Raw genomic sequence first — 56,449 nt, 5'->3', positions numbered from 1 at the left:
TTCAAGGAATGAACTTACATTCCCCCCCTGAAAGTATTCATGCTCTAGATATTGAAAGTTTAAAACAACGTCATATTACGTTTTGGAGCGTGTGGGAAGGAAGTCAGCTAGCAGGGTGCGGAGCTGTAAAAGAGTTAGATGAGCACCACGGAGAAATTAAATCGATGCGAACAGCTACCGCTCATTTGCGGAAAGGAATTGCTAGAGAGCTGCTGCAGTACATAATAAATGAAGCGCAAAAACGAGGGTACCGACGCTTAAGCTTAGAAACAGGATCCGCACCTGCTTTTGAACCGGCTAGAAAGCTATACGCCAGTTTTGGATTTTACGAGTGCGAACCGTTTTCTACCTACAAAGAAGATCCATACAGTGTGTTTATGACAAAGAAATTGAATGAGTAAAAGACAGGAAAGAAGGCGCAGATGATTTGTTTATTTGTATGCAAACTGTGCGCGCAAGCAGCTGTCATTTATCCTGTTAGCAAGTAAGCTTTTTAGGCAAAGCCTTTTTAGGAGGCTTTGTTTTGGTCATGATTCATATAAAAAGGTATAAACTAGGTTTTCTCACTAGACAAAAAGGTTTTTCCTATGTAGTATAGGTGTCAGATAATACAAAACGAATGTTCAGTATAAATAATAAATGTACGGGGCGGTGGAAATAGCTTGAATAAAAAAAAGCTTCAAAGTGAACAAACCAAAAGAAAAGTGGCAGATGCCGCTAAAGCATTGTTTTCTCAAAAAGGCTATAAAGCTACATCTATTGAGGAAATTGTAGAAGCTACGGGAAGCAGTAAAGGGAATATTTATTATCACTTTAAAAGTAAAGAAGGGCTTTTTCTTTATTTAATAGACGAATGGGATCTTGAGTGGGAACGAAACTGGAAAGAAAGAGAGTCTCTTTACAAAACAACAAGAGATAAGCTTTTTGGAATAGCGGAGCAAATCATTTTAGATGATTTGAATCATCCTCTTACGAAAGCTGCGGATGAGTTTTTTAACAACGAGGAGAAGGGCAGCGACATCGAAGAGCGAATTGATGAGATGGTGAAACGACACGTGGAGTTTAACCGGGAACTTTTGCAACAGGGCATCGATGAAGGCGAGTTTTCTCATAAAAATGCAGAGCAGCTTGCAGTAATTTTAGAAGGGTTGTTTGTTGGAATGAGCCGCATGTCTCGAAAAACGAGTACGGAAAATGCCCTGCAGCTTTACCATTCAGCAATCGATGTATTTTTAAACGGAATTATAGCAAGGTCTTCTTAAATAAGCGGGGATGCTTATTGCGGCAATGAGTAATCCCTCATTATTTTGTATTTTTATAGACCGAACGTTCAGTATTTTTGTAATCAGGAGGTTTATATGTCATTATTGTTAAGAAATCGAGCGGCGATTTTGCTGCTCATGCTAAATATTTTTATTATCTTTACGGGAATCGGTCTCGTTATTCCAATTATGCCAACCTATATGACGGAGCTTCATATCAACGGCAGCGTGATGGGGCTTTTAGTAGCGGTGTTTTCACTAACTCAATTCCTGTTTTCGCCTTTAGCGGGGCGATTATCAGATTCGTTAGGGAGAAAGAAAATTATTGTAGCGGGAATGATTGTTTTTGCCCTGTCTGAATGGTTCTTTGGTTCAGTGAGTACACCTCTTTTATTATTTGTATCCAGAATGCTAGGTGGGGTCGGGGCCGCGCTTATTATGCCTGCTGTTATGGCCTATACAGCGGACGTGACGTCTGCTAAAGAACGCGCTAAAGGAATGGGCTATGTGACGGCAGCGATTACAACAGGATTTATTATCGGGCCCGGTATTGGAGGCTTTTTAGCTGAATACGGCATGCGCGTGCCATTTTACATGGCCGCAGTAGCAGGAGGCTTGGCTGCAGTGATTACGCTTTTTGTTTTGCCGGAGTCTCGTCCTGTACAAGGTCATGCTGTTTCAAACAATGAGAATCCAAAAGAAGATCGGCTGCTACTGCAGCTTATGAATTCCTACAAAGAACCTTATTTTTTAAGTTTAATTATCGTTTTTGTGACATCGTTTGGATTATCCAATTATGAAACGATCTTTTCACTATTTGTTGATCATAAATTTAGCTTTACGCCAAAAGATATTGCGTTTGTTATTACGTTTGGCTCTATTGCAGGGGCTGTTGTGCAGGTTACGATTTTTGGCTGGATTTTAAATAAATTCGGTGAAAAAAGAGTGATTTCGTTTTGCTTGATGATGACGGGACTTTTTATTTTACTTACACTATTTGTGCACACGTACTGGCTTATTATTGTTGTGACATTTATCGTCTTTTTAGCAACAGATATTTTACGTCCGGCAATCAGCACGCAAATGTCGATGATGGCACAAGACGACCAAGGGTATGTAGCCGGACTAAATTCTGCTTATACAAGTCTTGGTAATATTATTGGACCTGTTGTAGCAGGCTTTCTTTTTGATATAAACATTAATTACCCGTACGTATCAGCTGCACTTGTACTGCTGCTTTGTTTTCTTTTATCTTTAAGAGCAGGAAAGGACCGAAAAACAGCTGTGAGAAATCAAGCGATTCAAGAAAAATGATAGAATTTTTAGGGGATAGAAGACCTCCAGTAGTTTACTGGAGGTCTTTTAATGATGCTTTTAGTAAAGCTGTAAGATTTACAACACCACTCAGCCTATAGCGAAGCTTTATTTTATGGGCAAAACAGTGAAATGGTTGCAAATAAAAAAGGTTAATAGTAAACTTTAAACGTAACAAGAATAGTATGGGAGCTTGCGCGGGGCAGGCTGAGAGTACAGGGGCGCCTGTTGACCATTTGAACCTGTTGGATAATGCCAGCGCAGGGAATGTGAGTACATACCAAAGCACTTTGCGCATGCAAGGTGCTTTTTTGTCTTTTTTTTGCAGTGTTAAAACTAAATGAAAAGAGTGAGAGAACATGGATATTAGTAAAATTTCAGCTCAATTAGAAAAAGTAAGAGATACAAGTCCGCTTGTTCATAATATTACGAATGTTGTGGTAACCAATTTTACAGCAAATGGACTGCTTGCCCTAGGAGCGTCACCTGTTATGGCTTATGCGAAGGAAGAAGTGGCTGATATGGCTCGAATCGCCGGAGCGCTTGTCTTAAATATGGGTACACTGACGGCTCAAGAAGTAGAAGCGATGAGAATAGCAGGAAAATCAGCAAATGAAAACGGCGTGCCGGTTATTTTCGATCCTGTAGGAGCCGGAGCAACACCGTTTCGTACAGAAGTGGCATGTCAGCTTGTAGAAGAATTAAATATTGCCGTTATTCGCGGTAACGCTGCTGAAGTTGCGAATGTAGTAGGCGAGTCATGGCTCATTAAAGGCGTTGATTCATTAGAAGGGCAAGGAGACGTCATTGAACTTGCTGAGAAAGCAGCGAACAAATTAGATACAGTGATTGTTATTACGGGGAAACAAGATGTGATCACCGATGGAAACACAACGTATACAGTAGACAACGGTCACCCGTTATTTACGAAGGTGACGGGTACTGGATGTCTGCTGACATCAATTATAGGAGCTTTCGCGGCTGTAGAAAAAGAATATGTCGAGGCAAGCGTTGCTGCTTTAAGTTTTTACGGAGTGGCAGGTGAAATCGCCGCAGCGAAAAAAGGTGAAGAAGGGCCGGGGAGCTTTCAAATTGAGCTGTTAAATCAGCTTCATCTTTTATCTGGACAGGATATTGAATCATATGCAAGAGTACATCAACGTTAAAAGGAGCGGGAAAATGACAAACGAAGAAATTAAAAAGCTGCTGAAAGTTTATTTTATAATGGGCAGCAATAACTGTACAAAAAATCCGAAAGAAGTATTAAAAGAAGCAATTGAAGGCGGCGTTACCGTGTTTCAATTTCGTGAAAAAGGCGAAGGTGCACTAAAAGGAGAAGCGAAATATCAGCTGGCGAAAGAACTTCAGCAAATTTGTCAGCAGCACAGCGTTCCTTTTGTTGTGAATGATGATCTTGACTTAGCGATCCGTTTACAAGCAGATGGCGTTCATATTGGACAAGAAGATGAAAAAGCTCATATTGTTCGAGAAAAAATAGGAAAAGGAATTGTGGGCGTCTCTGTTCATAATGTACAAGAGCTGCAGCAAGCCATAAAAGACGGGGCGGATTATGTAGGAATGGGACCTGTTTTTCCTACTTCTACAAAAAAAGACGCAAAAGCAGTGCAAGGTACAAAATTAATTGAAGAAGTGCGAAACCAGAATATTGACTTTCCAATTGTAGGAATCGGTGGCATCACGCCTGAAAATGCCAAACAAGTAGTAGAAGCAGGTGCAGATGGTGTTTCTATTATTACCGCGATTAGCTTAGCAGCGTCTCCAAAAGAAAAAGCAGCTCAATTGAAAGAAGCGGTAGGAAAATAAAAAAAGCGCACAGTGTGCGCTTTTTTATTATAGCTGAACGGTTTGAGGAGTTTCTTCGCCTTCATTCATAAAGCGAATTTCGTTTGGTGTAATTTCCAGAACAACATACTCAGGGTCATTTGGACCGTCAAACCATTCTTTCATGTGATCGTTCCATATACGTCCTTTTAATTGATCACCGGTACGAAGAACAGCTGTTCCGGATAATTCTAAGTATTGATCGCCATATCCTTCGCCGCTGTAGCCTAATAGTACGTGCACGTTCGGATTGGCTTCGATTTCTTCTGCCTTATGTGTATTGATATTTGTTGGTGTGTAAAGAGCGATACCATCTTCATCGCTGAAAAATGTCATATAGCGAGAGTGGGGTTTGTTGTTTACCACTGTGGCTAATGTTCCTACACGATTTCCTTCTAATACTTCATTTACTTTTTTAGCAATTTTTTGTTCATTCATTTTATCCATCTCCTTTATTACTTTTTATGTTCCTCAATCGAAGATAAATAAAACATACATGTCTAAAAAAAATATAAGTTAACAATAAAATAATTATGTAAACTAATAAATAAAAAAATAAAAAAAGCTAGCTACAGCTAACTAAAAAATAAGCCCGCACTGCCGTAACCCTAAGTGTCTTAAATACCCAGATCTACTAGGTGGGTGCCCTCATAGCCGGGTTTAGCGTCCCAAGAAGGGCGTGCTATCTGCAGCTAAATTTTGAGCTCCCTTTTAACACTCAAAGGTTTAAGACAACATGAGTATACGCACAGCGCAGGTATGTATAACAAATGTAAATAAAATGCCGATATATAAATGTTTTCTAATTAATCAACTTTCATCGTACAAGAAATGATTATAACGGAATAATGAATGGAACGCAAGACTTTTATTTAAAGTTTTTCTTCTCTAACATCTTGGCGGTTATGCCGTAACAAAATAAAAAAAGGGCCCGCAACTGGAATGAAACATAAGAGAAGGTAAGGCCGGGATGCTATCTTTTCTTTTGTCATAACGGAATAAGAAAGCCACGTTAAAACAAAAAAATCAGCGGTCATCACGCTAACAAGCTGTGACTGCATAAAAGCATCTTCATAAGCTCTTATTGAACCTATGGATAGTCCGTATACGTAACCAGCAATCGTGAGTGCTAAGCATAGTCCAATCCATAGACGAGAAGAAATGATGGCAATGAAACGTGAAGGAATACGCGAACGTGTTCGAACTTTTTGTCCTTTCCAATGATAATAGAACAAAAGAGAAAAAGCTCCAAGCGCAAATGATAGGAGAGAAAATGGCCATCCAGGCAGTTTGTACGTATCTTTTTTACAAATCATTACCATGAACAATATTGGGAAAAGTCCTAAAAAAGAGAATACCATAACTACGAGCGGATCTACCTGTTGAAAATTTCCTGTGACAAGGTTTTTAAACAGCATATCATCAGCGGCGCTTGCTCCCGGAGCTAGCAGAAAGGCGTATAGTACAAGCATAGTCCATACAATGATGTACATATTCTCAACTCCTTTTAATTGTTTTAGTATACAAAAACCATTTCAGTATATTTCCCCGTTTTGTGATGAAGGGAAACGCTTGAAACTCTTCTTTAATTAGGTGTAATATTACACTAAAGACATGTGCGTGTATAGAAAGAAAGGGCTGTAAAAATGGATAAACAAGAAGTGATTAAATCCGTATCGGATAAAATACGATTAATTCGTTTAGAAAGAAACTATTCACAAGACAGAATGGCTGAAGTTATTGGTATTTCAAAAAAAACATTGGTTCAAATTGAAAAAGGGCGCACGGAAGCAGGGTGGACGACCACTGTTGCAGTATGCGGTTTGTTTCGTGACAGTGAAATCCTTCAATCGGTTTTAGGAGACGTCCCCTTAGAAGTAGTAGAAATCATTGCTCATAACGGCGTATCTTCTCCAAAAGATAAAACGCTCGGAGGAAGAGTATGGTGGAAAGAGATTCAAAAAGAAGGTTCTTTTCGTCTGCAGCAAAATATGATTAGTCAGCACTATCGTATTTTAGATGACCAAGACTATCGATGGTTTAGTTCATTTGATAAAAGCGAAGCTGTAGAAAGGTTTGAAGAATTAACGAAGAAATAAAAACAAGCACTTGTTTTCAAGTGCTTGTTACTGATTCATTAACGTGCCGGATGAAGGGCGGTTGAACCAATTCCATAGCTCTACATCTCCAAGTGACGCGTAGGTGATAGACGGATCATTTTTTAATTTCAGCAGCTTTTTGGTAGGTCCTGTAATCACAACGCCGTACACACCGACTCCATGTTTCTTTACATAAGAATATCGCTGCTTTAGCAACAAATCGGAATGGTCTAGCTGACGAACTTTTTGGACTGTTTCTTCATTATCGGCTAATAGTTTCATCATATTTAAAACGTTCGACTTGCTAGTAGAGTGCGTTTGATTTCCTTTGTGCTCGTAAGGCAAGTCTAAAAACTCTGGAAAACCAAATGTTGATGTTAAGTCAATTAAGGGCTCATCTTTTGTGCTTGTTTTTTGTTCGTTCCCTGTATTAAGCGCATACCAAGAGGTAGAAAAATCACGGCTGTCGATGGCGTTCATTTTTTGCTGAACTTCTTTTAGCGAATACGTATCATCAAAAGAAATAGCCACTTCGCTTACCGTTCCTTTTGGTAGGTTTTCTAATGCATTCCATGTTTCATTCGTCCATTCCTTATACTCTTTTGCATGTAGCTTTAGTTTTTTTTGATCAGGATAGACAAAGGAAAGGTTAAGGTCGTATTTACCGCCGGAAAATTCTTTTTCTACACCGCTCGTTTTATCAAACAGCTGATGAAATGTAAACGTCCCAATGGCCTGCTCTTCACGTCCAATTTGCTTATAAGCTTCCATTTGCGACTGCATTCGGAAAAAGGACTGTGTATCAGAAGTGGTTTCACGTATATGAACGTTCGGAAAAGCAGATTCGATAGCCGCTTGATTGACGCTATTTATGTATTCGGTTTTTGATTGATGATAATATACAATGGATAAAAAGCTGCCGATCATCCATAGCAGAACGACAGAGCTAATGACAGTTGTCACATTTGAAAGGCGCTGCTTCCATTTGGCCATATAAATGGACTTTTTCACTTTTTTATTATCCAACATCGTATCGTCATTTAGTGAAGTAGTTGATGGAGTTGGCGATAACGGTTCATCTTCGGTTAGCAAGTGCTCTAAATGAGCTGAGCATGCTTCACAATTTTCCGTATGTTGTTCAAGTGTTTCTGCTTCTTTGTCTGTCAAAGTGCCGTTTTTATATTTTTCCCATTGATGCTTCATATCTTGACAGCTCATCCGTCCTCTTCCTTTCTTTTTTTCAATTGTTGACGACCACGATACAAGTCCATTTTCACTTTTGACAGAGTAAAGCCAGTCATTTCTGCAATCTCTTCATATGTGAAGCCATGATAATCTCGTAACAGTACAATATTCTGCTTAGCCGGAGGCAAAGCAGATACATCAGAAAGCCAGCCGTCGATTTCACTTTGAATCATCACTTGTTCTTCAGCACTTGGCTGAGGAGTAAAGTGCCATTCTTCTATTTCGACAGTAGGGCGTTTTTTTTCTTTTCGATACCAGTCAATAAAGGCGTGATAAGCAATTTTGAACAGCCAAGGCTTTACTTCCTCGCCTTTATACGTTTCTAAGTGTAAAAGTGCCCGGTAAAAGGTCTCCTGCATTAAATCTTCCGCTGATTCTTTTCTGCGAGTAAGAGAGAGAAGATAGCGCAGCAAATCATGCATGTGCTGTTTATAAATGTGTTCAAAGTTATGCTGTTGTGCCATTTTCTCCCCCTTTCATTTAATCAACGCAATTTGTGGATAAAAGTTTCGGTTTTTTTATCAAAAATCGTATGTAATAGATAAAACATGCTTAAAATACGATATATAGCTTATCATACTAAAAAGAAAATCATATGAAATTCGACATAATTCCGTGTAATTTGTCATTTTTTTAAAAAACTAAAGGGTAATTGGTGTTCGAAGGAAACAGAAAATGTTATGATAGAACAAGGATGTGCTCTTACAAAAAACAGCTACATACATAATAAAAAATACAGCGTTTGTTTGCAGAATGAAAATGGACAAACATATGGTGTTTAACCATGGATGTTTGTGGGAAAATAAACTAAGTATTTTCAACAAAAAGTAAATTAAATTGTGTTTTCACTTATAAAAAACACGGTAAATTGGAAAAGGTGGGGTCATGATGGACGTAGAAAATACACAAGGTACAGAAGAACAAGCACCTAAAGTCAAGGCAGCTAAAGTTGGCGATACGATTCAGCCTAAAAAAGGCGACTATAAAGGATTTAAAGGAATTGTTATGGTAGTGCGAGACAATTCGGTTATCGTAGATTTTGGAAAAGATGCTGAAACAGGCGAATCCATGAAAACAGTCGTTAATCATAAAAACTATAAAATCGTAAAAAAGTAGGTGAATAACCTACTTTTTTTTACTGAATATATGTTTAAAGACGGCGATTTTTCTACCGGAAACTTTAGAGAAACGCATAGGTAAAGCAATTCTTTGAGAAGAAGAATGTTTTTTAGTAAACTATAGAAAGTATGTAGAAAGAAAGGATTTTTAGTAAACTATAGAAAGTATGTAGAAAGAAAGGATTTTTTGTTATGTCAATTCAATTATCACAATTATCATTACCAAAAGAGGTTCTTTCGCTTTTAGCGAATCGTAAATATGAAAATCTGTCTCATGCTGATCAGCTATTAATCGGAAAAGGCGGCTATACAGCAGAAGAAGCAGATATTTTAGAAGATGCCATTATTGCCTTATCACTAGGGAAAAACGTACTTTTAAAAGGGCCAACAGGTTCAGGTAAAACAAAGCTTGCTGAAACGCTGTCGCATTTATTTTCTCAGCCGATGCATAGCGTTAACTGCTCGGTGGATTTAGATGCAGAAGCGCTGCTTGGCTTTAAAACAATTTCTGAACAAGAAGGGAAAACAGGTATCGAGTTTGTAGAAGGACCTGTTATTCAGGCAATGAAAAAAGGCCATTTATTATATATTGATGAAATTAACATGTCGAAACCTGAAACGCTTCCTATTTTAAACGGGGTACTTGACTACCGGAAAATGATTACAAACCCATTCACTGGAGATGTAGTGCGCGGTCAGCAAACATTCGGCGTAGTAGCGGCTATTAACGAAGGGTATGTTGGGACTGTTCCATTAAACGAAGCGTTAAAAAATCGTTTTGTTGTCATTGAAGTGCCATATATTCAAGGGAGCAGCTTAAAGCAAGTTCTAATGTCTCAGTCTCAGTTAAAAGACGAAAAATTAATTGATAAATTTGTCACGTTCTCTGCAGATTTAATTACTCAAGTTCAAAGCGGCCATGTATCAGAAGAAGCTGCGTCTATTCGTGCGCTTATTGATACGTGTGATTTAGCTCTTTATATGCCGCCTCTTCGCGCGATTAAACGCGGTATTATTGAAAAGCTAGAAGATGAAAGGGAAAAAGCCGCCATTCAAAATATTGCTGAAACATTATTTGAGTAAGGAGTGGCGCTATGCGATTTATTAAATTTAACGACAAAAATGTAGATTCCTTTCTCTATATGGAGCTGGCAGATTTAACGAAAACATTAACAAAAAATGATGAAATTGAAGTAGAGTATCGCGTTTCATCTTATTATGATCCTGTACACGGCATTATTTATCTCAGTCACTTTTGGGATAACCGTCCAGAAGAAGACAAAGTGTACGGCTTAAAAAGTGATGTATTTTTAAGAAGTATTGGAAGCTATAAGCATTCAAACTTCAAAGAAATTAATGCATATTTAAAGAAAATAAATAAAACGTCGGTACCTAGCTTAGCTAAGCAGCTGTTTATGCTGTTTGAAGATATTCGTTTAGAAGAAGTATGCAAACGCGAACGTCCTGGAACGAAAAAAGCCTTCGCCGTCAGAAGGCAGCTCTATAGAAAATATTTTGCTACACAAATGAGCGCAAATTTAACAAAAAGCGTGTACACGGATGCACTTTTTAACGGCATTTACTTGCTATTAACGGCTGAAAATCCGTTTGAAGAAATTCCTTCAATGAGTGAATCGATTAACTTAGCGATGCCTTTTATTCGCAGACAGCTAACAAATGTATATGAAGCGAAAACAACAAAAGACGTATCGCGCATCTGCCTTGAACTCATAGATGTTTTTGATGATATTATCGAAAAAGATATGCTTAATACTTATTTCTTCTTGGCTGAACTTCAGTATGATCAGTTAGAAGAAGGGTTAACATTTGAAGATTTAAAACGCAAAGATTCATTAGTGAACGATGATATTTTAGAACATGAAAAAGACGGAGATGAAGACATTCACGAAGAGAAAATGGAAATGTGGCATCGAGAGACAAGCGAAGCGACGCAAAGTTTTCTGCAGTTTGATATGGATCAAGGTTCAAAAACAGATATGTTAGGCGATGGGGTTCGTGAAGGCGACGATGGAGATCAAGCAATGGGCATGGTGCAAGGATCTTCTCAAAAAACATCCCGGAACGATTACTCTCAAATCGAAGCCATGGAGCAAACGCATCCGGAAAAAGACGGGGAAGCGGATTATGAGTATGGGAAAGAAAATAAGCATGCCTATGCTGTGTTTGTAGATTCTAAACTTCCAAGCGACGATCACGTTGTTCAGTATGATGAGAATAAAAAAATCATTGCATCGTATCAAAAAAAATTAAAGCAAATGATTGAAAAAACGCTTGAACATAAAAAAACGCTACCTAGAAGCGAGCTGCACTTTGGCCGATTAAATAAAAAACTTCTAAAACTATGGACGGATGATAATCCTCGTTTGTTTTATAAAAAAGATGAAGATTCTGCCCAAATTGATGCTGTGTTTTCTCTTCTAGTTGACTGTTCGGCATCGATGTACGACAAAATGGATGAAACGAAGCTCGGGATTACGCTATTTCATGAAGCGTTAAAGTCTGTTATGGTGCCTCATCAAATTGTTGGATTTTGGGAAGATACAAATGATGCTACTGAAACAAGCCAGCCTAACTACCTGCAGACGGTGATGGACTTTCAAGCATCATTAAAGCGTAAAAGCGGTCCTGAAATTATGCAGCTTGAGCCTGAAGAAGACAACCGTGATGGATTTGCCATTCGCCATATGACACGCCGCTTGCTTCAGCGTTCTGAACAGCAAAAGTTTTTACTTGTGTTTTCAGACGGTGAACCAGCCGCTATGGGATATGAACAAAATGGTATTGTAGATACGCACGAAGCGGTATTAGAAGCACGCAAGCACGGAATTGAAGTCATCAACGTCTTTTTATCCAACGGGGAAATTGATGAAGGACAAAAGAAAACCATTCAAAATATGTACGGCAAATATAGTATTCTAGTACCAAACATCGAAGAACTTCCCGATGTGCTATTTCCTTTACTCAAGAAATTACTTCATAAAAGCATTTAAAAAAAGTCGAAGCATATTGCTTCGACTTTTTTTGCTATTGACCGTTAATGCGGAGGGAGGTAAGTTAAATATATATGAAAAAGAGAGAAGAAATGGTAAGTGGAAGGAGTTCAAACTTCATCTAAAAGAGCGTGGGGGCTGCTGCTTGTAATCATTGGTGCCACGATGTGGGGAGTGTCTGGCACGGTAGCTCAATATTTATTTCAGCATAAGAGTTTTAACGCAGAGTGGCTGGTCGTCGTTCGTATGTTAGTATCTGGATTGCTGCTTTTGGCAATAGCCTCTAAGCAGCGCAATATTTTTGCAATTTGGAAAACAAAAGAAGAGAGGACTTCGCTGCTTTTGTTTGGTGTAATCGGTATGCTCGGCGTGCAGTATACATATTTTGCAGCTATTGAAGCAGGAAACGCTGCTACAGCTACAGTGCTTCAATATACGTCGCCAATATTTATTATTGGCTATTTAGCCGTGCAAGCAAGAAAGTGGCCGGTGAAAGTAGAAATGATTTCTGTTGCGCTCGTCATAACGGGGACATTTTTTCTTGCAACAAGCGGAAATTTTAACGAGCTGTCTATTACAGGATGGGGGTTGTTTTGGGGGATTGGAGCAGCTGTGACGTCTGCTTTTTATACGCTTCAGCCTAAACGTCTTCTTGCAAAATGGAGCTCAGTTGAAGTAGTAGGCTGGGGAATGGTAATAGGCGGCGTAAGTTTTTCATTTATTCATCCGCCGTGGCATATAGCCGGTGAGTGGTCGCTATTGTCGCTGTGTGCGGTGCTATTTGTGATTATCTTTGGAACGCTCATTGCCTTTTATTGCTACTTGGAAAGTTTGAAGCACATTGGCGCTTCTGAAGCCATTGTTCTTGCGTCAGCAGAGCCTTTGTCAGCAGCGGCGCTCTCTGTTCTATGGCTTCATGTGACTTTTGGGTGGACGGAGTGGCTAGGTACAATTCTTATTATCGCTACGGTATTTTTGCTTTCTCAGCGAAAGCCAGAGGTGACATCATAAGTAAAAAGGACTTTCATTTGAAAGTCCTTTTTATTTTTATAGAGGTTTTAGCGTAAACGTGTTTGTATACGAGCGGTTGGCGTATAGTGTGTAATCAGGATGTGTTTTAGCTCCCCAGCTGTCGTCTCCGCCAACGCCCATTTGCTTGTAGTTAACCCGCACGGTTACGGAATCGCTTAACGGCAATTTGTAAAAATGATCGTAAGCCTCCAGTTCAAAAGGTGAGTAAGGTAAAGCATTCAGCTCGACTGTTGGCAAACCTTTTAGTAAAAAGCCGCGTCCTTGATCGTTTGTAATAGTTGCCCATCTAACGTCCGTTTTGTTTCCGCATTCTTGAGGGCGTAAATACGGTGTAACTTGCTCTTTTACACTGCCTTTATGAAGGCCAAGCTTAGCGCCAGTTTTACGATCCCAATAATTTTCATGAGGGCCTCTGCCGTACCATGTTAAAGAATCAAAAGCCGCATCCATCGTAAACAGCATCCCAATTTCAGGAATTTCAGGCATTGACTCAGAAGGTGCTAAAGATTGTTCAATCTTCATTTCACCATCGTTATATAGCGTATACGTTACATAGCAAGAAGCAAGAGAGATGTCTAAAGCTAGCTCAACCGAAATGATAACAAAGTCAATTTGCGGTTGAACACTTACTTTTTTTACGTGCTGCTCTAAACTTGCTTGACGCCACGTTTGACATCTTTCATGCAATTTATTGCCGAGGTCATTATCGGTGATTGCGCGCCAAAAGTTCGGACGGAAACCCGATGCAAGCAGCTCGGTATGCTCATAGTTGTAAGAGATAAACTGCCCTTTTTGCTTGTCAAAAATAGCCGTGAAGTTAGTTCCTGTAACCGTCAGCGTTTGTTCGTTTTGGTCAACTGATAAAGCAGGATAAATAGCTTTTACTGAAGGTACAGCGGTTTTGGCAGGCAGTACAAACTGTTCGTACGCCACTTCATATCCAGCTGAAGCCCAGGCTGTATCTTTGGATAATCTGATAGAAAGAGTTAAAACAAATTCATCAGTTTCGTTTTCTTGCTCGTAAAAAGGATAAGAAAGCGTCAGTTCGTCTGTACCATCAGGATCTACATTTAAAAGGGACGCATGCTTTTCAAGTAGTTCACCGTTTTTTTCAACAGTCCAAACAAAATCATAGGCGTTCAAGTTTGTAAACAGGTGTTTGTTTTGAACGGCAAACTTTCCTTTTGCAGCGTCGACTGCTGTCCACTTTACAGGCTGATAGCATTTTTTTACTTCTGCAATTTTCGGGCTAGCTGTCCCATCAGCAAAGATTAAGCCGTTTCCGCAGAAGTTGCCGTCGTTAGGCGTATCACCAAAATCTCCGCCGTAAGCTAAGTAAGAAGTACCGTCTTCTGCTGTTGTTTGAAGAGCTTGATCTTTCCAGTCCCATATAAAACCGCCTTGCAAGATTGGATATTGATCGAACAGCTCCCAGTATTTGTATAGATTTCCGCAAGAATTACCCATCGCATGACTGTATTCACACAGAATATAAGGTTTTTTCGGATTCATTAAAGCATAGCGCTCTACATCTGCTGGCTTAATGTACATCGTGCTTTCTATATCAGAAGCATCATAGTCGCGGTGATGGAAGATTCCTTCATAATGAACAAGTCTCGTGGAATCTTTCTCTTTTAAAAAAGTATACATATGCTGAAAGTTTTCTCCGCCAAATGATTCATTACCAAGCGACCAAATAATAATAGAAGGGTGGTTTTTGTCACGTTCGTACATCGAACGACAGCGATCTAGTACGTTTTCTTTCCATTCTGGCTTGCTTCCTGGAACGGCTTTTTGCTCGCCTTCTTGTAAATAAGTCCACGTTCCGTGCGTTTCTAAATTGGTTTCATCAATTACGTACAGTCCGTATTCATCACACAGCTCATACCATACTGAATCGTTAGGGTAATGGGATGTACGCACTGCGTTAATATTATGCTGTTTCATCAGCAAAATATCGTGAATCATGTCTTTGCGTGTGATGCCTGCACGGCCTTTTACTGAATCAAATTCGTGGCGATTTACTCCTCGAAGTACAATACGCTTGCCGTTGATTGTCATAAGGCCATTCTTTAGTTCAAACGTACGGAAGCCGACTTTACAGCTTTCCGTTTCGATAATAGAACCAGCAGCATTCTTTAAGCTGAGTACAAGGGTATACAAATTAGGACTTTCTGCGCTCCATTTTGCAGGGCTTTTAATGTGTGTACGTAAGGACGCTGTATATTGATCGCTTACACTTACATTTGTTTGCAGCGGAGCTTGTAGTACTTCTTGGCCATTCGCGTCATACAGCATGACTTCAAATGTTAGATCTTGAGTATCGTGCTGAAAGTAATTTAAAATATCAGCTGAAACGCTAAGTTCACCATCTTCGTAGTTGTTATCAAGCGACGAACGAACGCTAAAGTCATAGATGTGAACCGGTGGAGTAGAGTACAGATACACATCTCGGAAGATGCCGCTCATTCGCCAAAAATCTTGGTCTTCAAGCCAGCTTGCGTCACTCCAGCGATATACTTCTACTGCTATCGTATTTTCACCATCTTGAAGATAAGAAGTTATATCAAATTCAGCTGGAGTAAAGCTGTCTTCGCTGTATCCAACAAACTCACCGTTAACCCAGACGTAAAAAGCAGATTCGACGCCTTGGAAGCTGACGTACACCGGCTGATTTTCCCATTCTGATTTAGGTGTAAAAGTACGGACGTACTGACCGACAGGGTTATATTTAGTCGGTGCAAAAGGAGGTTCGAGGTTTTCGTTTTCAACCCAAGGGTATGTCACGTTTGTATATTGAGGATAGTCATATCCTTGCAGCTGCCAGTGTGAAGGAACTGAAATAGAGTCCCATTTCTTATATGAAAATTCAGGAGCGAAAAAGTTTTTGACGCGGCCATCCGCATTTTCAGCAAAATGAAAGTACCAGCTTCCATTTAAGCTTTGGTAGTAAACAGAAGATTTTCTATCATTTTTTAAGGCCTCTTCGACCGTTTGATAAGGCATTAGTAAAGCGTGTGCTTTCGAACGGTTCAATTGAAAAATTTCAGGGTTGTTATTCCATTCAGGGTATCCGTTTGCAGGTGCTGTATAATTAAATTTCTTGCCGGTTTTTAACATGTCGATCCCTCATTTCTAGATTACTAGGTTATTAGTTTATATGAAAATGATAACGTTTTCTGAAAACCTTATCAATCTAATTATTTTCATGATAATATAACTATATTCACATAAAAAGGAGGAAGTAATGTGGACCGTATGTACTTTCCGGCTCTTTCAGATGAAGATATGAAACTGCCATTCTATGTTACAAGCGCTGGAAGTTGGAGACATCAAACGCATATTAAACGTCAGGGAGAGTTTCCTGATTATCAATGGATTCAATGTATAAAAGGAAGAGGCGAGCTTCGTGTAAATGACGAGGTTTATATTATAAAAGAAAATGAAGGGATGTTTCTGACGCCGCATGTTCCGCACGAATACTACCCCATTACGAGCGAATGGCAAGTATGCTGGGTTTCTTTTAATGGAAGTGTAATTGATGATATCATGCTTTCTCTTCAATTTATTAATTCCGGAAAAATCGTCCTTACACATGCTGAAAGCCTTTATAGGATGCTGCAAGAGCTAATGGATCGATTAGAAGAAAATCATACCTCTAGCACCATGAAGTGCTCTGAACTACTATATAGCGTCATTTTGAAACTTCGCCAAGACAGCGTATATATAGAAAGCAAAAGTCGCCTGCAGCAAATTACTCAGCTAAACCCAGTCCTTCGCTATATTGAGAAATATTATCATCAGCCGTTAACGCTAGAAGTACTGGCGAAGCAGCTCAACGTAACAGAGCAGTATACGTGTTTGCTTTTTCAACAATCTCTTGGTATCCGGCCGTTTGAATACGTAACGCGCGTCCGAATTCAAAAAGCAAAGAAACTGCTGCTTAAAAACAACCAAATCTCTGTACAAGATATAGCAAGACAAGTAGGGTATGAACATCCAAGCTATTTTATCAAGCGCTTCAAAGAACAAGAAAACGTGACTCCAACTGTTTTTCGGAAAATGTATTTTTCATAAGTTACATACATTGGGTTTTATCTAGGTTATAAGAAATGATGTGGATGCTAGTTATTTCGTATGAGTTTTAAAAAAGAATTTAAATGTAGTTTTAAGTAAAAACGGGGAGGAAAAGTAGAGAGAAGAAACAAAAAGGAGGGATAAACGTGTTTGGGTTAAATGATCTTCCAAAGTTTGTGTGGTCATTCTGTCTTGTATTGCCACTTGTATCATTTGTTCATCAGCTGGGGCATTCCGTCATGGCAATTATTTTCGGAGGGAAGGTCGATTTTACTATTGGGCGGGGGAAAACGATTCTTAAAATGGGGAAGTTTAAAATTAAGTCAGTCTATTTTCTAGACTCGTTTTGTAAATATGAAAATCTTAAGAACGACAGTCGCTTTTCCCATGCAGTGGTGTATGCGGGCGGTGTACTGTTTAATTTACTTACTATTTTTATAATAAATGGATTAATTATGGCTAATATTCTGCCTGAAGATATATTTTGCTATCAATTTGTTTATTTTTCAGTCTATTATGTTATTTTTTCACTGCTGCCAATTCAATATACAGAAACATCTGCAAGTGATGGACGTGCTATATATAACGTATTACGGTACGGGAAAACGTGTGATCCAGATTAAAGGGCTGTGTGTAGCAGCCTTTTTTGGTGCCTTTTTTCTGTTTCATTTAAATAAAAAAAGGAAAACTTTACGAAAAGAAAATAGTAGCGGATAATAAAGATAGTAGATGTTGGAATGGAAGAAAGGAGAGGATTTATACGATTATTGAGACAGAGCGAATGACGCTGCGAGCTATGGCTGAAAGCGATGCAGGCAATTTAATGAAAATATTTGAAGATGCTGAAGCAATGAAGTATTATTCTTCTACTAAAAATGAACAAGACACATATCGCTGGATTCAATGGATGAAGCAGCATTATCAAACATATGGCATTAGCATGTGGATCGCTGAGGATAAACAGAATCGAGAGTTTCTAGGGCAGTGCGGCATGGTTCTTCAAAAAGTAGACGACAAGGTAGACCCGGAGCTTGGCTATTTATTTTTACGCAGCCGCTGGGGAAAAGGCTATGCGAGTGAAGCAGCAAAAGCTTGTTTAGATTATGGCCTTCATACGCTGAAATTTCAGAAGATTATATCATTAATTGATCCGGCCAATTATCCATCGATTAAAGTGGCTGAAAGAATTGGCATGAAAAAAGAAAAGCAAGTTAACAAATGGGATAAATCATTATTCTTTTATAGTATATATAATGAAAAATGAGAGTAAAGGAGTGTTAGCATGATCAACATTAACAACGTTTCGGTAAAACGAGCAGAAAAAGAAATTTTAAAAAGCGTGTCGTGGTCAGTGGAAAAAGGGGAACATTGGTGTTTGCTTGGGTTAAATGGTTCCGGAAAAACGACGCTTTTAAATATCATCAACGGATATATCTGGCCTACAAAAGGGGAAGTAGAAGTTCTTTCAAGGAAATTTGGAGAAACAAATCTGTCTGAGCTCAGAAAAGAAATTGGATGGGTAAGCTCTTCGCTTCAACAGCGGTTTCGAGATGACGATACGGTTGTAGAAATGATTTTAAGCGGAAAATTTGCATCTATTGGGTTATATGAACAAGTGGAGCAAAAAGATATGAACCAAGCCATAGAATTAATGAAGCTGCTAAATTGCGAAGATTTACAAAATCAGGCCTACGGAACACTTTCTCAAGGAGAGCGCCAGCGAGTGCTAATTGCTCGAGCTCTTATGGCTTCACCAAAGCTTTTAATACTTGATGAGCCATGTACAGGTCTAGATATAATGGCCCGAGAACAGCTTCTTCAGCTGATTGCAAAAATGGCAGAGCAGCCAAATGCTCCTACGCTTATTTATGTTACTCACCATGTAGAAGAAATTTTGCCTTGCTTTACCCATACGCTTTGTATGCGCCAAGGAGAAGTGTTTTCTTCTGGAAAAACGAAAGACCAGCTCACTGAGCCGCATCTTTCTAAATTTTTTAATCACTCCGTAGAGATTCAGCAGCAGAAGGAACGCACTTGGCTGTCATTAAAAGAACCGGTAAAAAGCTGAGCTAGCGTCGAGAAACCTTCTTACATACCATGGGAAAAAGAGCGCTGCTTGCAATGGAAACAAGCTCATTGTGGAGATAATGTTTACATGCTACATAAATAGTGGTGCTGCAAATAATATCAATGAGTAAAAAAGCAGCAATGTCATGTTTATCAATGGTTACAAATACAAAAGAAGAGGAATCATAAGCTGTCATCGTTGGCTCCTTTGGTTATATCGTTATGTTACTTTATTCACAAAAGGCTTGGGCTATACGAACTTTTAAAGAAGTACGATGATGACAGCTGATTCTCTCCTCTAAAGCTGATAATACTCTTGTTCGAGTATACTCATGATAATATCTGTCTGAAATGCTTCTTCAATAAAAGCACCTTCACGCTCTATTCCTTCTTTTACAAAACCGCATTTTTCATAACAAGCAATGGCTCTATGGTTGTATTCGAGCACTCGTAAATCGACTCTGTGCAAGTGAAGGTGTTCAAATGCGTATGCCAGCACCAATTTTGTAACTTCAGTGCCAAGCCCTTGATTCCAAACGGAAGAATCAAATAAACCAATAGCATACCGTGCGCGCCGGTCGTACTCGTTAACGGTCAGCCGGGCTTCTCCAACAAACTGCTGCTGATATTCAACACACCAATTCAGCTTTTGAGACTTTATGTACTCGACGTGCCGCTTGGCATCTTGTAATGTAAGAGGTTTTAAGTTTCGGGTATCGCCTCCGTACATACGAATAAGCTCTTTTGTTTGCTTGCACGCTAGATAGTCATGTACATCGCTGTCTTTTGGTTTTCTTAGTATCACGTTTTTTCCTTTTAAAAGTGGTGAAACATTATTCATTTGATGCATCCTTTCTTTCCTAACATTAAAAAGGTATTCCACTTGTCTCCTAAAAAAACCTGCTTTTATGTATAAAAAGAAACAGCTATAGGCGCTGTTTCTTTACGAAGAATGTTTTTTTGCGTAGTGGGCAAGTGCAAGAAGAGGGAAAATATCATTGTAGCTGTGGTACTGAATATAAAATTGTCCAGGAAGACCAATTCCCGTGGGATAATGAATTTGCTGCTCTGTAAGATTTGGATTCAGTAAAAATTTAATTCCTTTTTCAACGGCTCGATCTTTTAATGGACATATTGTCATTAAAGCATCGAGAGCCCAAGCCGTTTGAGAAGGAGTGCTAAACGATAGTGGCACATATTTTTTTAAAGAAGCGCTATAGCATGATTCTCCGAAGCCGCCGTCTTCTTGTTGAATGCTTTTGAGCCAATTGATGGCTTTGATGATACGCGGATCAGAAGCAGAAATGCCTACAGCACGGAGTCCTGTAATAGCGGCCCACGTTCCGTAAATGTAGCAAACACCCCACCGGCCGTACCAGCTCCCGTTATCCAATTGATGATCAAACAGCCATTTTACTGCAGCTTTAATCGAAGGATGGGATTTATTCATACCGGCAAAATTTCCGAGGCACTCAAGCACTCGACCGGTTAAATCGGCAGTAGCCGGATCCGTCGCTGCATCTTTTGCGTTTTCAAGCGGCAGATAAGTAAATAAGATAGAGTCGGTATTTTTTTCAAATGCAGCAAAACCCCCGTCTTTGTTTTGCATGGACAACAGCCAGTTAATGCCTCTTTGCCAAGACTCCAAATAATCTGTATCGGTTTGTGCTCTTCTAGAAAGAGCTCTGATAGCAGCAGACGTATCGTCTAAGTCAGGGTTATTCGTATTAATATCGGAAAACCCCCAGCCTCCAGGTGCTGTATTCGGGTTATGAAACTGCCAGTCTCCAAGCTTTGTATGCTGTCTTTTCTTTAAGTAACGGGTTGTGCCTTTAATCATGGGATCCTGTTGCGGTACCCCGGCTTCTTGTAGAGCGTAAGATAGCAGGGCGGTATCCCAAACGGTTGACGTGGAGTTTTCCACGTGCAAGTGGCCGCTGCATGTACTAAGTAGTGAACAAATACCGTCAATTGCTTTCTGAACCACAAAGGAATCTTTTTTATAGCCAAGAGCCAAAAGACCGTAAATCATAAAAAAAGTAGAGGTGGCGTAGCTGTAGAGTGTTCCATCTTTTTCAATTCTTTCTAGCATGTAACGCTCGGCTGCTTGATAACCAAGCTTGTGGATGTAAGACGGTAAAGAAGCCAGTTGTTTTAAATGGTCGACTAAAAAAATAGAAGCGCGTGATTCTTGAGCAGTTTCATTCGATTTCTGTTTCTGTTCTCTTACATCTAAATGAGAAAGAGAAGGTGTATGCCTAGAAGTAAGTGAAAATTTTTTGTTTCCCGCTACCATCATCGGAACGAAGTGAATTCTGGCATAGGTGCTTAATTCATAAAAATTAAGCGGTACATAGGTAGGCACGAGCAAAAGAGAAAGCGGGAGGTAAAATAGCTTTGGCCACTCGTATAAGCCGTTCACACAAAGCATCCATCTTGTGAGAAAATGAGCGCGAGAAATGCCTCCTGAATCTATAATATATCTTTCTGCTTTTCGCAAAATCCGGTCATTTTTTTGGTAATAGCCTGAATATAAAAGAGCTGTATAAGCTTGAATAGTGGCGGATAAGTTATGTTCTTCATCATCAAACAACGTCCAAAGACCCTCTTCATTTTGAAGGGAAACGATCCGTTCGGTTAATTGTTTAATCAACACTTCTTTATCTAAATCAAAGGTGCGAAGAAGCATAATTAAAAACGCATCAGGCATAACGCCTGTTTCAAAACAGTAGCGAAATGACCCGTCATTTTTTTGTGTTGGGCGCAGATAGGCGATTCTTCGCTGAATCTCTAGCTGAACTTCCTTTAGCAATATGATCACCTCTTATAATAATGCTTTTCAATCTTTCGACCTGTTTCTTTATAACTGTATTCAAAGGAAGAGAGTTCTATGAGAGGAGAAAGTTGCAAAGAATAGAGCGCTTGCTGCACAATAAAGGTACTGGAAAATTGGAGTGATAGAAGTGAAAGAAATACAGGTAGAAGTCATTCAAGGACGAGGCTCTTACCGAGAGCTTGGTAAAATGCAAGGGAAGTTACATAAAGGAACAAAGCTGTTTGAAAATCATCAAAAAAGAAGAAAACGTTCATTACGAAGCTATCAAACGATAGCAAAAGAAGCTCGTCATTATTACGACTTATTTGCTCCTGGACTGTGGGATGAGCTGGTGGGCTTAGCAGAAGGTTTAGATTGGCCTCTTGAAGACGTTATACATGAGTACAGCGGGTATCAGCAAGAGTGGAAAAAAACGGGATGTTCGGCTCTTATGCAGCACGGCGTGTACGTGCGAAACTACGATTATCATCCTAAAACCTACGAAGGTCGATTTTTGCTTTTTCAGCCAAATGAAGGATATGCAAGCGTCGGGTTTGGAACGAGAATGATTGGGCGAATGGATGGAATGAACGAAAAAGGATTAGCAATTGGCTATCATTTTGTTAATCGCCGCCGTCAAACAAACGGATTTATTTGCTGTACGCTTGCTCGGTTTATTTTAGAAACATGTGAAACGACAGAAGAGGCTGTTGCTATTTTAGAAAGGGCACCACACCGTCATGCGTTTAATTATTCCATTTATGACCGCAGCGGACAGGGAGCAGTAGTCGAAGCATCTGGACGAGGCGTTCATGTACAAAGAGGAACGATGATGGGGTGCACGAACCATTTTAATCAGCTAGTCGAAGAAAATCGTCATCATTTGGTAGAGTCAAAGGAAAGGCTCGATCATATTCGAGATCATATTGAAAAAAAGCTATCGCCTCTTGAAGCTTTCTCTTTATTTAATGAAGATGAACACGGTATTTTTAAAGAAGATTACCGGAATTCTGCTGGAACGCTTCATACAGTGGCGTATGTACCGGAGACGCTGCAAGTCATTGTGGGGATTGGACGCAAAGCAAAACCTCTCATTTTTTCGTTTGAGGATTGGGTGAAAGGAGAACAATTAACTATAACGAAAATAAAAGGAACGGTAAATACGGACGAACCATTTCCGTTTCAGTAAGGAGCAGCATAATGAGAATTGTAACGAATCAAGAGATGTATCAAGTAGATGATTATATGATGAATACAATTGGGATGAGTGAAGAGTCCCTTATGGAAAATGCCGGGCAGGCTGCTGCAAACGTGCTGAGTGAGCGAATAGAAAAATATGAAAACATAGGGCTGCTTATAGGAACGGGAAACAACGGAGGAGACGGCTTTGTTATTGCCCGTGCGCTGAAGTCAAAAGGCTATGAAGTTGACGTCTGGGTAGTTCCTGCACGGGAAAAAATAAAAGGGGCAGCTAAAAAAGCCATGATCATCTATGAAAATGCCGGGTTCACGTGGCAATCGGCGGGAGATAACTTCTCTGTAAAAAAGTATACGGTGATTATTGACTGTCTACTAGGAATAGGAGTAAAAGGCAGCATCAAATCTCCTTATGATAACATTATAAAAAAAGTAAACGATTCTAATGCTTACATATACAGCATCGATGTCCCAAGTGGAGTAATGGAACAGAAGCAAGAGCTTACGGTACGTGCAGATGCTACGATTACGCTTCAGCAGCCGAAAGTCACGGCATTTACATACCCGAGCAAAGAAAGCTATGGTGAATTGATTGTAGTAGATATCGGTATCCCACCGCTAGCAATTGAAAAAAGTTCATCTTTTAAAGAAATATGGTCAACGCAGCATATTAAGAAATCTTTTCCTATTCGGAACGCTTCGTCCAATAAAGGTACACACGGAAAAGGAATCGTAATAGGAGGTTCACTCCAAACACCTGGAGCGCCGATGCTAACGTCAAAAGCAGCACTCACCAGCGGAGCAGGGCTTTTAACTCTTGGGCTTCCAAGTGATATTCATGCGATTGCAGCTGCTCACATGTTGGAAGTGATGTATAAACCATGTCCAAGCAAAGATGGCTTTTTTGCAGGCGAGATTCCTTTAGAAGAAGCGAAGTATGATGCGATTGCAGTCGGACCGGGGCTTGGGAGAACGAAAGAAACGAAGAAAGTAGTCGAACAAGTGCTTCAACAGCCGGTTTCCGTTGTGGTGGACGCCGATGGTCTTTTTCATCTTCCCCATTTAGAAAAAGAAGTAAAAGAAAGAGAACACGCAACGATTTTAACGCCTCATCCGGGGGAAATGGCAAGGCTCGTGGACACAACAATCGCCGAAGTAGAAGCAAATCGATTTTCAATATCTAGGCAATACGCAGTAGAAAATGGTGTGTACCTTGTATTAAAAGGTCCAAATACGATTGTTACAACACCTGACGGAAAACAATACGTAAATGTAACTGGAAACGCGGGACTTGCGAAAGGTGGAACGGGTGACACGTTAACAGGGATCATCCTCGCTTTTATCATGCAGCATGATTCTCTTCAAGAAGCAATCAGTAATGCGGTATATGTTCACGGAAAAGCGGCGGATGTGCTGCTGGACCAGGGGCATACAATGATAGATATGTTAGCAAGCGACGTTATTTCTGCACTTCCGGCAGTCTTCGAACAGCTGAGTGAGAAGTAATTTCTTCTAGATTATTAAAATTTGTTGACAAAATCCTTCAAAAAGTTGTCAAAACTCTGTGTAAATGATAACGTTATTTTACGTAAGATTTTACATAGAAAGAAAGTGATGTTGTGTACTACTCAATGAGACCAAGAGGCATTCATTTAGCCGTGCCTACACTTTTCTTCCTTATTACAGTCGTGTTATTTGCGATGATGCAGTTTGGTTTTTATTTGGATTCCAGCATTCTTCGTAAAATTTGGGTCATCATTATGGCTTTATTGCCCATTGCTGGACTAATCACGGCTATTAAAGGGAGAAGAGGAAGCGCAAAGCCGTGGTTAATTATAGGGAACGTGATTCTTATTTTAACCGTTACAATAATGAGCGTACAAGCTATTATTTATTAAACAAAAAAACGTGTTCGCCAAACAGGCGGACACGTTTTTATTAGGAAAGAGAAACGATTTGCTTTGTTACATAGGCAGCTTCTCCTGCGATTACCACACCATACGTATTCTCTTTTTTTGTAATTTCTACATGAACGAAGCCATCTCTATCTATTTCCTGTCCTTGCTCAATCACAAATTGCCAGCGGTCGTTATCTTGCTGATCCACATATCTCGCATAATAGGCGCCCATCACGCCTGATGCTGTTCCAGTTACAGCATCTTCTACCGTACCCGAAAATGGTGAAGAGAAATGTCTTCCGTGCATATGAGCTTCTGAGTGAATTGTTTCAAAACAAAAGGGATGAATAGATGCTTTTGGCATATCAGTTAAAATATGAGGGAAATCTTCTTGATTAGCCTTCATCTTTTTACAGGCATCTAAATTTTTTAAAGGTACAATAAGCGTCCAGTTTCCTGTACTTCCATATACAATAGGAAGTCTTTGATCAAGGTCATCAATATGAAGATTAAGAGCTTTTGCCAGCTTTTCTTTTGAACCTGAAAACGGATGAAACTGTGGAGAAGCTTGAGTCATGGTGATAACAGGTTGTCCGTTTCTACTCTGTACAGTCATAGGCAAAATTCCAGCATTTGTTTCCACTGTAAATGTAGTCTTTTGAAGTTTGTTTTTACTATGTAAAGCATAAAGAGAAGCGACAGTCGCATGGCCGCACAAATCCGCTTCTTGTCCAGGCGTAAAGTATCGAATTCGTAAATCAGCGCGGGAAGACTTCATGATAAAAGCCGTTTCGTTAAACTGTGCTTGATAAGCAATCTTCTGCATTTCTTCAGTCGAAAAATCATCTCCGTTAAACACAATTCCCGCAGGATTTCCTTTATTAGGGCGCGTGCTAAACGCGTCGTATTGATAAACAATCGCTTTTTTCATAAAAATCCCCCCCATTTTTATATCATTATATGAAAGCTATAACCATCGTTATTTAGAATAAAAAAACAGCAGTTTTTACCTGCTGCTTTTCACTTTGCAGAACTATTCTTGCATCGCGGCATTTATTCCTTCTTTTCTAATTTCTAGCATATGAGTAGCTTTTTTATCAATACCTTTAGCTGTATCGGAAGAAATGACGCCCACGCTGCTTAAGTCATAGGCAAGACTTGTAACAAGCAGTTGCTCTCTTTGTGCTAGTGTGCCGTATGTAAGTGCAGCGGTTTTAGATTGAATGCCACTCATATTTAATTCATCAGTAGAAGAAGCTGTCTCTTTTTTTGAAGCTATTACTTCTTGATAAAGAAAATCATATCCTCCAAACCCTACTTGGGCAATTAGAAAGTTATAAATGTCATCGACCGATTTTTTCGAAGGCTGAGAAAAAGCTCTTTGAAATTTATTGCGCGGTAAAAAGTTTAGTGCCGCCTGTCTTCCGTCTTCATAAATTTTTTCTTGTATTTCTTTAGTTGCTTTTTCATCGTTTTTTTTCTGTGCTGCATCTAGCTGTTTGCGATATTTTTGAATAATGACTCCGTCCTGCTGATTGTTTCCCTCTTTGAAAGTAGCTGCGGCTTGTGGAACATCTGACGTTGCTAGCGTCTCAGTAGCGTTCTCTGAAGAAGAAAAGAACGTATTTTTGACAAAAATAAGTGCAAAGATCAGCAAAATAAACCATAAAAACCTAAATTTCTTAAACAAAATGTTCACCTCTGTATAATGTTTCTAAATTATGTAAAACAACATCGACCAGTATACAACAATTTTAGTGGTTTTTTACACATTTACCCAAAAATAAGAAAATAGTAAGAGGTGGTTTTATTAATCTAATAGATATATAGGTTCATTGTTATAGTTCTAAAGAAACCATTGATCTATTTGTACTGATTCACATAATCAAATATGTTTTTGCTAATAAGGCTTAAAGTGACAAGAATAAAGAGCGTTCGGACGTACGTCACGCCTTTTGATAGAGCGACATTTGATCCAACAAAAGAACCCACAATCATCGCAAACCCCATAATTAATCCGTAAGAAAATACAACAGAATCAAAATATAAAAATACAAGCAAAGCACCTAAATTACTGCCGAAATTTAAAAATTTTGCGCTGCCTGCTGACTGCAGGAAATCAAACCCCATAAATAAAAAAGCAAATAAAATAAATGAACCTGTGCCTGCTCCTAAAAATCCATCGTAAAAGCCAATAATAAAAATAAGTGCAGTAAAGAAAATAAGTTTCTTAATAGACAGCGGCTTATATGTGGACGTGGTGCCCCAGTTTTTTTTGAAGATTGTATAAATAGCAACTAAAACAAGGAGAATCAAAATAACAGGTTTCAAAAAAGCAGAGGATAGAAAATGAACGGTGATTGAACCTCCTAAAGAACCAACAAATACAAAAGGAAACCATTTACCTACGACGCGAAAATCGACTTTCCCGGATTTGACAAATCGAATGGTACTCGTTAATACGCCCATCGTTCCAGCTAATTTATTTGTAGCTAAGGCAGCAGCGGGAGGCAGGCCTAAAAATAAAAGGGCAGGCGTTGAAATTAAACCGCCTCCGCCAACTACAGAGTCAATGAATGCAGCTAAAAAACCAAATAGTAAAAGCAAAAGAACAATCTGTAAACTTAATTCTTCCATAAAGCACCTTCCTCATGTCATAATATATAGTGACTACTTAAATAGTAACTATATAAAAAGCAGTTGTAAATATGTAAATGATGAAAATTTCAAATAACTTAAAAAACATGGAGGCTTCCTTTATGGAAAATATTATTCAGCAGCTGCAGTGGCTTGGATTTAATCAGTATGAATCAAAGGTATACGTGACGCTTGTCAAAAAAGGATCTTCCACTGCTTATAGCATTAGTAAACATTCAGGTGTGCCAAGAGCGCGTGTATACGATATTTTACAAACACTAGAGGAAAAAGGCATGGTGTTAAAAGAAGAGAGTAATGATGGCACTCAGTACACGTCGCTGCCCGTCGATGCTTTTTTGCATTCACTGCAGAAAAAATGGAACGAAACGTATGAAGACGTTAGCGAAACGCTTAAACGTCTTGAAGCTGCAGAGTCTATAGAAGAAAGCCGGGTTATGACGATGAAAGGAGAAACTGCCATTCTTGCTTTTTGTGAGTCGATATTGTTAAAAGCAAAAAATAAAATTGTCATCTCGCTTTGGCCCGATATTTATAATGAGTTGAAGCCTCTTTTCTTACAGCTAAGGGAGAGGGTAAAACTAAAAGGAATTGTGTTTGAACAAGATGAAGCGATGGAGGAATTTGACCGGCACCGTCATACAAGCTATACCGAAAACATTGGGAATCAAAACTGGTTTATTATATCTGTTGATAGCAGTGAAATGATTTATGGTCATAAAGAAATGGCTTACTATACAAATAACGCAGTCAACATTAATTTACTTGAAAACTATATTTGGCATGATATTCTCGTTAACAGGCTTGTAGAAAAAAGTGATCAGGAAATGGACAGGTGGATTGAAAAGGAAAGAGAAAGCTTTTTTGCGTAGAAAAACCCGCTTTACGCGGGTTTTTGTATTAAAAAGTTTGTGCAAGTTTTTTTGCTTCTGCTATTCCTTTTTCTTTAATTTCTTGGGCTTTGTCTGGCATTGCGTTATGCCCTTCGACAAAAATGCCGTCTAATGAAGGGACTCCAAAGAAATTCATCATAATTCCAATATAACGATGTCCCATTTCCATCTCAGCTGCAGGACCTTCAGAATAAATGCCTCCGCGTGCTTGAATATGAAGCGCTTTTTTATCCGTTAATAGCCCAACGGGACCTTCTGCCGTGTATTTAAATGACTTACCCGCTACGGCTACAGAGTCTAAATAAGCTTTCATAACCGGTGGAAACGAAAAGTTCCACATTGGCGTTACAAAAACATATTTGTCCGCTCCTACAAACTGTTCGCTCAGTTCTGCAAGGCGATTGACCTTTTCTTGTTCGTGAGAAGAGAGTTCCGAGCCAGACTGCAGTTTGCCCCATCCGCTAAATACATCTGCATCAATATGAGGGATATTTTCTTTATAAAGGTCAATATGTACAACTTCGTCACTTGCATTGTGCTCTTTGTAAGCATCGATAAACGCTTTTCCAGTTGCCATACTGAATGATTGAGACTCATCGTGAGGATGAGCTGTAATATAAAGTACTTTTGCCATGTCTTATCATCTCTTTCTTATTTGGAATAATGTACTGTCTTATCGTTATCACTCGTATAAAAAACTATACGTTCTTTGTCAGGTAAGCTAAAAAAGAGCGCAAGAAAGGGATGTTCATATAGAAAATAATGGTATAATAAATGTTCGAATATTTACATAAAAAGTATGTATAACAGAAAGTAGACAAGAGGTGTCGAGATGAAAGAAAAATGGATAATCGTCACGGGTGCAGGTTCTGGAATTGGCAAAGAAATTGTAAAAGAATGTGTGTCGAAGTGCTATTCAGTTATTGCTTGTGATATTAATGAAGGAGCTTTGAAACAGCTAGCTGAAGATACGAAAGGTCATATTGAAACATATGTAATAGATGTTAAAGAAGGGAAGGACGTAAAAAACCTTTTTTATCAAATAAAAGATAAAAATTTATATGGATTAGTAAATAATGCAGGCGTGTATTTAGGAAAAAATTTATTGGATTATGAAGAAAGCGAAATAGATTTTGTGATGGACATTAATATTAAAGGATGTATTTATTTTTCCAAATATTTTGGCGAATTATTAATGGAAAAGGAAACAGAAGGAGCGATTATTAATATATCGTCCGTATCGGGAATGGAAGGAAGCTCCGATGCTATATATGGAATGTCTAAAGCAGCGATATTAGGATTAACCAAGAGCTGTGCAATGAATTTTTCTCCTTATATCCGGGTGAATGCCGTAGCACCTACAATGGTAAATACCAATATGATGAAAAATATTCCAGAGTGGCGCAAAAATGAATACATCGCTCATCAGCTGGTTCCAAGCTTTGTTACGCCTCAAGACGTGGCAGATACGGTTCTTTTTTTGCTGAGTCCTCAAGCAAAACATTATACAGGAGCTACCTTTGATTTAAATAGCGGATGTTATTTGCGCTGAATACTCTTTCAAAAGAGATTGAGACATAACTGCCTCAATTCAATTTAAAGGCGAAAAAGTGGCATTAATAATCTAGTATGACGCTTGTTACACCGCAGTTGATTTCCGTGCAAGACTGCGCTTTCCGCGGGCGGCCGATGAGCCTCCTCGTCGCTTGCGCTCCTGCGGGGTCTCATCTGTTCCGCTTTTCCCGCAGGAGACTCCGTCTTGCCCTCCAATCACCGGCTAGAAGCTGCTACATACCTGAAACCTACGTTCACCATAACCATAAAAAATCCGAACGAACTTGATTCTCAATAAAGAATCTCAATTCATCGTTCGGATCTTTCTTCAACTAAAATACGTTTGTCACATCCTCCTTTTTATTTTCTTAAGAATTCTTAAGAAATTTACTTAACGTTTCTTTAGTTTTTTTTTCTATTCTAGAAAGAAAGAGTAGAAAGAAGGAATAGAAAATGAACTTAGCTTTTATGTATCAATATTTTCACCAGCCGCGAACGGTAGGAGCACTTTTGCCAAGCTCTACGCACTTAGCAAAAAAAATGGTAAAAGGGATTGATTTTGAACATGCAGCCTGTATAGTAGAGTACGGGCCAGGAACCGGAGTTTTCACCCGTGAATTAATAAGAAGACGAAGCGCTCAGACAACTTTGCTTCTTATCGAATACAATCGGCATTTTTACGAAAAAGTAAAGGAACAAGTAAGAGATGAAAAAAATGTGTATGTGATACACGGATCCGCTGAACATGTTCAAAAGTACTTGATACAGTATGATATTCCAAAAGTGGATTACGTACTATCAGGTCTTCCTTTTGCTTCTTTAACGTCTGAAGTGTCGGACTGTATCTTGCAAAACACGCGCAGCGTATTAGCCGATGAAGGGAAATTTATTACGTTTCAGTATACGAATTTAAAAAAACAGCTAATCCGCTCGTTTTTCCCGCACATTAAAGTTGAAAAAGAGTGGAGAAACGTTCCTCCCGCATACATTTTTACATGCGAAAAGAATGAGATATAAGGAGTTTGTAAATGAAAGACAGAATTTTAATTATAGATGACGATGAGCAAATTCGTAATTTAATTGCTATTTACTTAGAAAATGAAGGATTTGAAGCGCTGAAAGTTTCTAATGCTGTATCTGGCTTAGCGCTTTTAGAGGAACAAGAAGTAGATTTAATTATATTAGATATTATGATGCCGCAGATGAATGGAATCGACGCTGCTTTTAAAATACGTGAAGAAAAAAATATGCCTATTATTATGCTTTCGGCTAAGTCAGAAGATATGGACAAAATTTCTGGTCTAACAGCAGGAGCAGATGATTACTTAACAAAACCATTTAACCCACTCGAACTCATCGCACGAGTGAAATCACAAATTAGACGCTATAAAAAATACAATGAACGCGCTGAGCGTGACGTTATTCAAATTGGCGATTTGGAAATTAACCGCAGTACTCGCCTTGTCTTTGTGCGCGGTCAAGAGATTCGTTTAACACCAAAAGAGTTTGATATTTTAGAGCTGCTTGCACGCCATAAGGGAACGGTAATGAGTATGGGGAAAATATATGAAGCCGTGTGGCAAGAAGACGCGTTTAAATCCGATAATACTGTAATGGTCCATATCACAAAAATCCGTGAAAAAATTGAGGATGATCCGAAAAAGCCTATTTATATTAAAACCATATGGGGCGTAGGATACAGGATATGAGAAAATTAAGTGTAAAGCTTCTTTTCGCTGTGATTATAAGCTTTTTGGTCACCAATTTAACTTTTATTTTAATTGCTAGGCTTGTTTTAAGCAGGTATATACAAGAAGAGAAAATGAATGTTTCTGCATATAACCTATTGGCGTTTGGGCTTATTTCTATGGCGGTTGTGGTCTTTATTTTTGTTTTTTTAGTACTTATTCGTTCCCATATTCGTTACCTGAAAGAAATTTCCGAACAGGTTCAAAAAATATCAAATGGAGATTTAGGCGCAACCATCCATGTGCGAGGAAAAGATGAACTGGCTGAGCTAAGTCAAAATATTAACAAAATGTCTGCACAGCTTCGTACAAAGTTTGATCGGGAACGAGAAATCGAACAAGCAAAAAATGAGCTAATATCCAGCGTGTCTCACGATTTGCGTACGCCCTTAACGTCCATTGTGGGATACCTCGATTTAATCAAAAAAAGAGAAAATATGGACGATGAAACATTAGATAGCTATTTATATATTGTTGATTCAAAAGCAAATTATTTAACGGATTTAATAGACGAGTTGTTTGACTATACAAAATTAACGAGTCCGGATTTTCAGCTTCAGCGAAATGAGGTTGATATGAAACGTTTGCTTCAGCAGGTAATAGGAGAGTACGAGCCGATCTTAAAAAGAGAGGGCATTGATGTTCAGACTAACTTTGCTTGTGAATGGCATGCATTTATTGATGTAGAAAAAATGGTAAGAGTCTTTCAAAACTTGCTCGAAAATGCCAAGAAGTACAGCAAAAAGCCTTCCGTATTAGAGGTGAATCAGGAAATTGATGAGGATTCGTTGGTAATTTCCTTTAGGAACAGCATTAACATCAGTGAAAAAATTGAGGTAGAAAAGTTATTTGATCGATTTTATCGAGGTGATGAATCAAGAACGGACGCGAATGGTTCAGGTTTAGGGCTGGCTATTGCAAAACAAATCATTCAGCTGCATCAAGGGGAGATACGAGCAGAGCGTCAGCATAATAAGCTCACTTTTTTGATAAAGCTGCCGCTAACACAAGAAAGCCTTAAGAATCACTTGTAAAGATTCTTAAGGCTTTTTGCGACTATTTTGATGCCGTATTCAAATTCTGCAAGAGTTGCATAAGAAAAGGATATTCTGATATGCTGTGACGTTTCATGGTCATACAATGCGCCTGGATTTAAAAGAACTCCTTCGTGGAGACAGTGCTTAAATAATTTCCGCATCGAAATAGGCTTATGCAGCGTAAGCCAAAAATAAAAACCTCCGATCGGAGTATTCCACGTAGCAAGACTTTTTAAATGCTTCTCTAAAATAGCCTGTGTTTGCTGAGATTTTTCTTTTAATTTATAGCGTACGCTGGCAACGTGCTTGTCATAAATTCCGGTTTTTAGAGCTTCAGCAGCTGCCCATTGAGATAAGGAACTGGCTCCGTAGTCAACTTGCATTTTAAGGTCGGCCAATCGCTCAATTACATGTTCAGGCCCTACAATCCATCCAATTCGAAATCCCGGACTGAATGTTTTAGAGAGCGTTCCTAAATAAAGAACCATTCCGTTTTTATCTCGAGCTTTTAATGAAAGCGGAGGGGGTGAATGAAACCAAAGCTCTCCGTAAGCATCATCTTCAATAATAGGCAAATGCATCATTTCACACCGATGAAGTAGCTCTTGACGCCTTTGTTCGCTCATCGTCACATTGGTCGGGTTATGAAAGTTGGGTATCGTATATAAGACTGCGCCTTTTTCTTTTTCATGCTGGTCTTTTAATGAAGATAATTGAATTCCTTCTTTATCTAATGAAACGCCCGTTATTTTCATTTGTGCGGACTGAAACAATGGCAGAGAATAAAGATAAGATGGCTTTTCAGCTAAAATATTGGCACCTGGAGGCAGCAGGCCGATTGAAATTAATTGAAGCGCTTGAAGTGAACCAGATACAATTAAAATAGATGAAGGAGACGTTTCAATGCCTCGTTTTTTTACATGCTTCGCTAATTCTTGTCGCAGTTCACCGTTACCTTTTGGGTGCTCGTACCCCAAGTGTACGCTTCTATGTTTCATTCCGCTAAACAGCTCGGAAAGCTGATCAGAAGGGAGCAGGTCAGGTGCTAACTCTCCAGTTCCTAAACGAATAATGCCCCTTTGAAATTCAGCTTCATTAATACGGCGGATAGTTGGAGAATTTGGTTGGTATATTCCTGCTTCTACATACGAATTCCAGTTCATCTGAGAGGCTGATGCTAGTAAGCTCCACGTATTGTTAATGACCTTAGTGCCACCGCCTTTGTTTCCACTGAGAAGTCCTTCCGCAATTAAGTTTTCGGTTGCCGTCACCACCGTGCTTCTATTTACAGAAAAGGCAGCAGCCAAATGGCGCTGCGAAGGAATTTTAGTTCCAATAGGCCATTCTCCATTTGTGATTTTTTCTGTCATATACTCTTGGATTTGTTTGTGCATTGGCTTTTTATCAGCCGGATTTGGAGTCCAATTCATGTGAGACCACCTTTTTGTAATTTGGTTGGTATTATAAATCAAAACTTGGATGGAGACAACAGGGGATGTCAATTGTAAGATGAAAGAGAAAGGAGAGAGTAACATGTTTACAGTGGTTATACACGCTTTGTTGTTAGCATTCGGTTTGATTTTACCTTTAGGAGTACAAAATGTGTTTGTTTTTAACCAAGGAGCAAATCAACGAACGATCAAACAGGCGCTTCCCGTAGTGGTGACGGCTTCTGTTTGTGATACGATTTTAATTCTAGTAGCAGTGCTGGGAGTTTCAGCGGTAGCCGCTGCTTTTTCATTTTTTCAAACGCTTATTTTTGGAATAGGTATTCTTTTTTTAGCGTATATGGGCTTTGTGACGTGGAAGAGTGAACCTTCAAAAACGTCATTAAAGGAAGGGATGACGCTAAAAGCACAAATTTTATTTGCTGCTTCTGTATCTCTGCTAAATCCCCACGCGCTGATGGATATTATGGGCGTAATCGGAACAAATTCTCTACTATACAGCGGAAAAGAAAAATGGGTTTTTACGCTGGTGACGATATCCGTTTCGTGGATATGGTTTTTATCCTTAGCTTTTGCAGGAAAAGCAGTAGGAAAAATGGATTCAAATGGGAAAATAATGATTTGGGTCAATAAGGCTTCTGCATGTATGATTTGGGGAGTAGCTCTTTACATGGCAAAAAGTATGTTTTTTCAGTAAAATAGATGCTAAAAGGAAAGTTATGTAATACTTTTTTTCTAGAAAGCGAGGGGTAAAGATGATTCAAGGAATTAATCATATGTGCTTTTCTGTGTCAAATTTAGAACAATCTATCACATTTTATCAGAAAGTGCTAGGAGCGGAACTTTTAGTAAAAGGAAAGTCCACCGCTTACTTTAGTCTAAATGGATTGTGGCTGGCGTTAAACGAAGAAAAAAATATTCCTAGATCAGAAATTCAGTATTCGTATACTCATTTAGCATTTTCTATTTCCATTAAAAGCTTTGACGAGGCAAAAGAGCTGTTAAAACAGCATAATGTAAATATCTTACCTGGAAGAAATCGTGACGAGAGAGACAAAAAATCTATTTATTTTACGGATCCAGATGGGCATAAATTTGAATTTCATACCGGTACGCTCCAAGACCGTTTAGCGTATTACCAAGAAGAAAAGCCTCATATGACATTTTATTCGCCAAAAGAGTAGTACTAAAATAGTTATATAAGGTTACAGTTTTATTACATTCGCATTCCTCGCTCAGTTATCATTAAATAAACGATGCTGTTGTGATATAATGGAAAAAAAGTGAGGAGGAGGAAGAATGTATACCGCAAAACAGGTGAAGTTTGGTTCGCATATTGTGATAGGCGTACTTTTCGGCATCCTAGCTGCAATGTTAATCGGCACTTTTTATCAAAATGTATCAGGTGTATTACCGTACGGTATGATTAGCGGACTTGCAGTAGGATTCTTAGCAGATACATATTATACAATTAAAACAAAAATAAAGGTTATCTAATATAGTGTAGTACTATTCTCAGGAGAAATAAAAGATTCCTCTTGAAAATAGTACTATTTTTATGAAGAAAATGGTTAATTTCCACTTTAGAAAAACAAGTCAGTTTACTACAAAAATTGCAAATTTATTATTTTGAATCAGAACTAGTAGGATGAAACATAAAAAATTATAATCAGATTTGTTGAAAATTAACTTAAAAATTATTAATGTAATTTTCTGAAACTTTTCTTCGTACTAAAACGTATAGTAAGTATAGGGAATGTTAATTTAAATTCCTTTTTGCGGAAAAACGTTTAATATGAAGTCAAATTATCTGTTAGTTCTGTTTTGTTTAAAAGAATGTGGAGGGGATAGTTATTAAAAAAATTGCGATTTTACTTGTTGGAGGGCTTTTATCCTGCGGAGGATATATGCTGTATTACGCAACGCTAGGTGAACTAAAGAAGAAAAAGGGGGTATTAAGATGACAATGTGGTTGTGGGCAGGCGGATGTATAGTGTTTTTGTTAGCAATGGGTTACATTGCAGATCGTGTAGCAATAAGGAGAAACATTGAATTTAGTCCAGAGAATGGAATTAAAAATGCTACAGATGCAGAACAAATATATGTGGAGAACTATTTGAATGAAACAAAAAATACGAATAATAATATACCGCTTTAATAGATATAAATAAAAGGCTTATCCGCTGCTAATTGCATTAGGGATAAGCCTTTTTGTTTTATACTTAGTTCCAAACTTCGTCTAAAGTATCTCTAAACAATTGATCTAATTCATATGTAGGGTCATCTAATTCTACAGATAAAGTTCGGACGTATTTGTCTAAACGGTGAATTTCTAAGTTTAAAAATTCATTAATAACATTAATGCGTGGTTCTAAATCTAACTCATCACCACTAATTTTCCGCTTTAACAGCTTGCTAACTTCTTTTTTTAATTCTCCTTCTGGTAACAGTTTCTCTAAGAGAATAGGGAATTCTAGCGGAGGAAATTCGTTATATTGTTCAATCCACTTAGCAGCTAACACAGGTCTTAAAACGTAAAAATATTTTTTGATTTTTACTTCATCACCTTGCAAATACTCTCTAAAGTTATTTCTAGCCATATTTAAATAGTGGTATATACAAGAAGTAGGAGTAAAGATGTTAGAATGTAGTTCTTTCATTTTATCAAATGTTGAATACGCCTTGTAATATACAATGTTTGATTGCATCCATTCTAGTAAAGGTGGGTTTGATTTTCTAAAAAGTTTTAATGTCTTGGTTAAGTCCCAGCCGCTAACATCTAACAGGTCATTAATAGGTAGCTCTATTACATCTCGCTTTTTACCTACACCGATTGGATCAATGCTTAAATACTTATTTTTCTTATGAATATAAATAAATCTAACATCATAATCACTATCTTTAGATGGAAAGTCCCATGCTCTACTTCCAGATTCACAAGCGTATAATATCTTCACGTCGTAATCTTCTTCAATTTTCTTTAAAGCTGCAACAATTGTTTCTTTCATAAGCCAACCTCTTTTTCTTTTAATGCTTTCTATATACAAATTATATTTCATAATGGATGGAAAATGGTAAATAACTAAAAGAAGCTTCCTTTAGGCCTCTAAAAAGCTAAGGAAATATTGAAAGTGAAAATTATATCACTCAAAAAGCACGACATCCAATTGGTTTCTGCGGTAACAGGTTAGAAGCGTATACAATTCTGCACGGTGATGATATAAATGAGACTGAATTTCAAGCAGCCATTCAAAGTGCGTATACGTACATCCCCAATAGGATGTCTGCAGTGAAAATAGCTTTTGTTCGTCAAAAGAAGAGTAGTCTGCTTTTAGCTGGTTAAAACCATCTATTAAAGCTGTTTTGAGTTCAAGGTTTGTATAAGCTGGATGCTGCAGATAAAAGTCATTCATTTTATCTGCAGAGTAGCCTAAGGAAATATAATAGTCTGCACTACAAATGAGACATAAATGCTGCAGCAGTTCTTGAATAGACCGCTTGTGAGGGAGGGGACGATAGGCAAGCTCTTCTTCTGTAACCTCATCAATGATTGCGGTTAGAGAATGGATGTTGACGTGTATCTGATTAAACACCATCTCACAGTACGAATTCATGTATTCACATCCTTTTTATTCAACTAAATACCGCATTTTTTGATCCAGCCAGTACTCTGATTTTTCATTGTTATCGAGCTTGATATAGCAATCGACAATTTCATCATAAATGAATTCCTTTTCTTCTACTAAATCAATAAATTTAATAAGTAAAAATACGGCTTTTGAAACTTTTCCATTTTCACAAAGCCATTCTTTCATCCATATTAATAGATCAAGAAGAATAATCTCTATTTTCACTCGGATATCAAGGAACCAATCGTCATAAATCGTTGTTAAATAATGAGGAACTAATTGATGCAGTCGCTGTTCAGCTTCCTTGAATTTCAGCGCCGGGTCAGACTGTTCGGTTATCCACTGAAGGTCAGTTAGTAAATCTAATCCATCGCTTGACACATCTGCATTTAAAGAAATGAGCTGCCTGTTAACAAGTAAAACCGGCTCTGAATTTTCTGCGTTCAATAATTTTTTTAAATGAGACAAGTAGACGCGTAAATTCTTTTTGGCGTTGCTTAAAGGCATTTCGGGCCACAGCGCTTCGCATAGCTGTTCTCTGCTGATAGAATGGTGAAAAATAAGATATAGTAAAATTTCTTGAGCAAAGCGCTTATTCCAGCCTTCTGTAATAAGCTGACCATTTACATAGACGGAAAAAGAGTACAAGAAATCTACTTTAAGAGAGGGTGTGTGGGCATGGAAGTCTTTTTGTATGTCTATAGCCGTATCACTTTCCCAGTTTTTTAGTATTTTCATAGAATCATTCTTTAAAGAAGGGAGCTGGTATGTATTACTTTTAATAAAATCTACGACAATTTCTCTGAATAAAGCTGTTTTTTCTTTTACTAGAAACAAAGAATGTGCGTTAGGTATGGTCATATGACTGTAGTTTTTTAAAAACATCGTTTTTGAAATCAGATACTGAGATGAAAACAACAAATCATTTTGGCCAGATAAAGTGAGTACAGGAAGTGAAATGCTGCTCAGCTCTTGAAATAGATTGGCTGTAATAGAAAGTTTAACGAAGTGGAAATATACATTAGGATCCATTTTTTTAAGTCTTTCAATCAGCTGTTGTATATTTGCATGTTCAATACTTTCTAGTCTGCCTAATTCGAAAATTTTTTCTACGGGTATTTGATTTTTGCTTTCTTCGTTGTAACATCTCTTAATCTTTTGAATGGTGCTATCTGAATAAAAAGGAAGAGACAATAGTATCAGTCCTTCAACAAGAAATTCATAGCGTGCAGCAAATTTAACAGCGATTTGTCCTCCAAATCCCACTCCAACTAAGTAGCACTTCTTTATATTTAACGTATGTAATAAGAGGAAAAGATCTTCAATATGAGCCTCAAACGATAACTCCCCTGTAGCAGAGGTGCTCTGTCCTGTCTCTCTCAAATCGTATTGAATAACACGGTAATGTTGGGTTAATTCCGCAGTAATAGAATCAAAAAGCGTATGATCAGTGACACAAGAATGAACCATAACAACGGTTTCTGTCTTGTCAGTGAACACGGGCGAATGAATTTCATAGTAAATTTTTTCTGTCGCCGTATGCAGAAAAGGCATAAAAGCAATCCTCCTAGTATCTAACTGTAGCGTTTGTGTAACGGTAAAATCATTATGATAGGAATAGACAAAAATTTCAAAAAAATTGGTGCTTTTAGTAATAAAAAATGTCTAATACTCTTGCAATGTCCATTATACTGTAAAAAAACAGGGAAAAATAGGTATTTTTTATTTGGTCATTTTTTTAGAAAGCGTTATCAAATTTAAAATGAAGGGGACTGGAATGATGAGCGCAAATGATAAAAGTACTGTTGATTTGGAATGGGTTCATTTAATGCTAGAAGCGCAAAATCAAGGGGTTAGCATACAAGAAGTTAAAGAATTTATCTCTAATCCAAACCAATTCAATAAGAAAGAATATAATAAATAAGAACCTTTTGTGAAGTAAAGAAGAATCTGATACAGGGAAGATAGCTTAACTAAATTCCTTTTTATCATTTTAGCACAGGAAGTGAATAATCATTTTTTATAAAACTTATAACGCGTAAAAAAATCACCATATAATTACAATCGATTGAACGGCTTGGCTGTACAAAACATGACATCTTATTTTGAATACATAATAAGGTTATTTCAATCCATATAAGCAGTTTTTCATAGCCCAGCGATTTTAATTTGTTATAGGATTTAGTATAGAACTGTGGTACAATTATCCTTATAAGCATTTATTAAGGGTGATAAATATGACAATTGGTCAACGTATCCGGGAACTTCGAAAGAAACAAGGAATATCATTAACTGAGCTTGCTAACCGTGCTGGAGTAGCTAAGTCTTATATTTCCTCTGTCGAAAGAGATATTCAGTTAAACCCCTCTATTCAATTTCTAAATAAGATTGCAGCTTCTTTACATGTCAGTGTAGATAAGTTAATTCATGATTCTTCCGAGAGTGATAGCTCAACCTCTATAGATAATGAATGGTTAGATTTAGCAAAAGAAGCGGCTGAATCTGGTATAAGCAAAGAGCAATTCAAACAGTTTCTTGAATTCCAAAAGTGGCAGCGTTCAAATCAATGAATTCAAGAGCATTTGGTTTAAAGGGCAGTAGAAACTGATTAATTGTAGCTGCCCCTAAAGGTCTTAAATGTTCTTGATTGTTACTAAAAAAGTTATTGTCAAGTAAAATTAAAATAATTCCTTCGCTTAGTTCAACGTTTTAAGAGGCAGCGGCTTTTAAAATCATCTTTTTCCCTTCCTATTCTAACTGTATGTTACAAATTTTTCCTTTTATTTTGATGGCAGTAAACAACCCTTAAAGTATAGCGTCTACAAACAAATTCACTCTTTTAATAGTTCTCAGCTCAAAAAAAAGAATCTAATCCCTATGTGAATTAAATCCCTTGTGTCCTCTTTTTTCCTTTTAGCGAGGTTTATTATAAGCGATAAATCTTCTTACTTCTTCAATACAGATCCCCATTTTATAAGCAGTATCCATAAGCTCAACCCATTCTTTATCTAGCTTCTCTACCTTTTTATTTTCTTCCATAACGTTAGTACGATTCAGCATTATTCTACCTCCAACTTTTCTCTATCAGGTAACCCGGCTATCATAGTCTTTTATATTTTTTGCCATGACTTTAGACCCGCAGCTTTGCGTCGTGCTCTTTCAAACAGTTTGCTCTTTTCTGAATCATTTGTATTACGAACATTTTACTGCAAGAAAATACCTGAATGTGTCATAATTTGTCGGTTTTATAATAATTAGAATAAAAATGTGGTTAAGTTTTACAACTAAGGATGAAGTATAATTTATTAGAGTGGACACTTAGGCAATATTTTAAAGGATGGATGGTAGCTGTATAAACTTCACTTCTTTATTGTATTTATAGAAAAGTATTTAAAGAGCTATAAAATATTAAAAGAAAGAGACTTTCTAAATCAAACATCTGAAATGCATAACTACCTACTATAAAGCTATTCATATTTATAATTAATACTTCTAGTCACTTATCTGAACTCGGAACTTATAAAGAAGGTGAGATAAGTGATAATTCAACTTCTTTAACGGTATTATTTTATGAGTTTACTTAGTTATTAACTCAATAGAATTTGTTCTTTATAAAAAACAATAAAGATTTATATTTTATATCAGAAATTCAAAAGGACTATGGGTACATATTTAGACTTTGTAGTTTAAATTAATATTGACTTGTTCTTTATAAAGAATTAAAATGAGGTAGAAGCTAATAACTAGAGTTTGGAGCGCATACGAAAATAAGGAGTTAAGTAAAAGTGGTTTTTTGTTCGTTATAAAGAATTTTAGTTTTTGATATCAAGAACATTAAAAAATAATTGAAGCAAAGGTGGTTCTAATGAGTACACTGCAAGAAAAGAATTTTCTCCACCAACAAAAGGGTAAAGACATTAATTTAAAAGAATACTATGAAGTCATTAAAAAACGTATTTGGCTTATCATTATCGTTACTATCTTTACTACACTGGCTGGCTTTTTTTATAGTCATCAGAATAATACTACAGTATATTATCAAGCTTCGACCAGAGTGGTTGTAGATGTAGATACCCAGAAAATGAGTACGCTTCTAGTAATGGTTAAAGATCCGATCGTGATGGGAAAGGTAACAAAACAGTTGAATTTAGAGCAGCCTGCAGAAGCCACAGCAGGTCAAGTCCAGGCGGCAAGCCTTGATGGATCACAAATCATTAGTCTTTCTGCAACAAGTACGGATCCCACAACTGCTGTTAAAATCGCCAATTCAACAGCTGAAGTATTTAAAGAAGAAGTAGGGAATATTCTAGGTATTAAAGGAGTCCAATTATTATCTCCAGCAAAGAACTCTTCTCCTATTGATGGAAATCAAAATCGCACCATCATGCTCGCTTTGATTGCAGGTATTATAATAGGACTTGGGCTTACTTTCTTGCTAGATTCTTTAGATGGAAGAGTAAAAAAAGACAGTGAAGTGGAACAATTATTAGGTGTACCGGTAATAGGAACAATTTCGAGCATGAATAAACAAAAATTAAAATTATCTGCTAAAACAGACGTAGAATTAAGGAGTGAGACCATTGGCAGTAAGTAAAAAATCTAAAGTGAAAACACCAATCCTCTTTACCCACTCTCATCCTAATTCTATTATTTCAGATCAATTTCGTGCAATTAGAGCAAACGTTCATTTTTTAACAAAGGAAAAAACGTGCAAGCTTTTTCTTATTACTTCTCCTGAAACGGGAGAAGGAAAATCAACTACGGCAGCTAATCTCGCTGTTTCCATGGCCCAAAAAAAAGAGAAAATCCTATTAATTGATGCGAATTTAAGAGATCCAGCAATTCAAGATATTTTCGATATACCAAACAATGGGGGATTAATAGATATACTAGAATCTGAAGAACCTTTCGAAGAAGTTGTACATCAAACAAGAGTAGAGAATTTAGATATATTAACGTGCGGCTCTTTTTCAAAACACTTTGGAGAGTTATTGGGAAATAAAAAGATGAAAAATTTGTTGGCTAAATTGTCTGCTTGCTATGATGTTGTACTAATTGATTCTCCTTCTGTATTAATGTCTCCTGAAACAAGTTTATTATCAACGTACTGTGACGGAGTAATATTAATCTTGAAGCGAGGCAACACAAAGGTGGAGAAAATAAAAGAAGCGAAAAAAGTTCTAGATATTGCCGGAGCTAAAATAGTAGGCGCAGTTATGAATGAAAAATAAAAATATTTTTTTATATCTTAGCTCTCAATAAAGAACATTATTGTTCTTTAAAAAGACATTTAACAAAATAGGTTGGCGATGCCTACTTGCCGTTATCAATGCAGGCACTCGATCATGCTGTGGGTTGAAAGAAACCTTAGACGCAAGTCGTCAAAAGTGTGGTGTGAGGCTGGGTTAAATGCCCATTTCAATTTTTATAAAGCTTTTATGTATACGATTTTACAAAAAACGTATACATAAGGGCTTTATTATTTTTATAGTGAAGGAGATGTAAAGTGCAATGGGGAGTTTTGATAATTATCCAAAATCTATTAAAAAAGTTGTTGGGTACATTAAGCAAGATGCATCTAAAGAGCAGCAGATTGGAATAGGGGAATTTTTGAATAGTACGATTCAAAAAAGGATAAAGGCTCTTGAAGTAGACAACTAACAAATTATCAACTAAAGAAAGGAGAACGTGTATGACTTATCGACAAAGGTTGTCTTTATTTATTGTAGTTGATTCTTGTATTGTGATGTTAGCTATTTTTATGAGCCGCTTTCTTGTAGATGCGAGTATTTACGTAATTACTTTTCCTGTTATTGTAAGTTCACTTGCGTTTTTGTTGAGTCATCATTTTTTCTCGATTAGGTTTAAACTTTATAAAAAATCTTGGGAATATGCAAGTATTGGAGAACTAGTCATCATTTTTAAAGTTGTCTCTTATTCTATTCTCTGTGCTGCCATCATTCAGCAACTGGTTTTTAAAGAAACATTTTTTAGACTGTTAGCCGTGACATGGCTGCTGCATATGTTATTAATGGGGGGATCACGATTCGTGTGGAGAATGTATCGGGATTCTATTATAAACAAATCAAGCAATAAAAAAAGAACGTTAATCATTGGCGCTGGATCTGCAGGTACTATGGTAGCTAGGCAGCTTTTAAAGAAAAATGGAAGCAATCTTCTTCCTATTGGTTTTATCGATGACAACATAAAAAAGCATCACCTTGATATCTTAGGTATTCCTGTCCTAGGTGGAGCAGAGAAAATAGAAGAAACTGTTGAAAAATTCGCCATTGAAAATATTATTATTTCCATTCCTTCCCTTAGTAAAAAGGAATTAAATATCATCTTTCAGGAATGTGCTAAGACAAAAGCTAGAACTCAAACCTTGCCTATGCTTGAGCATCTTGTTACAGGGAAAATTTCAGTAAATCAGTTTCGAGATGTGCAAGTAGAAGACCTTTTGGGAAGAGACCCTGTGGAAATGGATGTTGAAAGTATCTCCGGTTATGTTACGAATAAAGTAATTTTAGTGACGGGAGCTGGCGGATCAATTGGGTCAGAAATTTCCAGACAAATCTCAAAATTCAGTCCAAAAAAGCTTATTTTACTTGGTCACGGTGAAAACAGCATTTATTCCATTGAAATGGAACTGAAAAATATGTTTAAAGAGACAAACATTGAATTTACAACAGAGATTGCCGATTTACAAGATGCTAAGAGGATGATGTCGGTAATGAATGTACATAGTCCAGACGTGGTATATCACGCTGCAGCTCATAAGCACGTGCCGCTAATGGAGCGTAATCCAGAAGAGGCTGTTAAAAATAATATAATTGGAACCATGAATGTTGCAAAGGCAGCGAGCTGGCATGGTGTAGGAACTTTTGTCATGATTTCTAGTGATAAAGCAGTGAATCCCACAAGTGTGATGGGTGCAACGAAAAGACTGGCAGAAATGATTATTCAAGGAATGGATGCACATAGCGCTACAAAATTCGTTGCAGTCCGATTTGGTAATGTGTTGGGAAGTCGAGGAAGTGTCATTCCGTTATTTAAAAAACAAATTGAAAAAGGAGGACCGGTAACCGTAACTCATCCGGATATGGTTCGCTACTTTATGACAATCCCGGAAGCATCAAGACTTGTTATTCAAGCTGGAGCGTTAGCTGGCGGAGGAGAAATTTTTGTTTTAGATATGGGAGAACCAATAAAAATAGTAGATCTTGCTAAAAATTTAATAAAGCTATCTGGAAATTCCATCGACGAAATTGGCTTAAAATATACCGGTATGAGGCCAGGTGAAAAGCTTTTTGAAGAATTGTTGAAAGAAGATGAAATTCATGAACAGCAAGTATATCCAAAAATCTATGTTGGAAAAACAGCAAAACTATATGTAGAAGAAATTAATGAGGTTATTGCAACATATGAGACGATGGATAAAGAATCTTTAAGGGAAACGTTATTAAGTTTGGCAAATAATAATCTAACTTCGGCTTCTAAAAAAATTGTCTCTGTTTCAAGTTAAAGAAAAGAAGTTGAAACGTTATACAGATGGGTGGTATAGGTGACTAAAAAAGTATTGTTTTGTGCAACCGTAGACTTTCATTTTAAAGCGTTTCATTTGCCTTATATCGAATGGTTTAAGGAACAAGGATGGGAGGTTCATGTAGCTGCAAGCGGGAATATGGAGCTTCCTTATGTTGATAAAAAATATAACCTTCCAATTCAAAGATCACCCTTTCACACGGCAAATATGAAAGCTTATAAGGAATTAAAAGCAGTTATAGATCATAATAAATACAATCTTATTCACTGTCATACTCCAATGGGGGGAGTGATAGCGCGTTTAGCAGCACGGCAAGCAAGAAAAAAAGGAACGGCCGTTATTTATACTGCTCATGGTTTTCACTTTTGTAAAGGAGCACCTTTTGTGAATTGGCTGTTATATTATCCGATAGAAAAGATACTTGCCCGTTATACAGACTGCTTAATTACAATCAATCAAGAAGATTACCAATTGGCAACTAAGCGTTTTAAAGCTAAGCATATTGAGCACGTGCACGGAGTAGGAATTGACACAGACAAATTTAAGCCCGTAAATGAAAAGGAAAAAATTCAGCTTAAAAAATCATTTGGGTATCAGCCAAATGATTTTTTACTATTTTACGCAGCCGAGTTTAATAAAAATAAAAACCAGCAGCTTCTTATTCAGTCGCTAGCACTTATAAAAGATAAAATTCCGCAGACAAAACTTCTTTTAGCAGGTAAAGGACCTTTGCTGGAAAAATGCCGAGAACTAGCAGCAGACTTAGAAATTTCTCATATGGTGGACTTTTTGGGTTATCGAAACGACCTTGATCAAATTGTTCCAATGTGTGACGTGGCAGTGGCATCAAGTTTTCGTGAAGGGCTGCCTGTGAATATTATGGAAGCTATGGCTTGTGGTTTACCTGTAGTGGCATGTTCAAATAGAGGACATATAGAGCTCATACAAGATGGTGAAAATGGATATATAGTACCAGCAAATGAATATCAAACTTTTTCTTTTAGACTGTTAGAAATATATCGATCAAAAGAACTTTATAGAAAAATGTCAATGGAAGGTAAGAGAAGGGCACAGAATTTTTCTCTAAACGAAGTGAAAAAAGAGTTAAACAATATTTATTTGAGATATGCGGCGGAGGAAATAAATGAATCCAAGGGTAAGTATAATTGTACCTATATATAATATGGAAAATTATTTAAACAGATGTTTAGATAGTTTATTAATACAAAGTCTTAAAGAAATTGAAATTATCGCAGTTAATGATGGTTCGACAGACTCTACTCTCCCAATTCTTAATGAGTATACCAAGAAAGACTATCGTATTAAAATAATTAATACGAATAATATGGGAGTATCATCTGCTAGGAACGAAGGAATAAAAGCTGCTACCGGAGATTTTATAGGTTTTGTAGATCCAGATGATTGGGTAGAGCCCAAGATGTACGAAACCATGTACAATACAGCAATCAAAGATAAAATAGATATTGTAATGTGCACATATACTCGTGAATTTGGTACTCATTCAAAGGAAAAAATATTTAACTTGCCCAATAAAGTTACCTATGAGAATGAAGAAGTTAAATTGAATGTGATGAGGAGATTAGTAGGGCCTTTAAATCAAGAAGTCGCAAATCCAGAATTGTTGGATGCATGGGGGACTGTGTGGTCAAAGCTATATCGTGCAGATATTATCAAGCAAAATAACCTTACATTTGTTGACCTCAAGCAGATCGGCACAAACGAAGATACATTGTTTAACATCCAAGTAGTGTATTACGCCAATTCTTTCGTTTTTTTAAACAACCCTTTTTATCATTATTGGCGAGCAAACAATTCTTCTGTAACAACAGGTTTTAAGCCGAATTTACTGGAGCAGTGGTTTAATCTCTATAAAATAATTGAGATGTTTTTAAAAAGTAAAAATATGAAAGAGGAGTATTATCTTGCTTTGAATAATCGAATTTGCTTAAATACACTAGGCCTTGGTTTGAATACAATCAGCAAAAGTAACGAGTTATCCGGTTTGTTAAAAATAAAGTATATAAAATCCTTCTTAAACGACTATCGAATAAAACGCTCATTTAGTCAATTTCAACTGTCGCACTTTCCAATCATTTGGAAGGTGTTTTATTACTGCGCAAAAATGCGTATTTCAATAGGTTTTTATATATTATTAGTTTCAATAGAGACCCTTAGGAAGGCTGTTAGATAGGAGTGAAGATTTTGAAACCAATTCGGATCCTGCAAGTAGTGACCATCATGAACCGTGGTGGACTTGAAACGATGTTAATGAACTATTACCGGGAAATGGATCGAAGTAAAATACAGTTTGATTTTATGGTCCATCGTATGGAAGAAGGACATTATGATGAGGAGATTAAAAAACTTGGAGGAAATATTTTTCGAATGCCCCCAATAAGACCTGGTAACTACCGCAAATACTTTAAGCACTTAAATGAGTTCTTTATAAATCATAACGAGTATAAAGTAGTACATTCACATATTAATGAAAACAGTAGCTTTGTATTAAGAGCAGCAAAAAGAGTCGGAGTTCCTTGCAGAATTGCACATAGTCATTTAAGTGATTTAGGAATTGATTTTAAGTTGCCTTTTCGTTTATACGCTAGGTATTCAATGAAAAATTATCCTAATAGTTATTTTGCTTGTTCAGTAAAGGCAGGTCAATGGTTATTTAATAATAGGTCTACAAGTACTAAGGAAGTGATCGTCCTAAATAATGCTGTGAATACTAAAGAGTTTAGATATAACGAAAATATGCGAAATGATATTAGAAATGAGCTTGGCATTGATAAAAGTCAACTTGTTATCGGGCATATTGGCAGGTTTAATAAGCAAAAAAACCATGAGTACTTAATTGATATATTCCATGCTGTTTACAAACAAAGACCTAATTCGATATTAACGCTAGTTGGAGATGGAGACTTACGCCAGGGTATTGAAAGGAAAGTTAAGAGCTTAGGTCTCTCAGCTAATGTTAAATTTTTAGGCGTTCGAAATGATATTTCAAACTTAATGCAAGCAATGGATTTATTTTTGTTTCCTTCCTTATTTGAAGGACTTCCGGTTGTATTGGTTGAAGCACAAGCGGCAGGTTTACAGTGCATTGTTTCAGACACAATTACGGTCGAATCAAACATAACAGGAAATGTAGAATATATAAGCTTAGGAGAACCCACTGAAACTTGGGCAGATAAAATTCTGTCCGCATCGTATGAACATAAGGACACTTCAAGAATACTAAATGAGCAAGGGTATGATACTAAAACAATGTCTAAGTGGCTGATGGAATATTATAGAGAACATGCGCTGTGAGTGTATGAAGAAATTAGGAGGGAAAGAAAAATGGTTCCTACTTTAACGGTGTTTACTCCAACCTACAACAGAGCTTATACCCTTCATTTATGTTATGAAAGTTTAATAAGACAAACATGTCGAGACTTTGTATGGTTAATCATTGACGATGGATCAAGTGATAATACGAAAGAATTGGTAGAAAGTTGGATGAAGGATAATAAAATATCGATTAGATATTACTATCAACAAAATCAAGGAATGCACGGAGCTCACAACGCAGCATATGAGCTTATCGATACCGAATTAAATGTTTGTATAGACTCAGATGACTATATGCCAGACGATGCTATTGAAAAGATCACAAACTTTTGGAGTAAACATGGCAGTGAAAAATTTAGTGGAATTATTGGCTTAGATTCTTATAACGATGGTGCAATAGTAGGTACAAGTTTGCCAAAAGATATTAAACATTCTACATTGTTCGATTTATATAACAAACACGGGGTGAAGGGTGATAAAAAACTAGTTTATCGAACTACATTAACAAAACCATATCCATACCCATTATTTCAAAATGAAAGATATGTGGGGTTAGCCTATAAGTATCATATGATTGATAAGCAATATGAACTGCTACTCATGAATGAAGTACTATGCTGTGTAGAATATCTACCAGATGGATCATCACTTAATATGCTAAATCAATATCGTAAAAATCCTCGCGGTTTTGCTTTTTATCGTAAAGAATTGATGAGCTTACCTTTTGGAAGTATGTTATTTAAATTTAAGCAAGCTGTTCATTATGTATCAAGTAGTTTTATAAGTAAAAATTGGCTGTTTTTAAAAGAAACACCTAGTAAAAGTTTAACAATTTTAGCGATGCCTTTAGGGATAGCATTATATTTCTATATCACGGCAAAAACAAAGTCCATTAAAATTTAATTGGTTTAACAACTTCTGTTTTTGTCTTTGAGAGGGTACATAATATGACTTTCCTTTGGATTAACCTTTTTTTAGTATTTATATTTTCTTTTTTTGGAAGATACTTTGGGAATACTGTTATAACAAATATTTCAACAGTGTCTATAAAGCCTAAAAAGATGCTTACCTTTATTGCATTAGTATCTTTAGTTTTGTTATCAGGCCTTAGAAACAACATAGGCGATACTTTCGCTTACATGCATTCTTATGAAACAAACGATTATACATGGGATTCTATTAAAAATGGGAAAGATATAGGTTTTGGAATTCTCCAAATATTGTTACAAAAAATATCAGAAGATCCACAGATATTGGTTTTTACTACTGCCTTAATAACTAACGTTCTTGTTGTGTTCGTTTTATATAGATATTCGCGAATGTTTGAGTTAAGTCTGTATATATATATAACGGGTGGGTTATTTTTAGTCACAATGAACGGGATTAGACAAACTTTAGCAGCAGCGATTATATTTACAGCAACAAAATTTTTAATAGAAGGAAATTGGAAAAGTTATTTCTTAGTTGTTGTTTTTGCATCCTTTTTTCATCAAAGTGCCCTTATATTAATTCCAATTTACTTTATTGTTAGAAGTAAGGCATGGTCTAAAGCTACGGTTGTTCTCATAGCTTTAGCCATTATAATTGTTTTAGGGTTTAATCAATTTTCAACACTGTTGTTTTCGGCTATTCAAGATACGCAGTACAGTGATTATCAAAATGTTAACGAAGGTGGAGCTAATATTCTGAGAGTAGCAGTGAACGCTGGGCCTTTACTCATTGCTTTTTTAGGACGAGATAAATTAAGAAGAATATTTCCTAACAGCGATTCTATTATCAATATGGCTTTAATTGGCTGCGTGTTTATGTTAATTTCTACTCAAAATTGGATTTTCGCAAGGTTTTGGATTTATTTTAATTTATATCAATTAATTGTGATTTCATGGATTGTAAAGCTATTTCGAGAAAAAGATGAAAAACTTATCTACTATGCCATCTTGGTTCTTTACTTTATCTATTACTATTACGAAAATGTAATTAGCTTAGGAATATTTTATAAAAGTGATTATTTGAATTTAATTCCCTAAAAATTGGAGGAATGAATGAATGGCGGTTCTTGTTACAGGAGGAGCAGGTTATATTGGAAGTCATACGTGCGTAGAGCTGTTAAATGCAGGTCATGAAGTCGTGGTTGTAGATAACTTTTTCAACAGCAAACTTGAATCATTAAAACGTGTATCTGACATAACGGGAAAAACATTTAAAACGTATAACGTGGATTTACTCAATCAAAAAGGGCTTGAAAGAGTATTTTCTGAAAATAAGATTGAGTCAGTTATTCACTTTGCAGGGCTTAAAGCTGTAGGTGAATCTGTATCTTTTCCTCTTTGGTACTATCATAATAACCTTACGGGTACGTTTGTACTGTGTGAACTGATGAAAAAATACGGAGTGAAAAAACTAGTATTTAGTTCTTCAGCAACCGTTTATGGATCAACGGATCAAGTTCCTATATCCGAAGACGTTCCATTAGGAGCTGTAAATCCATACGGAAAAACGAAGCAGATAATAGAAGAGATATTAGGAGATTTATATATTTCCGATGAGGCATGGAGTATTACTCTTTTACGATATTTTAATCCCATTGGGGCTCATGAAAGCGGGTTGATTGGAGAAGATCCAAATGGTATTCCAAACAACTTAATGCCATATATTTCGCAAGTAGCAGTTGGTAAATTACAGAGCCTTAATATATTTGGGAGTGATTATTCAACAAAAGATGGAACAGGAGTTAGAGACTACATTCATGTTGTTGACCTAGCCAAAGGGCACTTAAAAGCTTTAGAGAAAGTACAGTCATCAAAAGGTGTGAATGTTTACAACCTTGGGACAGGAAAAGGCTATAGTGTATTAGAAATGGTTAAAGCATTTGAAGCGGCTTCTGGGAAAAAAGTTTCTTATACCTTTACGGATCGACGATCAGGAGATGCAGCCATTTGTTTTGCAGATGTTTCAAAAGCAAAAAATGAGCTTGGCTGGGTTGCCGCTAAAGGAATTAATGAAATGTGCCAAGATACCTGGAGGTGGCAGAAAAATAATCCAGATGGATATGTTGAAGATCATGACAACTTAATCGAACATAATTTTCCGGTGCTTGCTTCTGCAGCGGGTTTTTTAGTGTCTAATTAAGGAGAAATCTCGATGAATATATCTAATATCCTTACTGAAAAAAAGCTGCAGGAAATTCTAATCCGTTTTTATGAAAAAGGCAATCAATCTCATGATATTAAACCAACCGATATTGTAAATGAGATTAAACAAACGATTTTAACTGTTAATTCTTCTGATTAGCTAAATAAGCAAAGTAAGAAATAAAAAGAAATAGAGGGTATGCATGATGAAACGAATAATGGATTTAGTCATTTCATTGACTCTATTAATATTATTGTCTCCTGTTATTTTGTCCACTGCCATATTGGTTAGAGTAAAGATGGGTGCGCCTGTTTTGTTTAAACAGCAGCGTCCTGGGAAAGATAGTAACCCATTTTACCTTTATAAATTTCGTACAATGGCTAATTTAAAAGACAAGCAAGGAAACCTGCTATCTGATCAAGCCCGTTTAACAACAGCCGGACAGTTTCTGAGAAAGTATAGCTTAGACGAACTTCCACAGCTTATTAATGTAGTAAAAGGAGATATGAGTTTAGTCGGACCAAGACCATTATTGATGGAGTATTTGCCTCTTTATACAGAAGAACAAATGCTTAGACATAATGTAAGACCAGGAATTACCGGGTGGGCTCAAGTAAACGGCAGAAATGCAATTACATGGGAAGAAAAATTCCACATGGATACTTGGTATGTAAGGAACCAAACCATATTTCTTGATTTTAAAGTCTTAATTCTAACGGTTCTTAAAGTTGCGAAAAAAGAAGGTGTTACTCAGCAAGGGCATGTAACGATAGAAAAATTCAAAGGAACGAAAGACGTGATATAACTTGAAAGTTATCGTAATAGGTAATGGCGGACATAGTAAGGTCATTCAAGAAATGATCTCTTCTTTACGAAATTACGAAATTATCGTTATTTTAGATGATAAATATAAAGAAAAAAAAGAAAGAAATGGAATTACGTATGCGCCTTTTTCGTCTCTAAATAAGCTACTTGATACAGATGTAAAAGTTGTGATTGCAATCGGCAGCAATACAGTAAGAAAAAGGCTAGTGGAAACATTAAATTTACGAACAGACCAGTATTTATCGGTTATCCATCCAACGGCAGTTGTAAGTTCAACAGCTATGATTGGAAATGGAACTGTTGTAATGCCGAATGCGGTGATTAATGCAGATGCGGAAATTGGAGAGCATTCCATTATTAACACCGGAGCCATTGTTGAACATGAAAATAAACTTGCAAATTATGTCCACATCTCGCCTAACGCTACCTTAACAGGAAATGTTTCGCTAGGTGAAGGTGTACATATAGGAGCATCCGCTACTGTTATTCCAGGAATAGAAATTGGTGAGTGGTCGGTGATTGGAGCCGGTTCAACTGTCATCCATCATATTTCTTCTAGTTGCAAAGCGGTAGGATCTCCAGCCAGAGTTATTTATAGCGATTAAACAGAATAAGTAGAAAAGGTGATGACTTTTAATGACTAATTCCAAAATATATCTTTCCCCTCCTCATATGAGCGGAGATGAGAAAAGATATATAGATGAAGCATTTGAAACTAATTGGATTGCGCCACTAGGGACAAATGTAGATGCTTTTGAAAAAGAACTTGCTTCTTATGTAGGGGTTAGTGAAGCGGTTGCAGTAAGTTCAGGAACTGCAGCGATTCATTTGGCCCTTTCTTTATTGGAAGTGACAAAAGGAGATATCGTATTTTGTTCGACTCTTACCTTTGTAGCAAGTGCAAATCCCGTTATTTACCAAGGTGCAGATCCTGTATTCATTGATTCAGAGCCAGAAACATGGAATATGTCACCCGAGGCATTAAAAAGAGCGTTACAGGATGCTTTTATACAAGGAAAGCTTCCCAAAGCAGTGATTGTCGTAAATTTATATGGTCAAAGCGCAAAAATGGATCAAATTCTTTCACTGTGTAATCAATATAACGTTCCTGTCATTGAAGACGCGGCTGAATCACTAGGGTCTACTTATAAAGGAAAAGCAAGCGGTAGTTTTGGTAAGTTCGGCGTATACTCTTTTAACGGAAATAAAATTATCACGACATCTGGCGGAGGAATGCTTGTTTCTAATGATATAGACGCGTTACAAAAAGCGCGCTTTTTAGCAACGCAAGCACGTGACTCTGCTCCTCACTATCAGCATAGTCAGCTTGGGTATAATTATCGAATGAGTAATATTCTCGCAGGAGTCGGAAGGGCACAGTTACAAGTGTTAGAGAACAGAGTAGAAACACGAAGAAAAATTTTCGAGCGTTATTATCAAGAATTATCTGGTTTATCAGGTATTGCATTCATGCCCGAGCTATCAAACACGAAAACAAATCGTTGGCTTACTGTTTTAACTGTTAATGAAAAAGAAGCAGGAACATCTGCAGCAGAGCTGGTACAAGCGTTCACGGAACAAGATATTGAAGCGCGCCCGGTATGGAAGCCCCTCCATATGCAGCCTCTTTTTAAAGGAGCACGTTACTATTCCCATGATGAAAATAAAGACGTAGCCCAACAGCTATTTAAAACCGGCATCTGTCTTCCATCAGGTTCAAGTATGACGGAAGATGAACAAAATAAAGTCATTAAATGCCTAAAAAAAGGATTAGGAGTCTTAAATAAAGAAGGAATCGTCCAATATTAGAAAATATGAGGTAAGGATGAATGATTGGAGACAAAATTCATAAAATCCGCAAAAAAAAGGGACTTACATTATCTGAACTGGCTGAAAGAGCTAATATGTCCAAGTCGTATTTAAGTAATATCGAGCGTAATCTAAATGATAATCCTTCTATTCAAGTAGTTGAAAGAATTGCGGCTGTTTTAAATGTAGATTTACATACACTTATCGAAATTAAGCATGAACCCTCACATTTTTTAGAAAGTGAATGGCTTCATTTCGTAAACGAATTAAAAAAACTGGGGGTTAGAAAAGAACAGCTTTCAGAGTATAAAGCTATTATTGAATTTATAAAATGGCAGAATAATAATGTGGAAAATAAAAGATAGAATATACCAGCACTTATTATTTTTTGAAAAGAGGTATAAAAATGAGTAAAGATATTAAAATACCAAAGATTATTCATTATTGCTGGTTCGGAGGAAAAGAGAAGCCAGACATAGTAAAAAGATGTATAGATACCTGGAAAAACCATTTATCAGACTACGAAATAATAGAATGGAATGAAAAAATTTTTGATATAAATTGTAATTCTTATGTAAAAGAGGCGTATGATTCTAAAAAATTTGCTTTTGTTAGCGACTACGCAAGGATACATGCTTTATATAATTTTGGAGGCATTTACTTAGATACTGATGTTGAAGTTTTCAAATCTTTCGATAATCTATTACACCATGACTCATTTTGGGGATTTGAACAAGAGAATTTTATAGCTACGAGTACAATTGGAGCAGCTAAAGAAAATAAAATAATAAAGGTATTTTTGGATTCATATGGGGAAAAAAGCTTCATCAAAAAGAATGGAAGATTTGATCAATCAACTAATGTAGCAATCGTAACCAAGATTTTAGAAAATATCGGACTGAAAAAGAACGGAGAATATCAAGAAATCGATGGTATAGGAACTTTCTATCCTCAAACATATTTTTCTCCTTACGATTATATAAATTGCAGGAAACAAATTACGAAAGACACATATGCTATGCACCACTTTTATAAAAGTTGGTTGCCGCCTAAAGCTAGATTAAAAAGTAACCTCAAAGTTTTAACTGCTAAAGTAATAGGTGGAGACAATATTGCCAGAATTAGAAAGATAGTTTCTAGAACATAGGGGGGGGAAGATGAATAATATATTAATAGCCTCTTTTGATATGGAAGTTGGAGGAGTCGAAAGAAGTCTAATCAGTATGCTTGAAAATTTTGATTATAAAAATTATACAGTTGATTTGATATTACACAAACATCAAGGGGATTTTCTGAATTTACTTCCAAATAAAGCTAGCTTATTGACGGAAGTTCCTCAATATACAACGTTCAGAAAATCTATAGGTGAAACGATAAAGGATAGGCACTATTCCATTGGAATATCAAGAGTTTTTTCTAAGATAAATGCTGATCTCAAAGGAAGACTGAAAGGAATCGCAGAACCCGGTTACTATCAAATGCAACTCATGTGGAAATATGCATTACCTTTTCTTCCTAAAGTGGAAAAAGAGTATGACGTAGCAATTAGTTATCTATGGCCTCATTACTTTATCGCCGGAAAGGTAAAAGCCAAGAAAAAAATTGCTTGGATTCATACAGACTACTCTACAATTGAACCCGATAAAAAGATGGATTTGAAAATGTGGCAGCAATTCGATCATATAATCGCAGTTTCAGAATCGTGCAAGACTTCGTTTTTAAAAAAATACAGTGAATTAGAAAATAAAGTTTTGATAATGGAAAATATTACCTCTCCTGATTTTATTAAAAAAATGGCAAATGAAGAACTGGAAAATCCAATGATCAGGGATAATCGGTTTA

At 37.1% G+C, this 56,449-nt stretch carries 63 protein-coding genes, 1 other RNA gene and 2 riboswitches (2 of these 66 cut by a window edge); of the genes, 45 read left to right on the top strand and 19 right to left on the bottom strand.

The features are described 5' to 3' along the window. The 5 genes from ACH6EI_RS13930 to thiE all read left to right on the top strand — a co-directional run. On the top strand, window positions 1-401 hold the 3' portion of the coding sequence (locus ACH6EI_RS13930) for a GNAT family N-acetyltransferase (RefSeq protein ID WP_223546665.1). Its footprint begins 61 nt before the window's first position; the window shows 401 of its 462 coding nt (coding positions 62-462); its start codon lies off the left edge, out of view; its stop codon occupies window positions 399-401. A gap of 261 nt (window positions 402-662) precedes the next feature. Next, window positions 663-1,262 carry a TetR/AcrR family transcriptional regulator gene (locus ACH6EI_RS13925; RefSeq protein ID WP_028413510.1) on the top strand — a complete coding sequence of 200 codons (600 nt, stop codon included), beginning with the start codon at window positions 663-665 and terminating at the stop codon, window positions 1,260-1,262. 96 nt (window positions 1,263-1,358) lie between these two features. Continuing rightward, on the top strand, window positions 1,359-2,576 hold the full coding sequence (locus tag ACH6EI_RS13920; protein WP_028413509.1) for an MFS transporter: 1,218 nt from the start codon (window positions 1,359-1,361) through the stop codon (window positions 2,574-2,576). Window positions 2,577-2,751: 175 nt separating this feature from the next. After that, window positions 2,752-2,860, top strand: a riboswitch (TPP riboswitch). A 75-nt stretch (window positions 2,861-2,935) separates the two neighbouring features. Continuing rightward, on the top strand, window positions 2,936-3,742 hold the full coding sequence (gene thiM / locus ACH6EI_RS13915; protein WP_028413508.1) for a hydroxyethylthiazole kinase: 807 nt from the start codon (window positions 2,936-2,938) through the stop codon (window positions 3,740-3,742). A 13-nt stretch (window positions 3,743-3,755) separates the two neighbouring features. Continuing rightward, window positions 3,756-4,400, top strand: coding sequence for a thiamine phosphate synthase (thiE, locus tag ACH6EI_RS13910; protein ID WP_108674649.1), 645 nt, complete (start codon window positions 3,756-3,758; stop codon window positions 4,398-4,400). A gap of 27 nt (window positions 4,401-4,427) precedes the next feature. Here thiE and ACH6EI_RS13905 read toward each other — a convergent pair whose 3' ends face one another. The 3 genes from ACH6EI_RS13905 to ACH6EI_RS13895 form a co-directional block, all read right to left on the bottom strand. Continuing rightward, on the bottom strand, window positions 4,428-4,856 hold the full coding sequence (locus tag ACH6EI_RS13905; protein ID WP_013082985.1) for a pyridoxamine 5'-phosphate oxidase family protein: 429 nt from the start codon (window positions 4,854-4,856) through the stop codon (window positions 4,428-4,430). 147 nt (window positions 4,857-5,003) lie between these two features. Continuing rightward, a non-coding RNA gene (ssrS, locus tag ACH6EI_RS13900) (6S RNA) lies at window positions 5,004-5,181 on the bottom strand. 109 nt (window positions 5,182-5,290) lie between these two features. Next, entirely contained in the window at window positions 5,291-5,911 is a 621-nt protein-coding gene (locus ACH6EI_RS13895; protein WP_108674650.1) for a hypothetical protein, read from the bottom strand. A gap of 153 nt (window positions 5,912-6,064) precedes the next feature. Here ACH6EI_RS13895 and ACH6EI_RS13890 point away from each other — a divergent pair, with 153 nt between their 5' ends. Then, a complete protein-coding gene (locus ACH6EI_RS13890; RefSeq protein WP_033578859.1) occupies window positions 6,065-6,517 on the top strand; it encodes a helix-turn-helix transcriptional regulator in 453 nt (150 codons plus the stop codon). 27 nt (window positions 6,518-6,544) lie between these two features. On the opposite strand, the gene ACH6EI_RS13885 is transcribed toward ACH6EI_RS13890, so the two are convergent. Both ACH6EI_RS13885 and ACH6EI_RS13880 read right to left on the bottom strand, forming a co-directional pair. Beyond that, window positions 6,545-7,735: an anti-sigma factor gene (locus ACH6EI_RS13885; RefSeq protein WP_033578860.1), complete on the bottom strand. Its 1,191-nt coding sequence runs from the start codon at window positions 7,733-7,735 to the stop codon at window positions 6,545-6,547. Further along, window positions 7,732-8,226 (bottom strand): RNA polymerase sigma factor, encoded by a 495-nt coding sequence (locus ACH6EI_RS13880; RefSeq protein WP_013056868.1) that lies wholly within the window; start codon window positions 8,224-8,226, stop codon window positions 7,732-7,734. The genes ACH6EI_RS13885 and ACH6EI_RS13880 overlap by 4 nt, the downstream gene beginning before the upstream one ends. Window positions 8,227-8,647: 421 nt before the next feature. Between ACH6EI_RS13880 and ACH6EI_RS13875 the strand changes: the two genes are divergently transcribed. The 4 genes from ACH6EI_RS13875 (at window position 8,648) to ACH6EI_RS13860 (ending at window position 12,902) form a co-directional block, all read left to right on the top strand. Next, complete coding sequence (locus ACH6EI_RS13875) at window positions 8,648-8,878, top strand: YkvS family protein (RefSeq protein ID WP_013056869.1); 231 nt, start codon at window positions 8,648-8,650, stop codon at window positions 8,876-8,878. A 194-nt stretch (window positions 8,879-9,072) separates the two neighbouring features. Next, complete coding sequence (locus ACH6EI_RS13870) at window positions 9,073-9,963, top strand: ATP-binding protein (protein ID WP_108674651.1); 891 nt, start codon at window positions 9,073-9,075, stop codon at window positions 9,961-9,963. 11 nt (window positions 9,964-9,974) lie between these two features. After that, window positions 9,975-11,891: a vWA domain-containing protein gene (locus ACH6EI_RS13865; RefSeq protein WP_108674652.1), complete on the top strand. Its 1,917-nt coding sequence runs from the start codon at window positions 9,975-9,977 to the stop codon at window positions 11,889-11,891. 99 nt (window positions 11,892-11,990) lie between these two features. Beyond that, window positions 11,991-12,902 carry an EamA family transporter gene (locus ACH6EI_RS13860; protein WP_028413501.1) on the top strand — a complete coding sequence of 304 codons (912 nt, stop codon included), beginning with the start codon at window positions 11,991-11,993 and terminating at the stop codon, window positions 12,900-12,902. A gap of 36 nt (window positions 12,903-12,938) precedes the next feature. On the opposite strand, the gene lacZ is transcribed toward ACH6EI_RS13860, so the two are convergent. Then, a complete protein-coding gene (lacZ, locus tag ACH6EI_RS13855) occupies window positions 12,939-16,043 on the bottom strand; it encodes a beta-galactosidase, LacZ type (protein WP_108674653.1) in 3,105 nt (1,034 codons plus the stop codon). A gap of 138 nt (window positions 16,044-16,181) precedes the next feature. On the opposite strand from lacZ, the gene ACH6EI_RS13850 reads away from it, so the two are divergent. The 4 genes from ACH6EI_RS13850 to ACH6EI_RS13835 all read left to right on the top strand — a co-directional run bounded on the left by ACH6EI_RS13850 (window position 16,182) and on the right by ACH6EI_RS13835 (window position 19,068). Next, window positions 16,182-17,000: an AraC family transcriptional regulator gene (locus ACH6EI_RS13850; RefSeq protein ID WP_226313325.1), complete on the top strand. Its 819-nt coding sequence runs from the start codon at window positions 16,182-16,184 to the stop codon at window positions 16,998-17,000. 146 nt (window positions 17,001-17,146) lie between these two features. Beyond that, a complete protein-coding gene (locus ACH6EI_RS13845) occupies window positions 17,147-17,623 on the top strand; it encodes a site-2 protease family protein (RefSeq protein WP_028413498.1) in 477 nt (158 codons plus the stop codon). A 158-nt stretch (window positions 17,624-17,781) separates the two neighbouring features. Then, window positions 17,782-18,264 (top strand): GNAT family N-acetyltransferase, encoded by a 483-nt coding sequence (locus tag ACH6EI_RS13840; protein WP_108674655.1) that lies wholly within the window; start codon window positions 17,782-17,784, stop codon window positions 18,262-18,264. Between the two features lie 18 nt (window positions 18,265-18,282). Then, window positions 18,283-19,068, top strand: coding sequence for an ABC transporter ATP-binding protein (locus tag ACH6EI_RS13835; RefSeq protein WP_028413496.1), 786 nt, complete (start codon window positions 18,283-18,285; stop codon window positions 19,066-19,068). A gap of 1 nt (window position 19,069) precedes the next feature. On the opposite strand, the gene ACH6EI_RS13830 is transcribed toward ACH6EI_RS13835, so the two are convergent. The 3 genes from ACH6EI_RS13830 to ACH6EI_RS13820 form a co-directional block, all read right to left on the bottom strand. Then, a complete protein-coding gene (locus ACH6EI_RS13830) occupies window positions 19,070-19,264 on the bottom strand; it encodes a hypothetical protein (protein WP_013056879.1) in 195 nt (64 codons plus the stop codon). Window positions 19,265-19,365: 101 nt separating this feature from the next. Then, entirely contained in the window at window positions 19,366-19,908 is a 543-nt protein-coding gene (locus tag ACH6EI_RS13825; RefSeq protein WP_028413495.1) for a GNAT family N-acetyltransferase, read from the bottom strand. 102 nt (window positions 19,909-20,010) lie between these two features. Then, window positions 20,011-21,888, bottom strand: coding sequence for a terpene cyclase/mutase family protein (locus ACH6EI_RS13820; protein WP_108674656.1), 1,878 nt, complete (start codon window positions 21,886-21,888; stop codon window positions 20,011-20,013). 142 nt (window positions 21,889-22,030) lie between these two features. Between ACH6EI_RS13820 and ACH6EI_RS13815 the strand changes: the two genes are divergently transcribed. From ACH6EI_RS13815 to ACH6EI_RS13805, 3 genes are all read left to right on the top strand, one after another. Beyond that, a complete protein-coding gene (locus tag ACH6EI_RS13815) occupies window positions 22,031-23,071 on the top strand; it encodes a C45 family autoproteolytic acyltransferase/hydrolase (protein WP_108674657.1) in 1,041 nt (346 codons plus the stop codon). Between the two features lie 11 nt (window positions 23,072-23,082). Further along, window positions 23,083-24,585 carry an NAD(P)H-hydrate dehydratase gene (locus ACH6EI_RS13810; RefSeq protein WP_108674658.1) on the top strand — a complete coding sequence of 501 codons (1,503 nt, stop codon included), beginning with the start codon at window positions 23,083-23,085 and terminating at the stop codon, window positions 24,583-24,585. 113 nt (window positions 24,586-24,698) lie between these two features. Then, window positions 24,699-24,977, top strand: coding sequence for a hypothetical protein (locus ACH6EI_RS13805; protein ID WP_223260155.1), 279 nt, complete (start codon window positions 24,699-24,701; stop codon window positions 24,975-24,977). Window positions 24,978-25,017: 40 nt separating this feature from the next. Here ACH6EI_RS13805 and ACH6EI_RS13800 read toward each other — a convergent pair whose 3' ends face one another. The 3 genes from ACH6EI_RS13800 to ACH6EI_RS13790 form a co-directional block, all read right to left on the bottom strand. Next, complete coding sequence (locus tag ACH6EI_RS13800) at window positions 25,018-25,908, bottom strand: PhzF family phenazine biosynthesis isomerase (RefSeq protein ID WP_108674659.1); 891 nt, start codon at window positions 25,906-25,908, stop codon at window positions 25,018-25,020. A 102-nt stretch (window positions 25,909-26,010) separates the two neighbouring features. Beyond that, window positions 26,011-26,676: a hypothetical protein gene (locus ACH6EI_RS13795; RefSeq protein ID WP_108674660.1), complete on the bottom strand. Its 666-nt coding sequence runs from the start codon at window positions 26,674-26,676 to the stop codon at window positions 26,011-26,013. Window positions 26,677-26,840: 164 nt separating this feature from the next. Next, entirely contained in the window at window positions 26,841-27,614 is a 774-nt protein-coding gene (locus ACH6EI_RS13790; RefSeq protein ID WP_108674661.1) for a sulfite exporter TauE/SafE family protein, read from the bottom strand. Window positions 27,615-27,736: 122 nt separating this feature from the next. Here ACH6EI_RS13790 and ACH6EI_RS13785 point away from each other — a divergent pair, with 122 nt between their 5' ends. Further along, window positions 27,737-28,504 carry a TrmB family transcriptional regulator gene (locus ACH6EI_RS13785; protein WP_108674662.1) on the top strand — a complete coding sequence of 256 codons (768 nt, stop codon included), beginning with the start codon at window positions 27,737-27,739 and terminating at the stop codon, window positions 28,502-28,504. Between the two features lie 28 nt (window positions 28,505-28,532). Here the strand turns inward: ACH6EI_RS13785 and ACH6EI_RS13780 are convergent, their stop codons facing one another. Continuing rightward, window positions 28,533-29,159 carry an FMN-dependent NADH-azoreductase gene (locus ACH6EI_RS13780; RefSeq protein WP_014460265.1) on the bottom strand — a complete coding sequence of 209 codons (627 nt, stop codon included), beginning with the start codon at window positions 29,157-29,159 and terminating at the stop codon, window positions 28,533-28,535. A 198-nt stretch (window positions 29,160-29,357) separates the two neighbouring features. On the opposite strand from ACH6EI_RS13780, the gene ACH6EI_RS13775 reads away from it, so the two are divergent. Then, a complete protein-coding gene (locus ACH6EI_RS13775; RefSeq protein WP_108674663.1) occupies window positions 29,358-30,077 on the top strand; it encodes an SDR family NAD(P)-dependent oxidoreductase in 720 nt (239 codons plus the stop codon). Between the two features lie 87 nt (window positions 30,078-30,164). Here ACH6EI_RS13775 and ACH6EI_RS13770 read toward each other — a convergent pair whose 3' ends face one another. Further along, entirely contained in the window at window positions 30,165-30,299 is a 135-nt protein-coding gene (locus ACH6EI_RS13770; protein ID WP_264158850.1) for a hypothetical protein, read from the bottom strand. A gap of 233 nt (window positions 30,300-30,532) precedes the next feature. Between ACH6EI_RS13770 and ACH6EI_RS13765 the strand changes: the two genes are divergently transcribed. Genes ACH6EI_RS13765 through ACH6EI_RS13755 form a run of 3 tightly spaced genes read left to right on the top strand, consistent with a single transcriptional unit; the run spans window position 30,533 to window position 32,861 of the window. Then, window positions 30,533-31,096: a class I SAM-dependent methyltransferase gene (locus ACH6EI_RS13765; protein WP_108674664.1), complete on the top strand. Its 564-nt coding sequence runs from the start codon at window positions 30,533-30,535 to the stop codon at window positions 31,094-31,096. A gap of 11 nt (window positions 31,097-31,107) precedes the next feature. Next, a complete protein-coding gene (locus ACH6EI_RS13760; protein WP_014460260.1) occupies window positions 31,108-31,788 on the top strand; it encodes a response regulator transcription factor in 681 nt (226 codons plus the stop codon). Continuing rightward, entirely contained in the window at window positions 31,785-32,861 is a 1,077-nt protein-coding gene (locus ACH6EI_RS13755) for a HAMP domain-containing sensor histidine kinase (protein WP_108674665.1), read from the top strand. The genes ACH6EI_RS13760 and ACH6EI_RS13755 overlap by 4 nt, the downstream gene beginning before the upstream one ends. On the opposite strand, the gene ACH6EI_RS13750 is transcribed toward ACH6EI_RS13755, so the two are convergent. Then, entirely contained in the window at window positions 32,852-34,294 is a 1,443-nt protein-coding gene (locus tag ACH6EI_RS13750; RefSeq protein WP_108674666.1) for an aminotransferase-like domain-containing protein, read from the bottom strand. The two genes, ACH6EI_RS13755 and ACH6EI_RS13750, sit on opposite strands and share 10 nt — an antisense overlap. Before the next feature lie 103 nt (window positions 34,295-34,397). Here ACH6EI_RS13750 and ACH6EI_RS13745 point away from each other — a divergent pair, with 103 nt between their 5' ends. The 4 genes from ACH6EI_RS13745 (at window position 34,398) to ACH6EI_RS13730 (ending at window position 36,470) form a co-directional block, all read left to right on the top strand. Further along, window positions 34,398-35,009 (top strand): LysE/ArgO family amino acid transporter, encoded by a 612-nt coding sequence (locus ACH6EI_RS13745; RefSeq protein ID WP_108674667.1) that lies wholly within the window; start codon window positions 34,398-34,400, stop codon window positions 35,007-35,009. 58 nt (window positions 35,010-35,067) lie between these two features. Continuing rightward, window positions 35,068-35,496 carry a metallothiol transferase FosB gene (fosB, locus tag ACH6EI_RS13740; protein ID WP_108674668.1) on the top strand — a complete coding sequence of 143 codons (429 nt, stop codon included), beginning with the start codon at window positions 35,068-35,070 and terminating at the stop codon, window positions 35,494-35,496. A 115-nt stretch (window positions 35,497-35,611) separates the two neighbouring features. Then, window positions 35,612-35,809 (top strand): hypothetical protein, encoded by a 198-nt coding sequence (locus tag ACH6EI_RS13735; RefSeq protein ID WP_014460254.1) that lies wholly within the window; start codon window positions 35,612-35,614, stop codon window positions 35,807-35,809. Window positions 35,810-36,272: 463 nt separating this feature from the next. Further along, a complete protein-coding gene (locus tag ACH6EI_RS13730) occupies window positions 36,273-36,470 on the top strand; it encodes a hypothetical protein (RefSeq protein WP_108674669.1) in 198 nt (65 codons plus the stop codon). Between the two features lie 64 nt (window positions 36,471-36,534). Here ACH6EI_RS13730 and ACH6EI_RS13725 read toward each other — a convergent pair whose 3' ends face one another. From ACH6EI_RS13725 to ACH6EI_RS13715, 3 genes are all read right to left on the bottom strand, one after another. Then, complete coding sequence (locus tag ACH6EI_RS13725; RefSeq protein WP_014460251.1) at window positions 36,535-37,320, bottom strand: nucleotidyltransferase domain-containing protein; 786 nt, start codon at window positions 37,318-37,320, stop codon at window positions 36,535-36,537. Window positions 37,321-37,455: 135 nt separating this feature from the next. Beyond that, the gene (locus ACH6EI_RS13720) at window positions 37,456-37,926 is read right to left on the bottom strand and encodes a DinB family protein (protein WP_014460250.1); all 471 of its coding nucleotides are present in this window, start codon (window positions 37,924-37,926) and stop codon (window positions 37,456-37,458) included. A gap of 15 nt (window positions 37,927-37,941) precedes the next feature. Beyond that, window positions 37,942-39,495, bottom strand: a complete 1,554-nt coding sequence (locus ACH6EI_RS13715) for an alpha/beta hydrolase (RefSeq protein WP_108674670.1) — start codon at window positions 39,493-39,495, stop codon at window positions 37,942-37,944. Window positions 39,496-39,721: 226 nt separating this feature from the next. On the opposite strand from ACH6EI_RS13715, the gene ACH6EI_RS13710 reads away from it, so the two are divergent. Together ACH6EI_RS13710 and ACH6EI_RS13705 are read left to right on the top strand one after the other, a co-directional pair. Then, a complete protein-coding gene (locus ACH6EI_RS13710) occupies window positions 39,722-39,865 on the top strand; it encodes an anti-repressor SinI family protein (RefSeq protein WP_108674671.1) in 144 nt (47 codons plus the stop codon). Between the two features lie 313 nt (window positions 39,866-40,178). Further along, entirely contained in the window at window positions 40,179-40,511 is a 333-nt protein-coding gene (locus tag ACH6EI_RS13705) for a helix-turn-helix domain-containing protein (protein ID WP_048021114.1), read from the top strand. A gap of 343 nt (window positions 40,512-40,854) precedes the next feature. On the opposite strand, the gene ACH6EI_RS13700 is transcribed toward ACH6EI_RS13705, so the two are convergent. Beyond that, window positions 40,855-41,001: an anti-repressor SinI family protein gene (locus ACH6EI_RS13700; RefSeq protein ID WP_226313291.1), complete on the bottom strand. Its 147-nt coding sequence runs from the start codon at window positions 40,999-41,001 to the stop codon at window positions 40,855-40,857. 24 nt (window positions 41,002-41,025) lie between these two features. After that, window positions 41,026-41,124, bottom strand: a riboswitch (cyclic di-GMP riboswitch). Window positions 41,125-41,806: 682 nt separating this feature from the next. Between ACH6EI_RS13700 and ACH6EI_RS13695 the strand changes: the two genes are divergently transcribed. From ACH6EI_RS13695 to ACH6EI_RS13615, 17 genes are all read left to right on the top strand, one after another. Continuing rightward, entirely contained in the window at window positions 41,807-42,535 is a 729-nt protein-coding gene (locus ACH6EI_RS13695; RefSeq protein ID WP_048021112.1) for a YveK family protein, read from the top strand. Next, window positions 42,522-43,172, top strand: a complete 651-nt coding sequence (locus tag ACH6EI_RS13690; RefSeq protein ID WP_108674672.1) for a CpsD/CapB family tyrosine-protein kinase — start codon at window positions 42,522-42,524, stop codon at window positions 43,170-43,172. The genes ACH6EI_RS13695 and ACH6EI_RS13690 overlap by 14 nt, the downstream gene beginning before the upstream one ends. 280 nt (window positions 43,173-43,452) lie before the next feature. Next, window positions 43,453-43,602: a hypothetical protein gene (locus ACH6EI_RS13685; protein ID WP_189643457.1), complete on the top strand. Its 150-nt coding sequence runs from the start codon at window positions 43,453-43,455 to the stop codon at window positions 43,600-43,602. Between the two features lie 31 nt (window positions 43,603-43,633). Beyond that, window positions 43,634-45,466, top strand: coding sequence for a polysaccharide biosynthesis protein (locus ACH6EI_RS13680; RefSeq protein ID WP_048021108.1), 1,833 nt, complete (start codon window positions 43,634-43,636; stop codon window positions 45,464-45,466). Window positions 45,467-45,505: 39 nt separating this feature from the next. Then, entirely contained in the window at window positions 45,506-46,669 is a 1,164-nt protein-coding gene (locus tag ACH6EI_RS13675; protein WP_108674673.1) for a glycosyltransferase family 4 protein, read from the top strand. After that, window positions 46,632-47,699 carry a glycosyltransferase gene (locus tag ACH6EI_RS13670; protein WP_048021104.1) on the top strand — a complete coding sequence of 356 codons (1,068 nt, stop codon included), beginning with the start codon at window positions 46,632-46,634 and terminating at the stop codon, window positions 47,697-47,699. Before ACH6EI_RS13675 ends, ACH6EI_RS13670 begins: the two co-directional genes overlap by 38 nt. 11 nt (window positions 47,700-47,710) lie before the next feature. Then, complete coding sequence (locus ACH6EI_RS13665) at window positions 47,711-48,820, top strand: glycosyltransferase family 1 protein (RefSeq protein ID WP_048021103.1); 1,110 nt, start codon at window positions 47,711-47,713, stop codon at window positions 48,818-48,820. A 30-nt stretch (window positions 48,821-48,850) separates the two neighbouring features. Beyond that, complete coding sequence (locus ACH6EI_RS13660; protein ID WP_048021101.1) at window positions 48,851-49,744, top strand: glycosyltransferase family 2 protein; 894 nt, start codon at window positions 48,851-48,853, stop codon at window positions 49,742-49,744. A gap of 44 nt (window positions 49,745-49,788) precedes the next feature. Continuing rightward, window positions 49,789-50,868, top strand: a complete 1,080-nt coding sequence (locus tag ACH6EI_RS13655) for an EpsG family protein (RefSeq protein ID WP_108674674.1) — start codon at window positions 49,789-49,791, stop codon at window positions 50,866-50,868. Window positions 50,869-50,887: 19 nt separating this feature from the next. Beyond that, entirely contained in the window at window positions 50,888-51,970 is a 1,083-nt protein-coding gene (galE, locus tag ACH6EI_RS13650; RefSeq protein ID WP_108674675.1) for a UDP-glucose 4-epimerase GalE, read from the top strand. A gap of 12 nt (window positions 51,971-51,982) precedes the next feature. Continuing rightward, window positions 51,983-52,132, top strand: a complete 150-nt coding sequence (locus ACH6EI_RS13645) for a YwzD family small protein (protein ID WP_168760706.1) — start codon at window positions 51,983-51,985, stop codon at window positions 52,130-52,132. Window positions 52,133-52,178: 46 nt separating this feature from the next. Next, window positions 52,179-52,778 carry a sugar transferase gene (locus ACH6EI_RS13640; protein WP_108674868.1) on the top strand — a complete coding sequence of 200 codons (600 nt, stop codon included), beginning with the start codon at window positions 52,179-52,181 and terminating at the stop codon, window positions 52,776-52,778. 1 nt (window position 52,779) lies between these two features. Next, entirely contained in the window at window positions 52,780-53,403 is a 624-nt protein-coding gene (locus ACH6EI_RS13635) for an acetyltransferase (protein ID WP_108674676.1), read from the top strand. 31 nt (window positions 53,404-53,434) lie between these two features. Further along, a complete protein-coding gene (locus ACH6EI_RS13630; RefSeq protein WP_108674677.1) occupies window positions 53,435-54,607 on the top strand; it encodes a DegT/DnrJ/EryC1/StrS family aminotransferase in 1,173 nt (390 codons plus the stop codon). A 20-nt stretch (window positions 54,608-54,627) separates the two neighbouring features. Next, window positions 54,628-54,972, top strand: coding sequence for a helix-turn-helix domain-containing protein (locus ACH6EI_RS13625; RefSeq protein WP_108674678.1), 345 nt, complete (start codon window positions 54,628-54,630; stop codon window positions 54,970-54,972). Between the two features lie 41 nt (window positions 54,973-55,013). Next, on the top strand, window positions 55,014-55,754 hold the full coding sequence (locus ACH6EI_RS13620; RefSeq protein ID WP_108674679.1) for a glycosyltransferase family 32 protein: 741 nt from the start codon (window positions 55,014-55,016) through the stop codon (window positions 55,752-55,754). Between the two features lie 10 nt (window positions 55,755-55,764). Continuing rightward, window positions 55,765-56,449: the 5' portion of a glycosyltransferase gene (locus ACH6EI_RS13615; protein WP_048021089.1), read on the top strand. Its footprint extends 566 nt past the window's final position; 685 of the gene's 1,251 nt are visible here — the first part of the coding sequence; the start codon lies at window positions 55,765-55,767; its stop codon lies off the right edge, out of view.

The organism is Priestia sp. JSM ZJ58, assembly GCF_044383985.1.
Taxonomy (GTDB): domain Bacteria; phylum Bacillota; class Bacilli; order Bacillales; family Bacillaceae_H; genus Priestia; species Priestia zanthoxyli.
The sequence above is the reverse complement of the archived record's forward strand: the minus strand, read 5'-3'. Positions and strand labels throughout refer to the sequence as shown.

Coding starts and splice junctions, on each gene's coding strand:
- ACH6EI_RS13920 (WP_028413509.1), top strand. CDS start 1,359: ATGTCATTATTGTTAAGAAATCGAGCGGCGATTTTGCTGCTCATGCTA.
- thiM (WP_028413508.1), top strand. CDS start 2,936: ATGGATATTAGTAAAATTTCAGCTCAATTAGAAAAAGTAAGAGATACA.
- thiE (WP_108674649.1), top strand. CDS start 3,756: ATGACAAACGAAGAAATTAAAAAGCTGCTGAAAGTTTATTTTATAATG.
- ACH6EI_RS13905 (WP_013082985.1), bottom strand. CDS start 4,856: ATGAATGAACAAAAAATTGCTAAAAAAGTAAATGAAGTATTAGAAGGA.
- ACH6EI_RS13895 (WP_108674650.1), bottom strand. CDS start 5,911: ATGTACATCATTGTATGGACTATGCTTGTACTATACGCCTTTCTGCTA.
- ACH6EI_RS13890 (WP_033578859.1), top strand. CDS start 6,065: ATGGATAAACAAGAAGTGATTAAATCCGTATCGGATAAAATACGATTA.
- ACH6EI_RS13885 (WP_033578860.1), bottom strand. CDS start 7,735: ATGAGCTGTCAAGATATGAAGCATCAATGGGAAAAATATAAAAACGGC.
- ACH6EI_RS13880 (WP_013056868.1), bottom strand. CDS start 8,226: ATGGCACAACAGCATAACTTTGAACACATTTATAAACAGCACATGCAT.
- ACH6EI_RS13875 (WP_013056869.1), top strand. CDS start 8,648: ATGATGGACGTAGAAAATACACAAGGTACAGAAGAACAAGCACCTAAA.
- ACH6EI_RS13870 (WP_108674651.1), top strand. CDS start 9,073: ATGTCAATTCAATTATCACAATTATCATTACCAAAAGAGGTTCTTTCG.
- ACH6EI_RS13865 (WP_108674652.1), top strand. CDS start 9,975: ATGCGATTTATTAAATTTAACGACAAAAATGTAGATTCCTTTCTCTAT.
- lacZ (WP_108674653.1), bottom strand. CDS start 16,043: ATGTTAAAAACCGGCAAGAAATTTAATTATACAGCACCTGCAAACGGA.
- ACH6EI_RS13850 (WP_226313325.1), top strand. CDS start 16,182: ATGTACTTTCCGGCTCTTTCAGATGAAGATATGAAACTGCCATTCTAT.
- ACH6EI_RS13840 (WP_108674655.1), top strand. CDS start 17,782: ATGACGCTGCGAGCTATGGCTGAAAGCGATGCAGGCAATTTAATGAAA.
- ACH6EI_RS13835 (WP_028413496.1), top strand. CDS start 18,283: ATGATCAACATTAACAACGTTTCGGTAAAACGAGCAGAAAAAGAAATT.
- ACH6EI_RS13830 (WP_013056879.1), bottom strand. CDS start 19,264: ATGACAGCTTATGATTCCTCTTCTTTTGTATTTGTAACCATTGATAAA.
- ACH6EI_RS13825 (WP_028413495.1), bottom strand. CDS start 19,908: ATGAATAATGTTTCACCACTTTTAAAAGGAAAAAACGTGATACTAAGA.
- ACH6EI_RS13810 (WP_108674658.1), top strand. CDS start 23,083: ATGAGAATTGTAACGAATCAAGAGATGTATCAAGTAGATGATTATATG.
- ACH6EI_RS13800 (WP_108674659.1), bottom strand. CDS start 25,908: ATGAAAAAAGCGATTGTTTATCAATACGACGCGTTTAGCACGCGCCCT.
- ACH6EI_RS13790 (WP_108674661.1), bottom strand. CDS start 27,614: ATGGAAGAATTAAGTTTACAGATTGTTCTTTTGCTTTTACTATTTGGT.
- ACH6EI_RS13785 (WP_108674662.1), top strand. CDS start 27,737: ATGGAAAATATTATTCAGCAGCTGCAGTGGCTTGGATTTAATCAGTAT.
- ACH6EI_RS13780 (WP_014460265.1), bottom strand. CDS start 29,159: ATGGCAAAAGTACTTTATATTACAGCTCATCCTCACGATGAGTCTCAA.
- ACH6EI_RS13775 (WP_108674663.1), top strand. CDS start 29,358: ATGAAAGAAAAATGGATAATCGTCACGGGTGCAGGTTCTGGAATTGGC.
- ACH6EI_RS13765 (WP_108674664.1), top strand. CDS start 30,533: ATGAACTTAGCTTTTATGTATCAATATTTTCACCAGCCGCGAACGGTA.
- ACH6EI_RS13760 (WP_014460260.1), top strand. CDS start 31,108: ATGAAAGACAGAATTTTAATTATAGATGACGATGAGCAAATTCGTAAT.
- ACH6EI_RS13755 (WP_108674665.1), top strand. CDS start 31,785: ATGAGAAAATTAAGTGTAAAGCTTCTTTTCGCTGTGATTATAAGCTTT.
- ACH6EI_RS13750 (WP_108674666.1), bottom strand. CDS start 34,294: ATGAATTGGACTCCAAATCCGGCTGATAAAAAGCCAATGCACAAACAA.
- ACH6EI_RS13745 (WP_108674667.1), top strand. CDS start 34,398: ATGTTTACAGTGGTTATACACGCTTTGTTGTTAGCATTCGGTTTGATT.
- fosB (WP_108674668.1), top strand. CDS start 35,068: ATGATTCAAGGAATTAATCATATGTGCTTTTCTGTGTCAAATTTAGAA.
- ACH6EI_RS13735 (WP_014460254.1), top strand. CDS start 35,612: ATGTATACCGCAAAACAGGTGAAGTTTGGTTCGCATATTGTGATAGGC.
- ACH6EI_RS13730 (WP_108674669.1), top strand. CDS start 36,273: ATGACAATGTGGTTGTGGGCAGGCGGATGTATAGTGTTTTTGTTAGCA.
- ACH6EI_RS13725 (WP_014460251.1), bottom strand. CDS start 37,320: ATGAAAGAAACAATTGTTGCAGCTTTAAAGAAAATTGAAGAAGATTAC.
- ACH6EI_RS13720 (WP_014460250.1), bottom strand. CDS start 37,926: ATGAATTCGTACTGTGAGATGGTGTTTAATCAGATACACGTCAACATC.
- ACH6EI_RS13715 (WP_108674670.1), bottom strand. CDS start 39,495: ATGCCTTTTCTGCATACGGCGACAGAAAAAATTTACTATGAAATTCAT.
- ACH6EI_RS13710 (WP_108674671.1), top strand. CDS start 39,722: ATGAGCGCAAATGATAAAAGTACTGTTGATTTGGAATGGGTTCATTTA.
- ACH6EI_RS13705 (WP_048021114.1), top strand. CDS start 40,179: ATGACAATTGGTCAACGTATCCGGGAACTTCGAAAGAAACAAGGAATA.
- ACH6EI_RS13700 (WP_226313291.1), bottom strand. CDS start 41,001: ATGCTGAATCGTACTAACGTTATGGAAGAAAATAAAAAGGTAGAGAAG.
- ACH6EI_RS13695 (WP_048021112.1), top strand. CDS start 41,807: ATGAGTACACTGCAAGAAAAGAATTTTCTCCACCAACAAAAGGGTAAA.
- ACH6EI_RS13685 (WP_189643457.1), top strand. CDS start 43,453: ATGGGGAGTTTTGATAATTATCCAAAATCTATTAAAAAAGTTGTTGGG.
- ACH6EI_RS13680 (WP_048021108.1), top strand. CDS start 43,634: ATGACTTATCGACAAAGGTTGTCTTTATTTATTGTAGTTGATTCTTGT.
- ACH6EI_RS13670 (WP_048021104.1), top strand. CDS start 46,632: ATGAATCCAAGGGTAAGTATAATTGTACCTATATATAATATGGAAAAT.
- ACH6EI_RS13660 (WP_048021101.1), top strand. CDS start 48,851: ATGGTTCCTACTTTAACGGTGTTTACTCCAACCTACAACAGAGCTTAT.
- ACH6EI_RS13655 (WP_108674674.1), top strand. CDS start 49,789: ATGACTTTCCTTTGGATTAACCTTTTTTTAGTATTTATATTTTCTTTT.
- galE (WP_108674675.1), top strand. CDS start 50,888: ATGGCGGTTCTTGTTACAGGAGGAGCAGGTTATATTGGAAGTCATACG.
- ACH6EI_RS13645 (WP_168760706.1), top strand. CDS start 51,983: ATGAATATATCTAATATCCTTACTGAAAAAAAGCTGCAGGAAATTCTA.
- ACH6EI_RS13640 (WP_108674868.1), top strand. CDS start 52,179: ATGAAACGAATAATGGATTTAGTCATTTCATTGACTCTATTAATATTA.
- ACH6EI_RS13630 (WP_108674677.1), top strand. CDS start 53,435: ATGACTAATTCCAAAATATATCTTTCCCCTCCTCATATGAGCGGAGAT.
- ACH6EI_RS13625 (WP_108674678.1), top strand. CDS start 54,628: ATGATTGGAGACAAAATTCATAAAATCCGCAAAAAAAAGGGACTTACA.
- ACH6EI_RS13620 (WP_108674679.1), top strand. CDS start 55,014: ATGAGTAAAGATATTAAAATACCAAAGATTATTCATTATTGCTGGTTC.